Origin of the sequence: Roseicyclus salinarum (assembly GCF_029624655.1) — a bacterium.
Classification (GTDB): Bacteria; Pseudomonadota; Alphaproteobacteria; order Rhodobacterales; family Rhodobacteraceae; genus Roseibacterium; species Roseibacterium salinarum.
This window is the reverse complement of the sequence record NZ_JARRSA010000003.1, coordinates 110850-165546: the sequence shown is the minus strand read 5'-3', so window position 1 is coordinate 165546 and position 54697 is coordinate 110850. Positions and strand designations below refer to the sequence as shown.

General features: G+C 70.4%; 56 protein-coding genes (2 of these 56 only partly in view). 29 read left to right on the top strand and 27 right to left on the bottom strand.

What is annotated here, in order from left to right; genetic code table 11:
- Together P6F26_RS03245 and P6F26_RS03240 are read left to right on the top strand one after the other, a co-directional pair.
- Positions 1-89, top strand: the 3' end of a protein-coding gene (locus P6F26_RS03245; RefSeq protein ID WP_278027207.1) for a DUF6324 family protein. Its footprint begins 106 nt before the window's first position; 89 of the gene's 195 nt are visible here — the last part of the coding sequence; the start codon falls outside the window, past its left edge; the stop codon is at positions 87-89.
- Between the two features lie 67 nt (positions 90-156).
- Positions 157-1356, top strand: coding sequence for a cation:proton antiporter (locus tag P6F26_RS03240; RefSeq protein ID WP_278027206.1), 1200 nt, complete (start codon positions 157-159; stop codon positions 1354-1356).
- Here P6F26_RS03240 and P6F26_RS03235 read toward each other — a convergent pair.
- The 9 genes from P6F26_RS03235 to P6F26_RS03195 all read right to left on the bottom strand — a co-directional run bounded on the left by P6F26_RS03235 (position 1323) and on the right by P6F26_RS03195 (position 7613).
- Positions 1323-1772: an MmcB family DNA repair protein gene (locus P6F26_RS03235; protein ID WP_278027205.1), complete on the bottom strand. Its 450-nt coding sequence runs from the start codon at positions 1770-1772 to the stop codon at positions 1323-1325. The two genes, P6F26_RS03240 and P6F26_RS03235, sit on opposite strands and share 34 nt — an antisense overlap.
- A 345-nt stretch (positions 1773-2117) precedes the next feature.
- A complete protein-coding gene (locus P6F26_RS03230; RefSeq protein ID WP_278027204.1) occupies positions 2118-2423 on the bottom strand; it encodes a hypothetical protein in 306 nt (101 codons plus the stop codon).
- A gap of 118 nt (positions 2424-2541) precedes the next feature.
- On the bottom strand, positions 2542-3462 hold the full coding sequence (locus tag P6F26_RS03225) for a calcium/sodium antiporter (protein WP_278027203.1): 921 nt from the start codon (positions 3460-3462) through the stop codon (positions 2542-2544).
- A 115-nt stretch (positions 3463-3577) separates the two neighbouring features.
- The gene (locus P6F26_RS03220) at positions 3578-4126 is read right to left on the bottom strand and encodes a GNAT family N-acetyltransferase (protein WP_278027202.1); all 549 of its coding nucleotides are present in this window, start codon (positions 4124-4126) and stop codon (positions 3578-3580) included.
- Positions 4127-4151: 25 nt separating this feature from the next.
- Entirely contained in the window at positions 4152-4589 is a 438-nt protein-coding gene (nusB, locus tag P6F26_RS03215; protein WP_278027201.1) for a transcription antitermination factor NusB, read from the bottom strand.
- A 59-nt stretch (positions 4590-4648) separates the two neighbouring features.
- Positions 4649-5197 (bottom strand): 6,7-dimethyl-8-ribityllumazine synthase, encoded by a 549-nt coding sequence (locus P6F26_RS03210; RefSeq protein WP_278027200.1) that lies wholly within the window; start codon positions 5195-5197, stop codon positions 4649-4651.
- Positions 5197-6327: a 3,4-dihydroxy-2-butanone-4-phosphate synthase gene (ribB, locus tag P6F26_RS03205; protein ID WP_278027199.1), complete on the bottom strand. Its 1131-nt coding sequence runs from the start codon at positions 6325-6327 to the stop codon at positions 5197-5199. The genes P6F26_RS03210 and ribB overlap by 1 nt, the downstream gene beginning before the upstream one ends.
- 68 nt (positions 6328-6395) lie before the next feature.
- On the bottom strand, positions 6396-6965 hold the full coding sequence (locus tag P6F26_RS03200) for a hypothetical protein (RefSeq protein WP_278027198.1): 570 nt from the start codon (positions 6963-6965) through the stop codon (positions 6396-6398).
- 54 nt (positions 6966-7019) lie between these two features.
- A complete protein-coding gene (locus P6F26_RS03195; protein WP_278027197.1) occupies positions 7020-7613 on the bottom strand; it encodes a riboflavin synthase in 594 nt (197 codons plus the stop codon).
- Positions 7614-7792: 179 nt separating this feature from the next.
- Here P6F26_RS03195 and P6F26_RS03190 point away from each other — a divergent pair, with 179 nt between their 5' ends.
- The 3 genes from P6F26_RS03190 (at position 7793) to P6F26_RS03180 (ending at position 12449) form a co-directional block, all read left to right on the top strand.
- Complete coding sequence (locus P6F26_RS03190) at positions 7793-9082, top strand: capsule polysaccharide biogenesis protein (RefSeq protein WP_278027196.1); 1290 nt, start codon at positions 7793-7795, stop codon at positions 9080-9082.
- A gap of 120 nt (positions 9083-9202) precedes the next feature.
- The gene (locus tag P6F26_RS03185; RefSeq protein WP_278027195.1) at positions 9203-10318 is read left to right on the top strand and encodes a polysaccharide biosynthesis/export family protein; all 1116 of its coding nucleotides are present in this window, start codon (positions 9203-9205) and stop codon (positions 10316-10318) included.
- A 4-nt stretch (positions 10319-10322) separates the two neighbouring features.
- On the top strand, positions 10323-12449 hold the full coding sequence (locus P6F26_RS03180; RefSeq protein ID WP_278027194.1) for a capsule polysaccharide biogenesis protein: 2127 nt from the start codon (positions 10323-10325) through the stop codon (positions 12447-12449).
- A 92-nt stretch (positions 12450-12541) separates the two neighbouring features.
- On the opposite strand, the gene ribD is transcribed toward P6F26_RS03180, so the two are convergent.
- The 4 genes from ribD to P6F26_RS03160 form a co-directional block, all read right to left on the bottom strand.
- Entirely contained in the window at positions 12542-13642 is a 1101-nt protein-coding gene (gene ribD, locus P6F26_RS03175; protein WP_278027193.1) for a bifunctional diaminohydroxyphosphoribosylaminopyrimidine deaminase/5-amino-6-(5-phosphoribosylamino)uracil reductase RibD, read from the bottom strand.
- 3 nt (positions 13643-13645) lie between these two features.
- Positions 13646-14113 (bottom strand): transcriptional regulator NrdR, encoded by a 468-nt coding sequence (nrdR, locus tag P6F26_RS03170; RefSeq protein WP_278027192.1) that lies wholly within the window; start codon positions 14111-14113, stop codon positions 13646-13648.
- Between the two features lie 157 nt (positions 14114-14270).
- Entirely contained in the window at positions 14271-14699 is a 429-nt protein-coding gene (locus tag P6F26_RS03165) for a secondary thiamine-phosphate synthase enzyme YjbQ (protein ID WP_278027191.1), read from the bottom strand.
- Positions 14689-15348 (bottom strand): DUF2161 domain-containing phosphodiesterase, encoded by a 660-nt coding sequence (locus P6F26_RS03160; RefSeq protein WP_278027190.1) that lies wholly within the window; start codon positions 15346-15348, stop codon positions 14689-14691. Before P6F26_RS03160 ends, P6F26_RS03165 begins: the two co-directional genes overlap by 11 nt.
- A gap of 221 nt (positions 15349-15569) precedes the next feature.
- Between P6F26_RS03160 and rpmB the strand changes: the two genes are divergently transcribed.
- The 3 genes from rpmB to P6F26_RS03145 all read left to right on the top strand — a co-directional run bounded on the left by rpmB (position 15570) and on the right by P6F26_RS03145 (position 16839).
- Entirely contained in the window at positions 15570-15878 is a 309-nt protein-coding gene (gene rpmB, locus P6F26_RS03155) for a 50S ribosomal protein L28 (RefSeq protein ID WP_278027189.1), read from the top strand.
- A 121-nt stretch (positions 15879-15999) separates the two neighbouring features.
- A complete protein-coding gene (locus P6F26_RS03150; RefSeq protein ID WP_278027188.1) occupies positions 16000-16365 on the top strand; it encodes a hypothetical protein in 366 nt (121 codons plus the stop codon).
- A gap of 42 nt (positions 16366-16407) precedes the next feature.
- Positions 16408-16839 (top strand): copper chaperone PCu(A)C, encoded by a 432-nt coding sequence (locus tag P6F26_RS03145; protein ID WP_278027187.1) that lies wholly within the window; start codon positions 16408-16410, stop codon positions 16837-16839.
- 75 nt (positions 16840-16914) lie between these two features.
- Here P6F26_RS03145 and P6F26_RS03140 read toward each other — a convergent pair whose 3' ends face one another.
- Complete coding sequence (locus P6F26_RS03140; protein WP_278027186.1) at positions 16915-17610, bottom strand: NAD-dependent deacylase; 696 nt, start codon at positions 17608-17610, stop codon at positions 16915-16917.
- A gap of 61 nt (positions 17611-17671) precedes the next feature.
- Here P6F26_RS03140 and P6F26_RS03135 point away from each other — a divergent pair, with 61 nt between their 5' ends.
- On the top strand, positions 17672-18109 hold the full coding sequence (locus P6F26_RS03135) for a low molecular weight protein-tyrosine-phosphatase (protein WP_278027185.1): 438 nt from the start codon (positions 17672-17674) through the stop codon (positions 18107-18109).
- Here P6F26_RS03135 and P6F26_RS03130 read toward each other — a convergent pair.
- Positions 18106-18426, bottom strand: a complete 321-nt coding sequence (locus P6F26_RS03130; RefSeq protein ID WP_278027184.1) for a hypothetical protein — start codon at positions 18424-18426, stop codon at positions 18106-18108. The two genes, P6F26_RS03135 and P6F26_RS03130, sit on opposite strands and share 4 nt — an antisense overlap.
- Positions 18427-18532: 106 nt before the next feature.
- Positions 18533-19585 carry a Glu/Leu/Phe/Val family dehydrogenase gene (locus P6F26_RS03125; RefSeq protein WP_278027183.1) on the bottom strand — a complete coding sequence of 351 codons (1053 nt, stop codon included), beginning with the start codon at positions 19583-19585 and terminating at the stop codon, positions 18533-18535.
- Between the two features lie 140 nt (positions 19586-19725).
- On the opposite strand from P6F26_RS03125, the gene P6F26_RS03120 reads away from it, so the two are divergent.
- The 4 genes from P6F26_RS03120 to P6F26_RS03105 all read left to right on the top strand — a co-directional run bounded on the left by P6F26_RS03120 (position 19726) and on the right by P6F26_RS03105 (position 22928).
- The gene (locus tag P6F26_RS03120; protein WP_278027182.1) at positions 19726-20184 is read left to right on the top strand and encodes an Lrp/AsnC family transcriptional regulator; all 459 of its coding nucleotides are present in this window, start codon (positions 19726-19728) and stop codon (positions 20182-20184) included.
- A gap of 315 nt (positions 20185-20499) precedes the next feature.
- Positions 20500-20706 carry a hypothetical protein gene (locus tag P6F26_RS03115; RefSeq protein ID WP_278027181.1) on the top strand — a complete coding sequence of 69 codons (207 nt, stop codon included), beginning with the start codon at positions 20500-20502 and terminating at the stop codon, positions 20704-20706.
- Between the two features lie 84 nt (positions 20707-20790).
- Positions 20791-22593, top strand: a complete 1803-nt coding sequence (gene lepA, locus P6F26_RS03110; protein ID WP_278027180.1) for a translation elongation factor 4 — start codon at positions 20791-20793, stop codon at positions 22591-22593.
- A gap of 83 nt (positions 22594-22676) precedes the next feature.
- Complete coding sequence (locus tag P6F26_RS03105) at positions 22677-22928, top strand: hypothetical protein (RefSeq protein WP_278027179.1); 252 nt, start codon at positions 22677-22679, stop codon at positions 22926-22928.
- 885 nt (positions 22929-23813) lie between these two features.
- Here P6F26_RS03105 and P6F26_RS03100 read toward each other — a convergent pair.
- Entirely contained in the window at positions 23814-24572 is a 759-nt protein-coding gene (locus P6F26_RS03100; RefSeq protein ID WP_278027178.1) for an alpha/beta fold hydrolase, read from the bottom strand.
- A gap of 48 nt (positions 24573-24620) precedes the next feature.
- Complete coding sequence (locus P6F26_RS03095) at positions 24621-25532, bottom strand: pirin family protein (RefSeq protein WP_278027177.1); 912 nt, start codon at positions 25530-25532, stop codon at positions 24621-24623.
- A gap of 160 nt (positions 25533-25692) precedes the next feature.
- Between P6F26_RS03095 and P6F26_RS03090 the strand changes: the two genes are divergently transcribed.
- Entirely contained in the window at positions 25693-26202 is a 510-nt protein-coding gene (locus P6F26_RS03090; RefSeq protein ID WP_278027176.1) for a hypothetical protein, read from the top strand.
- Here P6F26_RS03090 and P6F26_RS03085 read toward each other — a convergent pair.
- Positions 26199-27626 (bottom strand): Glu/Leu/Phe/Val family dehydrogenase, encoded by a 1428-nt coding sequence (locus P6F26_RS03085; RefSeq protein WP_278027244.1) that lies wholly within the window; start codon positions 27624-27626, stop codon positions 26199-26201. The two genes, P6F26_RS03090 and P6F26_RS03085, sit on opposite strands and share 4 nt — an antisense overlap.
- A gap of 282 nt (positions 27627-27908) precedes the next feature.
- Here P6F26_RS03085 and P6F26_RS03080 point away from each other — a divergent pair, with 282 nt between their 5' ends.
- The 6 genes from P6F26_RS03080 to rpoD all read left to right on the top strand — a co-directional run bounded on the left by P6F26_RS03080 (position 27909) and on the right by rpoD (position 35357).
- Positions 27909-29432: a Tad domain-containing protein gene (locus P6F26_RS03080; RefSeq protein ID WP_278027175.1), complete on the top strand. Its 1524-nt coding sequence runs from the start codon at positions 27909-27911 to the stop codon at positions 29430-29432.
- Between the two features lie 4 nt (positions 29433-29436).
- Positions 29437-29979 carry a TadE/TadG family type IV pilus assembly protein gene (locus tag P6F26_RS03075; RefSeq protein ID WP_278027174.1) on the top strand — a complete coding sequence of 181 codons (543 nt, stop codon included), beginning with the start codon at positions 29437-29439 and terminating at the stop codon, positions 29977-29979.
- Positions 29980-29992: 13 nt separating this feature from the next.
- On the top strand, positions 29993-30544 hold the full coding sequence (locus tag P6F26_RS03070) for a TadE/TadG family type IV pilus assembly protein (protein ID WP_278027173.1): 552 nt from the start codon (positions 29993-29995) through the stop codon (positions 30542-30544).
- Between the two features lie 260 nt (positions 30545-30804).
- Positions 30805-31068 (top strand): aminomethyltransferase family protein, encoded by a 264-nt coding sequence (locus tag P6F26_RS03065; RefSeq protein ID WP_278027172.1) that lies wholly within the window; start codon positions 30805-30807, stop codon positions 31066-31068.
- A gap of 268 nt (positions 31069-31336) precedes the next feature.
- Positions 31337-33265, top strand: a complete 1929-nt coding sequence (dnaG, locus tag P6F26_RS03060; protein ID WP_278027171.1) for a DNA primase — start codon at positions 31337-31339, stop codon at positions 33263-33265.
- 103 nt (positions 33266-33368) lie between these two features.
- Entirely contained in the window at positions 33369-35357 is a 1989-nt protein-coding gene (gene rpoD, locus P6F26_RS03055) for an RNA polymerase sigma factor RpoD (RefSeq protein WP_278027170.1), read from the top strand.
- Positions 35358-35459: 102 nt separating this feature from the next.
- On the opposite strand, the gene P6F26_RS03050 is transcribed toward rpoD, so the two are convergent.
- Together P6F26_RS03050 and P6F26_RS03045 are read right to left on the bottom strand one after the other, a co-directional pair.
- Positions 35460-35861, bottom strand: a complete 402-nt coding sequence (locus P6F26_RS03050; protein ID WP_278027169.1) for a DedA family protein — start codon at positions 35859-35861, stop codon at positions 35460-35462.
- Positions 35862-35869: 8 nt separating this feature from the next.
- Positions 35870-36046 carry a hypothetical protein gene (locus P6F26_RS03045; protein WP_278027168.1) on the bottom strand — a complete coding sequence of 59 codons (177 nt, stop codon included), beginning with the start codon at positions 36044-36046 and terminating at the stop codon, positions 35870-35872.
- A gap of 157 nt (positions 36047-36203) precedes the next feature.
- Between P6F26_RS03045 and P6F26_RS03040 the strand changes: the two genes are divergently transcribed.
- On the top strand, positions 36204-36473 hold the full coding sequence (locus P6F26_RS03040) for an HlyU family transcriptional regulator (protein ID WP_278027167.1): 270 nt from the start codon (positions 36204-36206) through the stop codon (positions 36471-36473).
- A 109-nt stretch (positions 36474-36582) separates the two neighbouring features.
- On the opposite strand, the gene meaB is transcribed toward P6F26_RS03040, so the two are convergent.
- Positions 36583-37569, bottom strand: coding sequence for a methylmalonyl Co-A mutase-associated GTPase MeaB (meaB, locus tag P6F26_RS03035; RefSeq protein ID WP_278027166.1), 987 nt, complete (start codon positions 37567-37569; stop codon positions 36583-36585).
- A gap of 217 nt (positions 37570-37786) precedes the next feature.
- Between meaB and hrpB the strand changes: the two genes are divergently transcribed.
- Positions 37787-40210: an ATP-dependent helicase HrpB gene (gene hrpB / locus P6F26_RS03030; protein ID WP_278027165.1), complete on the top strand. Its 2424-nt coding sequence runs from the start codon at positions 37787-37789 to the stop codon at positions 40208-40210.
- Between the two features lie 20 nt (positions 40211-40230).
- Here hrpB and P6F26_RS03025 read toward each other — a convergent pair whose 3' ends face one another.
- From P6F26_RS03025 to P6F26_RS03015, 3 genes are read right to left on the bottom strand one after another with little or no spacing between them, the layout of a single operon-like run.
- Complete coding sequence (locus P6F26_RS03025; RefSeq protein WP_278027164.1) at positions 40231-41319, bottom strand: T6SS phospholipase effector Tle1-like catalytic domain-containing protein; 1089 nt, start codon at positions 41317-41319, stop codon at positions 40231-40233.
- Positions 41306-43606, bottom strand: a complete 2301-nt coding sequence (locus P6F26_RS03020; protein WP_278027163.1) for a xanthine dehydrogenase family protein molybdopterin-binding subunit — start codon at positions 43604-43606, stop codon at positions 41306-41308. The genes P6F26_RS03025 and P6F26_RS03020 overlap by 14 nt, the downstream gene beginning before the upstream one ends.
- Positions 43607-43648: 42 nt before the next feature.
- A complete protein-coding gene (locus P6F26_RS03015) occupies positions 43649-44830 on the bottom strand; it encodes a type III PLP-dependent enzyme (protein WP_278027162.1) in 1182 nt (393 codons plus the stop codon).
- Between the two features lie 129 nt (positions 44831-44959).
- On the opposite strand from P6F26_RS03015, the gene P6F26_RS03010 reads away from it, so the two are divergent.
- Positions 44960-45391 carry an Lrp/AsnC family transcriptional regulator gene (locus P6F26_RS03010; RefSeq protein ID WP_278027161.1) on the top strand — a complete coding sequence of 144 codons (432 nt, stop codon included), beginning with the start codon at positions 44960-44962 and terminating at the stop codon, positions 45389-45391.
- Here P6F26_RS03010 and selD read toward each other — a convergent pair.
- Entirely contained in the window at positions 45388-47583 is a 2196-nt protein-coding gene (selD, locus tag P6F26_RS03005; RefSeq protein ID WP_347403029.1) for a selenide, water dikinase SelD, read from the bottom strand. The genes P6F26_RS03010 and selD overlap by 4 nt on opposite strands.
- Entirely contained in the window at positions 47580-48365 is a 786-nt protein-coding gene (gene truA / locus P6F26_RS03000; RefSeq protein ID WP_278027160.1) for a tRNA pseudouridine(38-40) synthase TruA, read from the bottom strand. The genes selD and truA overlap by 4 nt, the downstream gene beginning before the upstream one ends.
- Before the next feature lie 256 nt (positions 48366-48621).
- Between truA and P6F26_RS02995 the strand changes: the two genes are divergently transcribed.
- The 6 genes from P6F26_RS02995 to ileS form a co-directional block, all read left to right on the top strand.
- Positions 48622-50037: a YcjX family GTP-binding protein gene (locus P6F26_RS02995; RefSeq protein ID WP_278027159.1), complete on the top strand. Its 1416-nt coding sequence runs from the start codon at positions 48622-48624 to the stop codon at positions 50035-50037.
- A 43-nt stretch (positions 50038-50080) separates the two neighbouring features.
- The gene (locus tag P6F26_RS02990) at positions 50081-51097 is read left to right on the top strand and encodes a YcjF family protein (protein WP_278027158.1); all 1017 of its coding nucleotides are present in this window, start codon (positions 50081-50083) and stop codon (positions 51095-51097) included.
- Complete coding sequence (locus P6F26_RS02985) at positions 51087-51812, top strand: gamma-glutamylcyclotransferase (RefSeq protein ID WP_278027157.1); 726 nt, start codon at positions 51087-51089, stop codon at positions 51810-51812. The genes P6F26_RS02990 and P6F26_RS02985 overlap by 11 nt, the downstream gene beginning before the upstream one ends.
- Positions 51813-51890: 78 nt before the next feature.
- Positions 51891-52823: a DMT family transporter gene (locus P6F26_RS02980; protein ID WP_278027156.1), complete on the top strand. Its 933-nt coding sequence runs from the start codon at positions 51891-51893 to the stop codon at positions 52821-52823.
- A 57-nt stretch (positions 52824-52880) separates the two neighbouring features.
- Entirely contained in the window at positions 52881-53609 is a 729-nt protein-coding gene (locus P6F26_RS02975; protein ID WP_278027155.1) for a VIT1/CCC1 transporter family protein, read from the top strand.
- Positions 53610-53802: 193 nt separating this feature from the next.
- On the top strand, positions 53803-54697 hold the 5' end (the start) of the coding sequence (gene ileS / locus P6F26_RS02970; protein ID WP_278027154.1) for an isoleucine--tRNA ligase. The gene runs 2030 nt beyond the window's last position; the window shows 895 of its 2925 coding nt (coding positions 1-895); it begins with the start codon at positions 53803-53805; its stop codon lies beyond the right edge, outside the window.

Sequence of the window (54697 nt, the reverse complement as noted above, 5' to 3'; positions counted from 1 at the left end):
TCGACTTCGAGCCGGAAGAGGCGGAGGAAATCGCCGAGGAACTGCGCGCCGCGGCCGCCGCCGCACGCAAGATGGCCCGGAAGGGCTGAGGCCGCGACAACCCGGGGTTGATCCCGATCAAGGCGGCGCAGGGCACGGGTCTGCACTCTGGCCGCAATGGACAACATCGCGCTCCTTTTCGTGACGCTCGGCGGGCTGCTTCTCGCCGGTCTCGCCGCCGACACGTTGGGGCGGCGCACCCGCCTTCCGCGCGTGACCCTGCTTCTGATCATCGGCGTCGCGGCGGGGCCCTTCGGCCTCGGGCTCATCAGCCACGATTCGGACGCCTGGTTCGAGCTTGCCTCGACGGCCGCGCTGGCGCTTGTCGCGTTCCTGCTAGGCAACGCGCTCACGGTCGAGAAGCTGGCCGAGCACGGGCGCGAGATCCTTATCGTGACGTGGACGTTGGTGGCCGCGACGCTTGCCTTCATGACGCTGGGCCTGAGCGCGATGGGCCTCGCGCCGGGGCTTGCCCTGCTGCTTGCCGCGATCGGCACCGCCACTGCGCCCGCGGCGACGGTGGACGTCCTTGCGCAGGCGCGGGCCTCGGGGCCCTTCGCGGACCGCATCCGGGGCATCGTGGCGGTGGACGACGCATGGGGGATCATCGTCTTCAGCCTCGTCCTCGTCATCGTCAGCGCGATGGGCGGCAATGGCGCCGAGGCCGCGCCCGCGCCGATCTGGAATGCCGCCCGCGACCTTGGCGGCGCGATCCTCGTGGGCTTCGCCACGGGGCTGCCTGCCGCCTTCCTGACGGGGCGCCTGTCCCCCGGCGAGCCGCAGCAGTCCGAGGCCCTCGGGACGGTGTTCCTGACCGCCGGCCTCGCGATCTGGCTCGACGTGTCGCCGCTTCTTGCGGGGATCACGGCGGGGGCCGTGGTCGCGAACCTCGCACGTCATCACGAACGCGCCTTCCACGAGATCGAGCATGTGGAATGGCCCTTCATGCTCCTGTTCTTCATCCTCGCCGGCGCCTCGCTGGAGGTTGACCGCCTGCCGGAGCTTGGCCTGATCGGGCTGGCCTTCGTGGCCCTGCGCACCGCCGCGCGGCTGGCCGGATGCTGGCTGGGCGGGACGCTGGCGAAACTGCCGACCGAGGAACGCCGGTGGATGGGCCCCGCGCTTCTGCCGCAGGCGGGCGTGGCGGTCGGCATGGCCCTCGTCGCGGGCGAGGCGTTTCCCGGCTGGCGCGAGACGATCATCACGCTGACGGTCGGCACCACGGTCGTCTTCGAGCTGATCGGCCCGCCCGCCACGATGATGGCGCTGGCCCGCGTGAGGGCTCAGAGCGTCGCGCCGGGATCCCGCATCACCTGAAGCCGCTGCGCCGCCACCCGCGCGAAACGCTGCGTCACCGCCTTGCGACGCGCCCCGGCAAGCTTCGTCTCGGGGCCCATGCGCAGGATTTCGGCGTCCCAGGCATCGGCGAGGATCAGGCCGGTGTCCTCGGGCAGAAGCTCGACCGGGAACTCGGCGTCAACGGCCCAGAAATAGCGGTCGCCCCAGTCAAGATAGCCGCCCCACTTGGCGTCCGAGGTGAAGTCCGCGCGGCTCGACTTGCACTCGACGATCCAGAACTCGCCCTTGGGCCCCATCGCCATGACGTCCAGCCGCTTGCCGCGTTCGGGGGTGAATTCCTCGAGCGTCGCGAAGCCGTGGCTGGCGAGATGGCGGCAGACGCCCCGCGCCAGAAGCTGGCCGGGCATGAGGGACGGAAGGTCGGGACCGGACATGGGAGAAGTTTGGAACATTAGCGGAACATGTGCAACGGGCCATTCTTCGCCGGGACCAGTTCGCAACCCCTTGCTCGGCGCCCGCGGGCGCCCTACCTCTGGTGTGTGGCGGGTTCTGCCCTTCGCGTGCCTGTGGCAAATTCCAGTGGCCTTAAACATTTCCGAGGGGGCTGGCTCTGGCCGGACCGTGGTTCGGTTACCTGGCGCCCACCTGTACATACAGGCTCTCGGGAATTAACGCCTCCACGGTTGGCGCGGTCCCGTCACATTCCCGGAAACGAAGAAAGCCGGCGCTCCAGCGCCGGCTTTTCGCAACCTCGCCTCCAGCGGCCCGAACGTGGGCGCTCAGCGGCGGTCGTCCGTCCGCACCCGCACGGGGATCGGCTCGTAGGCGCGGATCGGCTCGCGCCGGCCGCCGCGCGGCTCGTCGTCGTCGCCGAGCGTCATGATCTTGTAGCCGATCTGCGCCGAGCCGAGCGTGATCGTGAAAAAGACGTAAAGGATTGCCAGCGCGATCGGACCCTCGGACGTGTGGGTCACGAGGTGCCAGATGTTGCCGATGTCGAGGTAGAGGAGCGCGCCCACGAAAACCGCGGCGAGTACCGCGCCGTAGGCGGCGTGGCGCAACAGGAACCTGATGTGATCGGGCATGGCGGACCTCCCTTGCTGTCCTGCTCCTATAGGTAGCGGTCCTGCACCCACCCGCAAGGGCCATGCCGTAATGCCGCACCGATTGAGCGGAAAACGCACAATAAACAGGCGCCGCGCCCTAGGCCGCGAACAGCGCGAGCCATGCGACGTAGGCGGCATAGGCCAGAACGAATGCCGCCCCCGCGCCCCGCCCGATCCGGCCGGCGGCCAGCACGACCAGCAGCGCCAGCGCGGCGGCCGCCACGGCCACGAGGTCGGTGACCGACAGCCCCTCGGGCACCGGGATCGGCACCAGCGCCGCCGTAACCCCGAGGATCGCGAAGATGTTGAAGACGTTCGACCCCAGCACGTTGCCCAGCGCCAGTTCCGCCTCGCCGCGCCGCGCGGCCGAAAGGCTTGTCGCCAGCTCGGGCAGCGACGTGCCCACGGCCACGACCGTCAGGCCGATCACCGTCTCGCTGATCCCGAAGGCCGTGGCGATGCCCGTCGCGCCCTCGACCAGAAGCCACGCGCCCGCGATCAGCGCGCCAAGCCCGCCCGCGAGGTACAGCGCGATCCGCACGGCCCCCATGCCCTCGATCGCGGGCACCGGCTCGGCGGCGGCGTCGCGGGCCAGCGCGCGCCAGATGTAGACGACGAGCGCCACAAGCAGGAGGGCGCCCTCGACGCGGCCGACATGCGTCCCGACCACGATCACGCCGACGCCGAGCGCGGTCGCGACGGTCAGCCACAGGCGATCCTCGGCCGGAGCCGCGCCAGCGCCGATCGGCGCGACCAGCGCGGCCATGCCCAGGATCAGCAGGATGTTGGCGATGTTGGACCCCAGCACGTTGCCGATGGCGATGCCCGGCGCCCCCGACAGCGCGGCCGAAAGCGAGGTCAGGAGTTCGGGCATGGAGGTGCCGAAGCCCAGCACGATCGCGCCTACCACCGCCATGGGCAGGCGCATCCGCGTGGCGAAGGCCACCGCGCCCCGCACCAACCCCTCGCCCCCGCCCAGAAGAAGGCCGAGGCCCGCAGCAACGAAAATGACGTCCATGATCCCCTCGATTTCCGGGCCCGTCGCGGGGCGTGCGCGCGCCCTTGCCGGATGGCGTGGAGGTGGGGCCGGGATCGCCGCGCGCAAGGGCCTCCGCCGCCGATTGTGGTGCGCCTCAGCCGCGCGGCGGGATTTCGCCGCGCGGGCGGGCCATGAGGCGGACCCGGCCGCCCGGATGCGCTCGCTCGTCGAAGGCCGCGAACCCGAACCGCGCCGCAAGCCTCAGCGACGCCGCGTTGCCGGGCGCGATCATGCACACGGTGCGCCGCGCGGGCAGCGTCCCGTCTGCCCAATCCAGCACCGCAGACAGCGCCTCGGACGCAAGACCCCGCCCCTGCGCCCCCCGCGCCAGCACCCAACCGGCCTCGGGCCAGTCGTCGAAGTCCGGCCCGAGGCCCCGGCCGAATCGCGCGAACCCGATCTCGCCAAGGAAGTCCGCGGTCTCGCGATCCTCGAGCGCCCAGTAGCCATGCCCGTGGCCGGGCCACATCGCGAGGTAGCGGCCGAGGCGGGCCTCGGTCCGCGCGCGGTCCGAGGGCTGCCCCCCGATGTGGCGGACCACCAGGGGGTCGCTCCACATCGCGGCCATCGCAGGCAGATCGCCGACGTCATGGCCGCGCAGGCACAGCCGCCGCGTGGTGATCACGGGGGCTTCGGCGGTCATAGGGCGCTGTACCGGGACGCGCGCATCAGAACGCCTCGGGCTTCGCCTCCCGGGCCATATGGTCGAGAACGGCGTTCACGAATTTCGGCTCGCGGCCCTCGGGAAAGAAGGCGCGCGCGACATCGACGTATTCGCTGATCACGACCTTGGGCGGGGCGTCGCCCTCGACCAGTTCAGCCCCGGCCGCACGAAACAGCGCGCGCAACGTCGGGTCGATACGGTTGATCGGCCATTTCTCCACCAGCGCGCGGTCGGTCATCTGGTCGATCTTCGCCTGCCAGTTCACTGCGTCGCCGATCGTCTTGGCGAAGAGGTCGGGATCGCCCTCGGCCATCTCCTCGCCGTCGTAGACCGCGCCGAAGCGATGGGTCTCGAATTCGCGGCGGACGGCGTCGATTGTCTGCCCGGACGCTTCCATCTGGAACAGGGCCTGCACGGCGAAAAGCCGTGCTGCGGACTTCATCTGGCGCTTTTCCTCCCGGCTCGGGCCTTTGGGGCGCGGAACGGGATCTGCGGGTTCGCTCATGCGGTCGAGGGGCCTTCGCTGTCGCCCGCCACCTCGATCGCGTCGGGGCGGGTCTTGAAACCGATGCCGCCCTTAGGCCGTCCGAACCGGCGCGTCAACGCGATCAGGTGGAGCGCCGCCTCGGCCGCCCCGCCGGCGGTGTTCAGGCGACTGCCATCGGCCCGCTCCTCAGCCTGTTCGCGGTTCTCAACGGTGATGATGCCGTTGCCGATGCACATGCCCTGCAGGCCCAGCATCGTCAGCGCCCGCGCGCTTTCGTTCACCACGACGTCGTAATGCGAGGTCGCCCCCCGGATCACGCAGCCGAGCGCCACGTAGCCGTCGAAGTTCGACAGCCGGTGGGCGATGCCGATGGCCGTGGCGATCTCGAGCGAGCCGGGCACCTCGATGGTCTCGTGGGTCGCGCCGGCCTTCTCGAGCACGGCGCGCGCGGCGGCGAGCTGCGCCTGCGAAATCGCCGTGTAGTAGGGCGCGATCACGATGGCGACCTTCACCGGCTTGTCGAATTCGGGAAGCCCGAGGTCGTTGTCGGAATGTCCGGCCATCATCCAAGCTCCGATATCTTGCGGGTTCCGGTGATCGAAAGGCCGTAGGCCTCGAGGCCCACCACCTTGGGCTTCGGCGAGTTCGTCAGAAGGATCATGTCCGAAAGCCCGAGCGAGGACAGGATCTGCGCGCCGAGGCCGTATTGCCGCAGCGTCTGTGGCGAGACTTCGTCTCCCGGGGCGAGCTTCATCGTCAGGTCTCGCAGCAGGACGACGACGCCCCGCCCCTCGGCGGCGATCAGGCGCATGGCGTCGGCGAACTCGTCCGCGCGCCCCCTCGGCCCGGTGCCCACGATGTCCAGAAGCGGATCCATCGCGTGCATCCGCACCAGGACGGGTTCCGGCCCCGAGATGTCACCCTTCACCAGCACGATATGCTCGGCGCCTTGCGTCTCGTCGGTGTAGATCCGCAGCGTCCATGTCCCGCCGAACTCGCTTTCGATCTGGGTCTCCTGCCGGACCTTCACGAGGTTGTCGTGGCGGCGCCGGTACGAGATCAGGTCCGAGATCGTGCCGATCTTCAGGTTGTGACGCTGCGCGAAGGCGATGAGGTCGGGAAGACGCGCCATCGTGCCGTCCTCGTTCATGATCTCGCAGATCACGCCCGAGGGGTTCAGGCCCGCAAGCCGCGAGATGTCCACGGCGGCCTCGGTATGGCCCGCGCGCACCAGCACGCCGCCCGTCCTTGCGCGCAGCGGGAAGACATGGCCCGGCGTCGCGATGTCCGCGGCCCCCTTGGAGGCGTCGATCGCCACCTGCACGGTGCGCGCGCGGTCCGCCGCCGAGATGCCCGTCGTCACGCCCTCGCGCGCCTCGATCGAGGTCGTGAACGCCGTCTCGTGGCGCGACGAGTTGTTCGTCGACATCAGCGGCAAGCCAAGCTGGTCGATGCGCTCGGTCGTCAGCGACAGGCAGATCAGGCCGCGCCCGTGCGTCGCCATGAAGTTTATCGCGTCCGGCGTCGCCCATTGCGCGGGGATCACGAGGTCGCCCTCGTTCTCGCGGTCCTCGTGATCCACGAGGATGAACATGCGGCCGTTCCGGGCGTCCTCGATGATCTCCTCGACCGAGGAAATGGCATCGGACCAGTTCCGTTCCACGGGTCCCGGATTTTCGAACTGCTCGGTCATGGCCGTCCTTTCGCGCGTCTCAGGAGGCGCAGATAGACCATCGCCGCCACGGTGAAAAGGCGGGTGCGCTACTCGGCCCGTGCGAAGAACGCCTCGGCCCCGACGTTGCCCGCAAGGCCCGCCGCCGCGCACCATTCCCGCTCGAGCGCCGTCGCGGAGACAAGGACAACCCCGTCCGGCGGCAGCCGCCGCTCGCGCATCAGGCCGCGCAGACGCGCCCGCGTCTCGCGCCAGGGCGTCGTGATGTCGGGCGCGCGCGAGGCCGCGTCGATCCCCTCGCAGGCCTGCAGGACCATGACGGGCGACAGGGGCGCGTAGACGGCGGCGAGACGGTCCGAGGCGCCCTCCAGCGCGATCAGGCGCTCGGCCCGGTCCGGCGGCGGCAGGGGCCGTGCCGGCGCAAGCGCCAGCGCGTTGCCGGAGAAGAGAAAGGCCACGATGTCCCTGCCGGACGTCGCGCGGATCGTGGCATAGGTCTTGTAGGGCAGGCCAAGGCGCTTGGCGCGCGCGACGTGGATGCGCACGACCTCCAGCGGCAGCGCAGGCATCAGGGCGCGGCGCGCCTTCGTCCACGCGACCTTCCTGAAGCCGTATCCGGGCTCGATCGTGGGCCCGCCGTTATGTCCGATCCCGCTCATGCGTCCTCTATCCGCGGGGCCCCTCGACGGAGCGCGCGCCCGCGGCCTTCGCGATCATTCCCCCGGCCAGTCCTGAAGCCGCGCGACGTAACGCGCGAGCGTGTCGATCTCGAGGTTCACCCGGTCGCCCGCCTTCACCCGTCCCCAGGTCGTCATCTCCTTGGTGTGCGGGATGATGTTCACACCGAATTCCGCGCCGTCCACCTCGTTGACCGTCAGCGACGTGCCGTCCAGCGCGACCGACCCCTTGGGCGCGATGTAGCGCGCCAGCGCCGAGGGGGCGCGGAAGGTGAAGCGCGTCGATGCGCCCTCGTCCCGCGTCGCCACCACCTCGGCCACGCCGTCCACATGACCCGAGACGATGTGCCCGCCCAGTTCGTCGCCCACCTTCAGGGCGCGTTCGAGGTTCACGTCGTCGCCCTCGGCCCAGTCGCCCAGCGTCGATTTCGACAGGGTCTCGGCGGAGATGTCGACGTCGAACCAGTCGCCACCAGTCGCCGTCACCGTCAGGCACACGCCGTCGCAGGCGATCGAGGCGCCGATCTCGATGCCGCTCGTGTCGTAGCCGGTCGCGATGCGCGCATGAAGGTCGCCGCGATGGTCGAGCGAGCGGATCTTTCCGACATCGGTGATGATTCCGGTGAACATTCGGCCTCCGCTGCCGGTGGAATGGGTCGTCGTGCGATCACCTAGCGCCGCCCCACCCCCGCAGGCAAGGGCCATGGACACGCCTTGAACGCGCCTCATGTCGCCAGCGCGCTTGGTTTTCGCGCCGCCGTGGGCTTAACTCGCCCCGTTCCACCGACGAGAGGGGCACGAGAGGGGCGATGGCCCAGCGCCACGACACACGCGTCTTCCTGTTCCTGCAAGGGCCGCACGGTCCGTTCTTCCACCGCCTCTCGCGGCAGCTGAAGGCGGCCGGGGCGCGCACGCTTCGGGTCGGCTTCAACCGGGGCGACGATGCGTTCTGGCCCGACCGCGCGAGCTACATCGCGCAGACCGCGCCGCTGGAGGGCTGGCCGGACCGGATCGCGGCGCTGCTGGAGGCGAACGCCGTCACGGACCTTGTCCTTTACGGCGACACGCGGCCGATCCATGCCGCGGCCATCCGGGCGGCGCGGGACCGCGACATCACCGTGCACGTCTTCGAGGAGGGCTATCTGAGGCCTTGGTGGATCACCTACGAGCGCGGTGGCGCGAATGGCCATTCCCGCGTCATGGAACGGTCCGTGGCGGACATGCGCCGCGCGCTTGAAGGTCTCGACCTCGACCTGCCCGAGGCGCCCGCGCGCTGGGGCGAACTGCGCCACCACATCTTCTACGGCGCGCTCTATCACTGGCTCGTGCTTGTCGCGAACCGCCGCTATGCCGCCGTCCGCCCGCACCGCAGCCTGACCGTCGCCGCCGAGTTCCGCCTTTACCTGCGCCGCCTCGCCCTGATGCCGCTGCACTGGCTCGACCGGGTCCTGGCCACGCGCGCCGTCAAGACCGGCGGGTTCCCCTATCACCTCGCGCTCCTCCAGCTGGAGCATGACGCGAGCTTCCGCGACCACGGGCCGTTCGGCACGCAGGCCGATTTCGTGGAGGCCGTCATCCGCGGCTTCGCCGAGGGCGCGCCCGGTCATCACCACCTCGTCTTCAAGGCCCACCCGCTGGAGGACGGCCGCGTCCCGGTGCAGTCCGACATCCGCCGCATCGCGAAGGCGCAGGGCGTTGGCGACCGCGTGCATTTCGTGCGCGGCGGCAAGCTTGCCGGCCTTCTCGACGACGCGCGCTCGGCCGTGACCGTCAATTCCACAGCGGGACAGCAGGCGCTCTGGCGGGGCCTGCCGCTGAAGTGCTTCGGGCAGGCCGTCTACCGCAAGCCCGAGTTCGTCTCGGACCAGCCGCTCGCCGCGTTCTTCCGCGATCCGGTCCGTCCCGACAGCCGCGCCTACCGCGATTTCCGCCACTACCTCCTCGAGACCTCGCAGATCACGGGCAGCTTCTATTCGGCGCGCGGGCGGCGGCAGCTTCTGCGGCAGGTCGTGGACCTGATGCTGTCCCCCGAGGACGCCTACGACGCGCTGGACGAAGGACGGCCTGCACCAAGGCAACACCTGCAGGCCGTCAGGTAAGCAAGGTCTTCCCCGACAAGCCCTTTGTGGCTAGGGTGGCGTCAATAAAAAGACTTCGAGGCAGTTTCAGGCAGACGAGGAGCGAACTCCGTGACATCGCTGGTCTCACGTGCCGGCCGCATGGCCGCACTATTCATCGTCGTTTCGGCGGCGTCGTCCTGTGCGCTGCTGCCGCGGTCCGGCCCCACCCGAAACGAGATCTTCGCAGGCTCCGTCCAGAACGAGGGCGACGCCTTCGTGGTGGAGGTGAACCGCCGCGTGAACTCGATCACGGCCGCCGTGCCCGCGCTCGGCTTTCCCGCGACGCTGGCGAACGCAAGCTCGCCCGACACCGAGGTGATCCGCCCCGGCGACCGGCTGGCGCTGACGATCTACGAGAACGTGAGCGACGGCCTTCTGACCGGACAGGACGGCGACGCGGCCCTGATCGACGCGGTGCAGGTCGACGGATCGGGCTTCATCTTCATTCCCTACGCGGGGCGCATCCGCGCCGCGGGCAACACGGTCGAGCAATTGCGCGAGACGATCACGCGCAACCTCGACCAGCAGACGCCTGATCCGCAGGTCGTGGTCCGCCGCGAAGCCGGCGATGGCGCGACCGTCTCGGTGTCGGGATCGGTGAATTCGCAGGGCATCTACCCCATCCAGCGGCCCACGGCCCGGCTGTCTGGGATGCTGGCCGCCGCCGGCGGCGTCGCCATCGAACCCGAGACCGCACAGGTCACGATCGTGCGCGGCGGCCATTCGGCCACCGTCTGGTACGAGGACATCTTCCGCTCGAACGCCGCCGACATCGCGCTTCGCGCCGGCGACCGCATCTTCGTGGAGAACGACAGCCGTTCGTTCATCGCGCTCGGGGCGACGGGCCAGCAGAACATCGTCGAATTCCAGCAGCAGAGCATCTCGGCGCTCGAGGCGATCGCGTCGGTCGGTGGCCTCAACCCGCGCCTCGCGGACCCCGCGGGGGTCTTCGTGCTGCGCTACGAACCGGCGGAGATGGCCAACGCGATCCTCGGGCGCGCCGACCTCGTCGGGCCGCAGCGCTTCGTCTACGTCCTCGACCTGACGGCGCCGACGGGCATGTTCGAAGCGCGCGATTTCCTGATCCGGGACGAGGACACGGTCTACGTCACCGCCGCGCCGATCAGCCAGTGGAACAACGCCATCAGCTCGCTGACCGGCACGCTCTCGAGCACCGCGGGGCTTGCCAACTCGATCTCCAGCGCTTCCGACTAGGCGGATGCCATCGGCGGACCGGCCAATCGACACGACCGACGGCGCCGTTCCGCCCCCGGCCCGCCCGGACGGCCTCGGCGAGGAGGACGGCCGCGCGCCCGCCTCCCGGCGCGTGGCATACCACTTCAACGCGGGCTTCCTCACCGATGCCCGCGTCCGGCGCATCCTCAAGCTCGCGGGCTACGACCTGCGGCTGGGCAAGCCCGGCGGCGAGGATGACGTCCTCGTCTGGGGCCATTCGCCCCATGCCGCGCGCGGCGAGGCGGCCGCGAAGGCGACCGGCGCGCACCTCGTGCGGGTCGAGGACGCGTTCCTGCGCTCGCTGCATCCCGGCCGCAGCGGCGATGCGCCCCTCGGGCTCGTGATCGACAGGACCGGCACGCATTTCGACGCGACACGCCCCTCCGACCTCGAGACGATCCTCGCGCGGCACCCGCTGGACAACACCGTTCTCCTCGACCGGGCGCGCGAGGCCGTTGCGCGGATGCAGGAAGGGCACCTGACGAAATACGCCGCCGTCGATCCCGGCCTCGACCCGCCCGAACCGGGCTTCGTGCTTGTGGTGGACCAGACGCGCGGGGACGCCTCGATCCCGCTCGGACAGGCCAACGACCTCAGCTTCGCCGAGATGCTGACATGGGCGCGGCAGGACCACCCCGACGCAAGGATCGTCATCAAGGCGCATCCCGAAACGGTCGCGGGCCACAGGCCCGGCCATTTCGATCCCGCGAACCTTCCGCACGGCGTCGAGATCGACACGCGGCCGGTCTCGCCATCGCGGCTCTTCGAACACGCGCGCGCCGTCTACACCGTCTCGAGCCAGCTGGGCTTCGAGGCGATCCTCGCCGGACACAGGCCCGTCACCTTCGGCGTCCCCTTCTACGCGGGCTGGGGCCTGACCGACGATCGCCGTCCCGTGCCGGAACGGCGCGGCCGCAGGCTGACGCGGGCGCAACTCGCCGCCGCGGCGCTGGTCCTCTACCCGGTCTGGTACGATCCCTGCCGCGACCGGCTCTGCACGGTCGAGGACGCGCTGGGGATGCTCGAGGCCGCGGCCCGGGCATGGCGCGAGGACCGCGACGGCTACGCCGCGGTGGGCATGAGGGCGTGGAAACGGCCGCATCACGGCGCGTTCTTCGGCGGCGCGGGTGGCAGGATCACCCATTTCGAGGACGTCGCGAAGGCTGCCGAGGCCGAGCGGCCCGTGCAGGTCTGGGCCGGCCGCGAAAGCGAGGAACTGCGCCGCGCCTGTGCCCGCGCCGAAAGGCCGCTCTTGCGGGTCGAGGACGGCTTCCTGCGCTCGCGCGGGCTTGGCGCCAGCCTCGTGCCGCCGCTGTCGCTCGTGCAGGACGACCTCGGCATCTACTACGATCCGACGCGCGAAAGCCGGCTGGAGCGACTGATCGCAGAGGCGGCCGAGCGCCCACAGGCGCGGCTTCTGCGCGCGGAAAGGCTGATCGCGGCGCTCAGGCGCGGGCGGATCACCAAGTACAACCTGCCCGCCGACGGACCCCTTCCCGAAGCGCCGGAGGGGCGGCCGCTGATCCTCGTGCCCGGCCAGGTCGAGGACGACGCCTCGATCCTGACCGGCGCAGGCGAGGTCGCGACCAACCTCGAACTTCTGCGCACGGCGCGGCGGCTGCATCCGCAGGGCTACCTCGTCTACAAGCCGCATCCCGACGTCGAGGCGGGCCTGCGCAAGGGGGCGGTCCCGATCGAGGCGCTCGTGGGCATCGCCGACCACGTCGCGAACGGCACCGATCCCGCGGCCCTGCTGGAGCGCGCGGACCGGGTCGTGACGATGACCTCGGGCCTCGGCTTCGAGGCGCTCGTGCGGGGCGTTCCCGTCACCACGCTCGGCGCGCCGTTCTATGCGGGCTGGGGTCTCAGCACCGACCTGGGCCCGGTTCCCGCGCGGCGCAGGGCGCGCCCGTCGCTGGCGGCGCTTGTCCATGCGACCCTCATCGCCTACCCGCGCTACCACGACCCCGCGACGGGCCTGCCCTGCCCGGTGGAGGTCGCGGTGGAGCGTCTGCAAACCGGCGCAGGTCTTGCGCAGGAACCCCGGCTCAAGCTGCTGGCGAAGCTGCAGGGCTGGTTCTCGGGGCAGTCATGGGCGTGGCGGCGATAGCATTTATCCCATGCGTAGCTTGGGTTATACAATTGTATCCACAGATTAATTGCGTTTTTCGGACATTTTACCGGTAGCTAGCAAATCCGGCGTCAGCGCCGCGTCCACCGGCTCAGGACGTCCCCGCCAAGACTGCGCGTCTCCGCCAGCCGGAAGCGCGGCGCCTCCGACAGCGACGCCACGCCCATCGCGCCGACGCCCGGCACGCCTTCGGCGCCGATCGCGGCGCCGGCCGTCACGACGGACAGTTCGTCCGCGAGGTCGCTTGCAAGAAGCGCCGCCGCCAGCGTGCCGCCGCCTTCGCAGAAAACGCGCGTCAATCCCGCCTTCCCCAGCGCGGCCAGCGCCGCGGCGAGGTCCACCTGCCCCTCGGCCACGGACGGCACCTCGATCAGGCGCGCGCCGGTGTCCCGCCACGCGGCGCGCGCGGCCTCGGGAGCCTCGCGCCCGTGGAGCAGCCAGAGCGGCACGTCCCGCGCGCTCGCGGCCAGTCTGCCCGCCCGCGGCAGGTCCAGCCGCCGCGACAGGACGATGCGCACCGGCTGCGGCACCTCGCCGTAGCCGCGGACCGTCAGCATCGGGTCGTCCTGCCGCGCCGTCCCCGCGCCCACCATCACCGCGTCATACGCAAGGCGCTGCCCGTGGACCCAGTGGCGCGCCATCGGACCGGTGATCCAGCGGCTCTCGCCCGTGGCCGTGGCGATGCGCCCGTCGAGTGTCGAGGCGAGCTTGAGGGCAAGATACGGACGGCCTGTCACGATGCGCGCGAAAAAGCCCGCGTGGTCGCGCAGCGCCTCCTCCGCCAGCAGGCCGCATTCCACGTCGATGCCGGCGGCCTCGAGGCGTGCGATCCCGCCGCCGGCAGTCCGGGGGTCGGGGTCGGCGACGGCCACAACGACCCTCGCGAGGCCGGCGGCGACCAGCGCCTCGCTGCATGGCGGCGTCAGGCCCGTGTGGTTGCAGGGTTCGAGCGAGACATAGGCCGTAGCCCCGGCGGCGGCTGGCCCCGCCTCGTTCAACGCCACGCGCTCGGCATGGGGCCGCCCGCCAGGCCGGGTCCAGCCCCGCCCAAGGACGCGGCCGTCCCGTACGATGACGCAGCCCACCGCCGGGTTCGGCCAGACGTTGCCCAGCCCCCGCCGACCGAGCGAAAGCGCCAGCCGCATCCAGCGCCGGTCGTCCTCGGCAGGCATGGCTCAGCCGCCGGGCGGGATCGGGGGGCGCAGCTCGGCGAGGAAGTCCTCGAAATCGTCGGTTGCCTGGAAGTTCTTGTAGACACTCGCGAATCTGACGTAGGCGACGCTGTCGATCGCCGCCAGACGCTCCATTACGATCTCGCCGATCGTCTTGGACGGAATGTCGGTCTCGCCCATGCTTTCGAGGCGGCGCACGATGCCCGAGACCATCTGATCCACGCGCTCGGGCTCCACGGGGCGCTTCTGCAGGGCGATGCGCACCGAACGCTCCAGCTTGTCGCGATCGAAATCCTCGCGCTTGCCCGTCGACTTGATGACGACGAGATCGCGAAGCTGCACCCGCTCGTAGGTCGTGAAACGCCCCCCGCAGGCCGGGCAGAAGCGGCGCCTGCGGATCGCGACATGATCCTCCGCGGGCCGCGAATCCTTCACCTGGGTGTCCACGTTTCCGCAAAACGGGCAGCGCATCGGCGTCCCCTTTCCTAGTCGTTCCCGCCGCGGACAACGCGGCGCCTGCCACGGTTATTGGGCCATTCGGCCACTTCAGCACCGTCACTATAGGGATGGGGGCAAACGTTGGGTAGCGGGAAAAGACGGCCACCAGATGAGGGGTGGCCAATCGGACTCACCTGCCACCCCCATCCGGCAGGAAATGCGCGGCGACGCGCCTGACATGCGGGGCCGCGCGGTGTTCGACGAGGTAGATCCCCTGCCAGGTCCCAAGACGCAGGCGCCCGCCCGCCACCGGCACCTGCAGCGAGACGGGCAGAAGCGCCGCCTTGATATGTGCGGGCATGTCGTCGGGCCCCTCGAGGACATGCGTCAGCCAGCGCATCGAGGGATCGTCGCCGGCGGGCACGAGGCGCCGCAGGAATTCCAGAAGGTCGCGGCGCACGTCGGGGTCGGCATTTTCCTGGATCAGAAGGCTGGCGGAGGTGTGCATCACCATCAGTGTCAGAAGGCCGTCGCCCTGCCCCGCGACCCATCGCGCGACAGGCCGCGTGACCTCGGTCAGGCCGGGGCCCCGCGTCTCGATCTCGAACTCAGTCTGCATCGACGGCCTCCGTGCCGGCCTCGGACAACGTGTAGATGCCCGTCCCGATCCGCACGAACCAGCCGTAATGATTGTCGCGCATGATCGCCGTCGCCCGCGTGACGCCGGTGGCGTCGCGCACCGCCGCGCCCTTCGATGCGCCGCGTGCGGCAAGATGCGCGGCGCAGGCCAGCGCGTCCTGCCGGTAGGCGGTGACACGCCCGCCCCGCGCGCCGCCAAGGTTGGGGTCGCCGCGCCGCCGCGCGAACTCGCCCAGAAGCGCGTGCGCCCGCCGCGCCGATTTCCGTGGCGCGTAGGGACCGGGATCGCAATGCACCTCCACGAGGCCGGTCTCCAGACGCACGGTCAGAAGGCCGAGGCCCAGCCGCCGCGCCAGCCGCACGTTCTCCGAGAGCGCCCTGAGAAACCGCCGCCCGGATCCGCGCGGCACGGCGAGATAGACGTCATCGCAGACCGACAGCCGGGCGATCCCCTGGTGGAACAGCGTCAGCGAAAAGCCGGTCTTGAGCTCGACGATGACGGGCGGCGCGCCGTCGCGGACGGCCATGACGTCGGCCGGGCCGATCTCGGCCTTCACCTCGTAGCCGAGGGATTCGAGGAAGGACTTGACGGGCGGATAGAGCTCCGTCTCGGTGATCTTGCTGCCCATGGCCTGCCCTGTCGCCCTGCACGGGGGTCTTTCGCTGCACTCTGCCCGCATTCGCGCGGACGGGCAAATGCAGGGGCCGCGAGACGATTCCCGCCTTGACACCATCACGCCCCCCGCTTATCCCCCGCGCAGATTTCCGGGCGTGGAGCCTCCCTCCGCGCCCTTTTGGTTTCCGGTGGCCGCGGCCTTTCCGCCGCCCCCGCAACGACGAGGACAAGATCATGTCGCGTGTCTGCGAACTGACCGGCAAGGGCCCCATGGTTGGCAACAATGTCAGCCACGCCAACAACAAGACGAGGCGCCGCTTCCTGCCCAACCTCACCGAGGTGACGCTTGGCTCGGACATCCTGGGCCGCCGCTTCAAGCTGCGGATCTCGAACGCAGCCCTCCGCTCGGTCGACCACCGTGGCGGCCTCGACGCCTTCCTGACCCGCGCCAAGCAGCGCGAACTGTCGCCCAAGGCGATGAAGATCAAGCGCGACATCGAGAAGGCGCAGGCCGCGCAGGCCGAGACCGCCGCGCAGGCCTGAGGCCCGCTCAAAGACGATGCGATCACGCGCCCCGCAGGTCCGCCCAGCGGGGCGCTTCGCTTTGTGCGGGAGCCCATTTGCCGCAGCGCGCCCCGGCGCGGCGCGGCATATCTGGACCGTCATGGCAGTCCTTCGCGCGTCATTTCTGATCCTGCTGACGCTCCTGATGACCGTGACAGGCATCGGCGCGGCCTCGGCGCGCGGGCAGATGGCGGCGCAGGGGTCGTTCTGCGGGGCGGACGCCGCGCCCGTGGTCCTTGCCGCGGATGGCCTGCCCCTTTTCGACGGCGCCGGCGACCCGGTCGAGGCGCGCAAGCCGCCCTGCCTCGACTGCACGCTGGGCGCCGCCGCGCCGGCCCCGGACCTCGCGATGCCACGCGACATACGCTCGGCCGGGGGCGTTCTGTCGCCTTTTCTCCCCTCTCTCTCCGCCGCGTCGTCATGGCGCATGGGCGGGCATGGACGCGGACCGCCCGCCGCGGCCTGATCCCGCCAACCTTCCAGACATCACGGACACACGGAGAGAGACATGTCCCTGAAAACCGCCATGCTCGCGGGCGCCTGCGCCCTTGTTCTTCCCACTCTGGCCGCGGCGCAGGTCACGGTCGAGGACCCCTACGCCCGCGCCGCGGGCCCCGCCGCGCGATCGGGCGCGGCCTTCATGCGGATCGTCAATGACGGCGCGACCGACGACCGACTGCTCGCCGCCGCCTCGGACGTGGCCGAGCGCGTGGAGCTGCACACCCATGTCATGGACGGCGACATCATGCGGATGGTCCATGTCGAGGAGGGCTTCGCCGTTCCCGCCGGCGGGGCGACCGCGCTCCAGCGCGGGGGCATGCACGTCATGTTCCTGGGCCTGACCCGGTCGCTGGCGCAGGGCGACGAAATCGAATTGACCCTGACCTTCGCAGGCGCGGGCGAGATGACCGTGACCGTCCCCGTGGACAACGCGCGGTAGCGAGGCTGCGGGCGTCGGACGGCGGCAGACCGGCAACCGGTCCCTTTCCGGCGGCGCGGACGGTGCGCCGCCGGGTCAAGCCCCGGCGCCAAGCTCCGCCACCCAACCGGGCACGGCCTGCGTCGCGGGCCCCGAGATCGTGCGGTCGAAGCGGCCGGGAACCGGCGTCGGCTCGAGGTTGATCTCCAGCGTCTCGGCCCCCGCCGCGGCTGCGATGTCGACGAAGCCCGCCGCCGGATAGACCTCGCCCGAGGTGCCGATGGCCACGAAGAGATCCGCGGCCTCCAGCGCCTCGACGATGCGCTCCATGTGATAGGGCATCTCGCCGAACCAGACGATATCGGGGCGCGTCCGCGGCGCGGCACAGGCCGGGCAGGGATCGCCAGGCGCCATCGCGCGCGGGGCGTCCCAGCGCGCTCCGCAGGCGGCGCAGAGCGCGCGCATGATCTGCCCGTGCATGTGGATCACGCCGGGCGTGCCCGCGCGTTCATGCAGGTCGTCGATGTTCTGCGTCACGAGCGTCACGTCGCGGGGATGGTCGCGGACGAGCCGTGCGAGCGCGGCGTGCGCCGCGTTCGGCGCGGCGTCGAGCGCATTGGCGCGCCTTGCGTTGTAGAAGTCGTGGACCAGCGCGGGATTGGCCGCGAAGCCCTCGGGCGTGGCGACCTGCGAAAGGTCATGGCGCGTCCAGAGCCCACCCTTGTCGCGAAACGTCCCGAGGCCGCTTTCGGCCGAGACGCCCGCGCCCGTCAGGATCACGATCCGCCTCAACGCCGTCCCCCGGTCCCTTGTCTCATTGCGCCTGCCTTTCGAACCTGCGAGCCTCGCGGCCATGACCCCGGCCCAGCGTATCCTCTGCGTCTGCCTTGGCAACATCTGCCGCTCGCCCACGGCGGAGGCGGTGTTGCGCGCGCGTCTGCCCGATGCGCGGATCGACAGCGCAGGCACGGGCGGCTGGCATGTCGGCGCGCCGCCCCATGGCCCTGCAATCGCGGCGGCGCGGGCGCGCGGCTACGACCTGTCGGGACAGCGCGCGCGCCAGGTCGCGCCCGAGGATTTCCCGCGGTTCGACCTGATCCTCGCCATGGACGCGCGCAACCTCGATGACCTCGCCGCGATGGCGCCGGCCTCGGGTGGCGCGCAGCTTGCCCTGTTCCTCGAGCCCCTGGGCGGCGGCGATGTGCCCGACCCCTACTACACGCACGACTTCGAGGGCGCGCTCGACCTGATCGAGGCCGCGTCGGCCGCATGGGCGCGACGCCTCGCCTAGCTGCAGAGCGCCTCGGCGGTCGATCCGAACTGCTGCCAGCGGCGCCAGAAATCGTCGTTCCGGCGGGTGTCCGACAGCTGCACCTCCTGTGCGCGGCCGGGATCGCGGAAGAACTGCGCGCCGATGCGCATGTCCGACCGCGACAGGGTCATGCCCGCCGCGTCGCCGATACAGCGGCAGAGCGTGAGCGACACGCCGGGCCTGTCGGACTGGATGCAGGCGCGTTCGATGGGGTTTGCGTAGGCGGCGGGCGCGACGACGCCCGATCCCGCCAAGAAGACGGCCGCGATGGCGGCCCTGAAAAGGGTGGTCCGCATGTATCTTTTGCCTCGACAAGAACTGCACGCGCGCGCGGATCTTCCGTCCGCATCGCGCGCGCAAAATGCCAGAGACGACTGCGCCAGGCAACGGAGACCGGGGACCTCAGGCGACCCTTTTCGCCGCCTGCAGCCGCGCTGCAACGATCCTGTCGGCGACGCGGTGGGGCCCCACGCCCTCGTCGGCCGCGCGGTGCAGGATGAGGCCGGTCATGTCCTCCAGCGCGGCGAGCTTGCCGGTGACGAAATGCACCCGGTCGGGGATCTGCAGGATCTCGGCGGCGACGTTCACGATCCCGCCGGCATTCGCGATGTAGTCCGGCACGAAGAGGACGCCGCGACGATGCAGGATGTCTCCGGCGGCGTCCGAGGCGAGCTGCGTGTTGGCCGCGCCGCAGACGACGCTGGCGGCAAGCGTGTGCGCCGTCTCCTCGTCGATGATGCCGCCGACCGCGCAGGGCGCGAGGATGTCGGCGGGCGCGGTCAGGATGGCGTCGGGCGCGACGGTTTCGGCCGCGAAAGTCTGCGCCGCCTGTGCCGCCCGCGCAGGATCGGCGTCCGCCACCACGAGGTCCGCGCCCGCAGCGCGCAGCTGCTTGGCGAGGTGCCAGCCGACATGGCCGAGCCCCTGCACGGCGACGCGCCGTCCCTCGAGCACGCGGCTTCCCAGCCGCCGCTCGGCGGCGACGCGCATCGCGTAGAACACGCCCCGCGCCGTCCGGGGCGAGGGGTCGCCCGAGGCGAAGGGCCCGTCCGGAAGCCCCGCGACAAAGCGCGTCTCCTCGCGGATCACGGCCATGTCGGCGGGCGACATCCCCATGTCCTCGGCAGTCCAGTAGCGTCCCTCGAGCGTGGCGATGGCCCGGCCCATGGCGCGAAGCTGCGCCTCGGTCCGCCCGGCCGGATCGCCGAGGATCACCGCCTTGCCGCCCCCCAGCGGCAGGTCCGCCGCCGCGTTCTTCAGCGTCATGCCCCGGCTCAGCGCGAGCACGTCGGCCAGCGCCGCGTCCTCGCTGGCGTAGGCGCGCATCCGCAGGCCCCCCGCGGCGGGCCCGCGCGCGGTGGAGTGCAGCGCGATGAAGCCGCGAAGGCCCGCATCCGCGTCGCGGACCCGCAGCACGGTCTCGTGGGTCGGAACGGAAATCTCTTCGATCTGCATGGGGCACCTCCTGCCGGTTTCGCTCGATGCCCCGATGCTACGCCCGAGCGCGCAGCGCGTTTCGCCAAAAACGCGCTCCCGCAGTCGCCGAGGCGACCGCTTTCCGCTATGATGTTGTGAAATCGTGGGGGAATCCGCCAATGGACCGCATCGACACCCGGATCATCACCCAATTGCAGCGGGACGGCCGCCTGTCGGTCACGGAGCTGGCCGAGCGCGTCGGCCTGACGCCCACGCCCTGCGCCCGGCGCCTCCGCAGACTGGAGGAGGACGGCGTGATCACCGGCTACGGGGCGCGGGTGGACGCGACCAAGCTGGGCTATCCGCTGACGGTCTTCATCTTCGTCGAGCTCGAGCGGCAGAGCCACGAGACCCTGCGCGCCTTCGAGACGGCGATCCGCCGCTTCGACGAGGTGGTCGAGTGCCACCTGATGACCGGCACGCGGGACATCCTGCTGAAGGTGGTGGCGCCCGACCTGCGCGCCTTCGACCGGTTTCTCGAGGACGATCTGGTCCATGTCCCCGGCATCCGCGCCACGCGCTCCAGCTTCTCGCTCAGGACGATGGTTTCGCGCGATGTCCTGCCACCTGTCGAATGACGCGCCTGGCGCGCCTCGTTCCGCCCGCATGCGCAGCCGGACGCGCCGGTCCTCCAGCCTGTCGACCACGACCAGTTCGCGGCCGCCTCCTGCGTCTCGCCCGAGGCATGAGGCGCGCCGACGATCCTGATCGTGGCGTCGTGCAGACCGGGCGCCACCCTCGACGCGGGCGTGCGGGGCTGCGAGCACACCCTCCGCCTCGCCCCAAGGGATGACAGTCTGTTCTTGTCAGGCATGTCGCGCGGACTTGACCCCGGCGCCGCCGCGCTACCCTTTCTCGCACGCCAGATGGCGAGCCACACGGGTAGAGCGACCATGACCGAGACCGAGCAGGACATCCGCAGCCGAATTCTTGCGTTCGCGGCCCATGTCGGGCGCAGCACGGCGAGCGATGCCGAGACCATCGCGCGCCGCCGCGACTGGATCGACGCCGAGGGGCGGCCGACGACGGATGGCCTCGCGCTCGTCGCGGCGCTGGGGGAGCAGGCGCAGACGCGGACGGTGTTTCGCGGGAATTTCTGAGCCGGCGATAGAGACGTCCGTCCCCTTCCCTCCGACCGGCCTCTCCGCTATCTCCCCTGCAACCGACCCTTGCAGGCGCCGTCCATGACCGAGCTCTCCCGCATCCGCAACTTCTCCATCGTGGCCCATATCGACCACGGGAAGTCCACGCTGGCCGACCGGCTGATCCAGCTGACCGGCACCGTCGCCGAGCGCGACATGAAGGAGCAGCTGCTCGACGCGATGGACATCGAGCGAGAGCGCGGGATCACCATCAAGGCCAACACCGTCCGCATCGAGTATCCCGCGAAGGACGGCCACACCTATATCCTGAACCTCATCGACACGCCCGGCCACGTCGACTTCGCCTACGAGGTCTCGCGCTCGATGCAGGCGGTCGAGGGTTCGCTTCTGGTCGTCGACGCATCGCAAGGCGTCGAGGCGCAGACGCTCGCCAACGTCTACCAGGCCATCGACGCCGACCACGAGATCGTGCCCGTCCTCAACAAGATCGACCTTCCCGCCGCCGAGCCCGACCGCGTGAAGGAGCAGATCGAGGATGTCATCGGAATCGAGGCGCATGACGCCGTGGAAATCTCGGCCAAGACCGGTCTCGGCATTCCCGACGTGCTGGAGGCCATCGTCACCCGCCTGCCTCCGCCGAAGGACGGCGACCGGAACGCTCCGCTGAAGGCGATGCTGGTCGATTCCAAATACGACCAGTATCTCGGCGTCATCTGTATCGTGCGCATCATCGACGGCACCCTGAAGAAGGGCGACCGCATCCGCATGATGAAGACGGGCGGCACCTACGACGTGGACGACGTGGGCGTCTACCGCCCCGCGATGACCGCCGTGCAGGAACTGGGACCGGGCGAGATCGGCTATCTCAACGCCTCGATCAAGCAGGTGCGCGACACGCGGGTCGGCGACACGATCACCCACGAGCGCAAGCCCTGCGCCGAGGCTCTGCCGGGTTTCAAGCCCTCCGTGCCGGTCGTCTTCTGCGGCCTCTTCCCGGTCGACACCAACGACTTCGATGACATGCGCGACGCGATCGAGAAGCTCGCGCTGAACGACGCCTCCTTCACCTACGAGATGGAGACGTCGGCCGCGCTCGGCTTCGGCTTCCGCTGCGGGTTCCTGGGGCTTCTGCACCTGGAGGTCGTGCGCGACCGGCTGGAGCGCGAATACGACATCGAGCTGATCACGACGGCGCCCTCGGTGGTCTACCACGTCCACATGCGCGACGGGAGCATGGTGGAATTGCACAACCCCGCCGACATGCCCGACCCCGCCACCGTCGATCATGTCGAGGAGCCGCGCATCAAGGCCACGATCCTCGTGCCGGACGACTACCTCGGCGACGTGCTGAAGCTCTGCCAGGACCGGCGGGGCGAGCAACTGGACCTGACCTATGCCGGCACGCGGGCGATGGTCGTCTACGACCTGCCGCTGAACGAGGTGGTCTTCGACTTCTACGATCGGCTGAAGTCGGTGACGAAGGGCTATGCCAGCTTCGACTACCAGATGATCGGCTACCGGCAGGACAATCTGGTGAAGATGCAGATCCTCGTGAACGACGAGCCAGTGGACGCCCTGTCGATGATGGTCCACCGCGACCGCGCCGAGATGCGCGGCCGGGCGATGTGTGAAAAGCTGAAAGAGCTGATCCCGCGCCACATGTTCAAGATCCCGATCCAGGCGGCGATCGGCGGCCGTGTCATCGCGCGCGAGACGCTCGCGGCGCTGCGCAAGGACGTGACCGCCAAGTGCTACGGCGGCGACGCGACCCGCAAGCGCAAGCTTCTGGACAAGCAGAAGGCCGGCAAGAAGAAGATGCGCCAGTTCGGCAAGGTCGAGATCCCGCAATCGGCCTTCATCAACGCGCTGAAGATGGACGGCTGAGGGGCGGCCGCACGCCCTCCGCCCCCCGCGCGCGGCGGAACCCTGCCCGACCGCTCCACGTTGTCCTGTCAAAGGAGGACACGATGGACCGTCTCAGCAATCTTCTTACGCTCATGACCGGCGCAGTTCTGACCGGCACGATCGTCATCATCGCCTTCACGCTCGGCTATTACGGATGGGTCACGATCTTCGTGGCGGCCGTCATCGGCTTCGGTCTCGGCTGGCCGGCGGCCTACGCGATCTCGCGGATGACCAAGAAGAACGACCCGAACTGGGACGAGACGCGCGTCGAGCGGACGGACAGGACGCCCCGCCCCGGCGAGCCCGAGGTCTGACAGGTCCGTCGCGGCCACCGATTCGGGGCGCGAAGGGTGCCGGACCCCTCGCGCGCCCTTTGCAGGCGCAGAAAAACGTCGCCTGAACAGGGGCTTATCCACCGGAGCGCCAAGGCTCTGGCCGGGCGTCACAAAAGCGGTGCGCCAAGCGGTCGCTCACATGGTTGCCCCCCGTTCCATGCACAGGAAAGTTTCATGCTGCACTGCTCCGCGCTTGCCGTGGGCGGCCGCACTGGCGAATGTCTTCTTACCGCGACGGTTTTCGGACAGGTCGCGGGGTTCGAGAGGCCTTCCGGGGGCGATCGGCGGGACGGAACGGGTCTGACCCGGACCGAACCGAACGGGCCCGAGGATCGGTCAGGGACGAAGGCGGGGCTTCAGGGTCTGCGCGCCGTGCCGAACCGAAAAAGGGCGAATCGGACGGCCCGAGACTGGCGACGGTCGAAGGGTCGGGGGGTTTCCGCCGCGAGGTGGTGGCTCCTACGGGCTGGGCGGCACGGATCCTGCATCCGTCAGCGACAGTTCGGGAAGGCGTCAGGCGATGCAAGGACCGCGTCCAAGCACCTGGCGCCTTTTCCCGTTTCGGCGTCGCCCGCCGCGAATGCCTGCTGTCGCGGATGCCCTCCGCCGGGCATGCAGGCACGACCATCGACACCCGAGAACGGAAAACGGGGCCCGGCATGGCCGGAACCCCGTTCGTCAGTCGATGCATCCGCGTCCTAGCACCAAGGCCCGGATACACCGCCAGACATGGGGCGGACAACCAGATATTGCGTAAAATGCAACCGGCCGCTGCCGCATCTTGGCAAAGATGCCACATCCTGGGCGGGTCGGCGCACCCGGACCGGGCCGCGCCGCTGCGGGGGGCGCAGGAGGGCCGCCGGCTCAGGGACCGAGGAAGGCGCGCAGCGTCGCCTCGAATTCCCGCGGTTTCTCGGCATGAAGCCAATGGCCCGCGCCGGGGATCTTCGCGAACCTCGCGCCGGGAAACAGCGCCTTGATCGCCTCGCGGTCCTGGGGCCTGACATAGTCGGATGCCGCGCCCGACAGGAACAGCGCGGGCCCCTCGAACGTGCCGGCGATGTCGGGCCAGCCGACGATCGCGGGCATCTCGGCCGACAGCGCGTCGAGGTTAAGCCGCCAGCGCTTGCCCGCCACGTCGAGCGATTGCAGCAGGAAGGCGCGCACCCCCTCCTCTGGCACGAGGGCCGCAAGCTGCGCGTCGGCGTCCCTGCGGGAGTGGACCGCGCCGAGGTCGACCGCGCGCATCGCGTCGATCATGGGCTGCTGGGAATGGCCGTAGGCGACCGGTGCGATGTCGGCCACGACGAGGCGGCGGACCGTCTGCGGATGCGCCAGCGCCAGCGCCATCGCGGCCTTGCCGCCCATCGAGTGGCCCACCACATCGGCGCGTCCGCCATGCGCCGCGATCACCTCGGCGAGGTCGGCAGCGAGGTCGGGATAGCGGTGGCGGTCCGACCACGGGCTGTCGCCGTGGTTACGCATGTCGACCGCGATGACCTTGCGGCCCTCGGCGAGACGCCGCGCGATCACGCCCCAGTTCCGGGCCGACCCGAAAAGACCATGGGCGATCAGCAGCGGCGGCAGCGCCCCGTCGGCGCCGTGGATGACGGTGTTCAGCATGGCACGCCTTCTAGCGGCCCCGCGCGCGCGGGGCCAGAGCCGCCGCTATCAATGCGCCGGCTGGATGAACGTGCCGTTGCGCAGGTCGCGCATCGCCTGCTGCAGCTCGGCCTGCGTGTTCATCACGATGGGGCCGTGCCACGCCACGGGCTCCTCGATCGGCGCGCCCGAGATCAGGAGGAAGCGCACGCCTTCGGGGCCCGCCTGCACCGTCACCTCGTCGCCCGTGCCGAAGCGGACCAGCGTCCGGTCGCCCGAGAGGTCGCGGATGTTCACCTCGCGGCCCATCACCTCCTTCTCGAGCAGCACGCCCGACGGCGCCGAGGCGTCCGAAAACACCCCCGCCCCCTGGAAGACATAGGCGAAGGCGCGGCGGTAGGTATCGATGCGGAAGGTCTTGCGCACGCCCGCGGGCACGGTGACGTCGAGGTATTGCGGATCGGCCGCGATCCCGTCCACCGGGCCGCGCTTGCCCCAGAACTCGCCGGTGATGACGCGCACATGGGTGCCGTCGTCGTCCGTCACCTCGGGGATCTCGGCGCCCTGGATGTCCTGGTATCGCGGCGCGGTCATCTTCATCGCGCCGGGCAGGTTGCCCCACAGCTGGAAGCCGTGCATCTGCCCCTTCGCGTTGCCCAGAGGCATCTCCTGGTGGAGGATGCCCGAGCCCGCCGTCATCCACTGGACCGATCCAGCCCCGAGCCGCCCGGTGTTGCCGAGGCTGTCGGAATGCTCGACCGTGCCTTCCAGGACGTAGGTGATCGTCTCGATGCCGCGATGCGGGTGCCACGGGAACCCCTGGCGGTAGCGCGACGGGTCATCGTTGCGGAAATCGTCGAACAGGAGGAAGGGGTCCAGCTCGGTCGGGTCCTGGAAGCCGAAGGCGCGGTGCAGGTGGACGCCCGCGCCCTCCATCGTCGGCTGCGCGCGGCGGGTCTCGAGGATCGGTCTGATGGACATGGCGCGCCTCCCGGATGCGGCGATGATATGCGATGCGACGCAGATAGGCGGTCGCGCGCCGCGCGGCAATCCGGCACCGGCGAACCGGACCTGTGCGGCGGTGGAGGGATCGGCGCCTTGCCCCTCGTCAAGCCGCGCGGGACAGGCTAAGGGGCGGCGCATGGCGAACCGCAACCGCAAGACCGATCCGGACGAAGTTCTCGTGAGCATCACGCCGAAGCCCGCGCGCCGGGTCTTCGCGGCGGGCGTGACCGGCATCCTCGGCCTGATCCTCGTCTACCTCGCCGCCGCCCATCCGCCGGCCGACCTCGTGTGGCTTGCCTTTCTCGTGCTTCTGGGCGCCCTCAGCCTGTGGTGGTCGTGGCGCGTCTGGCAGGCGACGGGCGTGGTCCTCCAGCTCACGCGGCGCGAGCTGCGCGAGGAAGGCGGACGGCAGCTCTGCGCCATCGACAACGTTGACCGCGTGGACAACAGCGCCTTCGCCTTCAAGCCCGCGGCGGGGTTCCTCGTGCACCTGAAGGAGCCCGCGGGCCGCGCCTACGCCCCCGGCCTGTGGTGGCGTGCGGGACGCCGCGTCGCGGTCGGCGGCGCCACCGCACGCGGCGAAGGCAAGGCGGTGGCGGAACTGATCAAGGTGATGCTGGCCGAACGCGAGGGGGGCGGCCGCTAGATCCCCTTTTCCTGGTAGCCCTTGGCGACACGCTCGATGGCAACGAGGAACCCGGCGGTCCGCAGGTCCTTCACGTCGTCGCGTTCCCACCAGATCTCGCGCATCGACTGGTAGGCGCCGCGCATGGTGTCGTCGAGACCCGAGCGCACCAGCTCCAGCTCGCCCGCGCCCTTCAGGTACTTCTCCTTGAAGTCCGGCGTCAGCTGCCAGCCGATCCCGGTATCCGCCGAAAGCCGCTCCAGTTCGTTGACGATGAGCTGGTGGCGCGATTCCTCCTGGCGGCGCTGCATCCGGCCGAAGCGGATGTGGCTGAGGTTCTTGACCCATTCGAAATAGGACACCGTGACGCCGCCCGCGTTCGCGTAGAGATCGGGGATGATGACCTTGCCGCGGTGGCTGAGGACCTCGTCGGCCCCGGCGGTGATCGGGCCGTTGGCGGCCTCGATGATCAGCGGCGCCTGGATCGCGGCGGCGTTGTGCATGTTGATGACGCCCTCCAGCGCGGCCGGGATGAGGATGTCGCAGTCGGCCTCCAGAACCCTCTGGCCCTCCGCGTGGTAGGTGCCGAAGGGAAAGTCCTTCAATCCGCCGTGGCGGGTGATCCAGTCTCGCAGCGCGGGAATGTCGATGCCGTCGGAGTTCTCGATGGCGCCGTCGCGCTCGATGACATGGGTGATCCTGCATCCGTCCTCCTGGCTGAGGAACAGCGCGGCATGGTAGCCCACGTTGCCGAGCCCCTGGACGATCACGCGCTTGCCGTCCAGGCTGCCCGAAAGGCCCGCGCGCTTCACGTCCTCGGGGTGGCGGAAGAACTCCTGCAGGGCGTATTGAACGCCGCGGCCCGTCGCCTCGACCCGGCCCTGGATGCCGCCGGCGTGGATCGGCTTGCCGGTCACGCAGGCGCGCGCATTGATGTCGGTGGTGTTCATCCGGTTGTACTGGTCGGCGATGACGGCCATCTCGCGCTCGCTGGTGCCCATGTCGGGCGCGGGCACGTTCTGGGCCGGGTTGATCATGTCGCGCTTGATCAGCTCGTAGGCGAAGCGGCGGGTGATCTTCTCGATCTCGTCCGGCTCGTAGTGGCGCGGGTCGATGCACAGCCCGCCCTTGGAGCCGCCGAAGGGCGTTTCGACCAGGGCGCACTTGTAGGTCATCAGGGCCGCCAGCGCCTCGACCTCGTCCTGGTTGACGGTGGGCGCGTAGCGGATGCCGCCCTTGACCGGCTCCATGTGCTCGGAGTGAACGGACCGGTAGCCGGTGAAGGTCCGAATCTCGCCCCTGAGGCGCACGCCGAAGCGCACGGTATAGGTGGCGTTGCAGACGCGGATCTTCTCCTCCAGCCCCGGCGGCAGGTCCAGAAGCGCCGCGGCGCGGTTGAACATCAGATCGACTGACTGCCGGAAGCTCGGCTCGTTCGTCGGCATGGACATGGGTCCCTCCTCCCGTTCCCGCCCGTACCTGCCTGAACCCGCCCTCGGGGCGGCGCTGCCGGGCCTTGCCCCATGAAACGCACGAGCATGGCGCGGGACACAACCCGAAATTCCGCCTTTTCGCCCGGAACCCGCCTGCGGGGACGGCCCGCAATCCGCCGCGAAGGACCCATTTTCAAGCCCGGCGCGGACAAAATTTTGCCGCGGTTCCATCGGACAGTCGCGGCTCCAGCGGTGCGGTCTTTGTAGCACCCCGGCAGTAAACAGGAGGGCGCGATGCGCCTGGACGCGTTCAACATCGGCAACCGATTCCCCAGGGTCCTGCGCGGACCGAACCTCATGAAAAGCTTCGTCCACCGCGAAGACGGCACGATCACCACATTCGCACTGCTCATCTTCGTGCTGATGGTCGCCGTCGGCGGCATCGCGGTCGACATCATGCGCTACGAGACGCAGCGCGCGCAGCTGCAATACACGCTCGACCGCGCCGTGCTCGCCGCCGCCTCGGTGACGCAGCCGCTGAACCCCGTCGATGTCGTCGAGAACTACTTCGACGTCTCCGGCCTGCAGAACTACCGTCTCAACGTCAATGTCGATCAGGGCGTGAACTACCGCCGCGTGAACGCCTATGCCGAGCTCGAGATCAACACGCTGTTCATGCACATGTTCGGCGTGCGCGTGCTGACATCGCCGGCCGAGGGCGCAGCCGAGGAGATCATTCCCAACGTCGAGGTCTCGCTCGTGCTCGACGTGTCGGGCTCGATGCGCTTCAACGACGAGGACGGGATGCCGCGCATCGACCGCCTGCGCCCGGCCGCGCGCAGCTTCGTGACCCGCGTGCTCGAGGGCGACCGTTTCGAGACGACGACAATCTCCATCGTTCCCTACGCGGGGCAGGTGAACCCCGGCAGCGCGATCTTCAACAGCGCCGGCGGCACGCGCATGTATGTCGAATACCAGGACGCTGACGGAAACACCGTCACCGAGCTGCGCGACCACCCGCGCTCCAGCTGCATCGAACTCGACACCTCCGACTTCTCGTCGCCCGCCATTCCGCAGGGCGGAAGTTTCGCGCAGGTTCCGCATTTCCACAACTGGGCCATAGACAACCCCACGATGGACTGGGGCTGGTGCCCGCTGGAAGGCGACAGCAGCGTGGGCGAGAACTCCTCGGCCATCTACTACCTGTCCAACAGCGAGACGGTCCTGCACAACTACATCGACAGGATGCGCCTGCACGACGGCACCGGCACCCATTACGGGATGCTCTGGGGGATGTGGCTGCTCGATCCCGGCAGCAACTGGGCGGTGCAGCAGCTTTCGTCGGCCGGCATCGTGCCCGCCGAGTTCAACGACCGCCCCGCGACCTACGACGATCCCGAGACGCTCAAGGTCGTCGTCCTGATGACCGACGGCAACATCACCGACCAGATCCGTCCGAACTTCATCGACCGGACGCAGGCGCCGATCAGTGCCACGGACACCGGCGACATCTTCCTCAACCACACCGAGGAACTGGCGCATCAGAGCAGCTCGGGCGACTGCAACGGACAGGGGTGCCGCACCACCAGCTCCTACCGCAACCAGAACCTTCAGAACTTCTATGCGGCCTGCGACACGGCACGGGCCAACGACATCATCGTCTTCACCATCGCCTTCGACGCCGGCAGCAACGGCGAGACCGAGATGCGCAACTGCGCCTCGTCGCCCGCGCATTACTACGACGTGCGCGGCTCCGAGCTTGACGCGGCGTTCCAGTCGATCGCGGGCGCCATCAACCAGCTGCGGCTGATCCAGTAATCCGATGCGCAACCTCACGCACCATATCCGCGACTTCGTCCGCCGCGAGGACGCCACCGCGACGATGGAGTTCGTCATCACCTTCCCGGTGATCATGATCCTGTTCATCGGCGCCTTCGAGACCGCCATGATCATGACGCGGCAGGTCATGCTCGAGCGGACACTGGACCAGGCGGTGCGCATCCTGCGCCTGGCCAACGGCCTCACCGTCAGCGCGGCCGATATCCGGACGGCGATCTGCGACAACACCTCCATGCTGCCCGACTGCGCGAACCTGCTGACCATCGACCTGCAGCGCGTCGACCGTCTCACCTACACGGTGCCGGGCAACCAGGACCTGTGCATCGAGCGGGCGGACGCCTCGGCCACGCCTCAGAACCAGTTCACCGTGGGGGCGGACAACGACCTGATGCTGGTGCGCGCCTGCATGATCGTGGACCGCATCTTCCCGTTCTCGGGATACGGACTGAACCTGACGCGCGACGATTCCGGCGGCCTTCACATGATGGCGGGCTCCGTCTTCGTGAACGAGCCGGACGACACCTGAGGGAGACGGCCACATGACCGCACGACTGCGCAACTTCCTCGGCGACACGCGCGCCGCCGTCGCCCTCGAGACGGTGATCATCACCCCGCTGCTGATATGGGCCTTCGTCGCGAGCTTCATCTTCTTCGACGCCTACCGCGTCTACAACACCTCGGTGAAGACGACCTACATGGTCGCCGACATGATCTCACGGCAGACCGACACCGTGTATGGCCACGACATCTCCGGCATGGCCAACGTCGCCCAGAGCATCGTCCGCGGCGCGGGCAACATCGAGATGCGGGTCAGCCAGGTCGCCCGGATCAACGACGCCTTCACGGTCGAATGGTCGCACGGCGTGAACGGGGCCGCGCGCATCTTCGACAGCAACATCCCCGCCATCCAGGATCGCCTGCCCAACATGCCGAACGGCGAGCGGATCATCCTGGTGGAGACCTTCGTGGACTACGAGATGCCGTTCAACGTCGGCCTGACGGTGACGGATTTCAACAACTTCACCTTCGTCCGGCCGCGCTACGCAGGGCAGGTGCCGTTCAGCGCGACAGGCACGCCGCCCGCAAGCTGATCGCGCGGATGCGGTGCCCCGCGGCGATGCGTTGTCGCGGACAGGCTCTCGGACCGGGGCCAGAGGTCCGATAAAGGCGCGAGCGCGGCGGCCACTCCGCCGCCGACGGTTCCAAGGGGACCGCAATGCGCCATTCCCGCCTGCATGTGCTGGCCCAGGGCCTCGGACGCGCTTGCGCATTGGGCGGGCGTCCCCTTCCCCGCGCCGGGGCGCTTGCTGAAGGCAGGTCCGGTCCGCGCGGTCTGCACCGGCATCGACCAGTGCTTCGTGCTGAACGCGCGGGCCGGTCCGTTGCCGGGGGCCGCCTTGCGGCGGCGGTGCTCGCGCGGCTCGTGCCGATCAACCTCCGGCCGGGCATCTTCGTCACCGGCCACGCCGCGCGGACCGTGCCGGGCCACATGAACTGCGCCCTGATGCAGGTGGGCGACACGCGCTTTGAAACGATGGTCTTCGGCTCGATGGCGGGCGCCGCGCACGATCTGAAGCGCGCGATCCGCATGGTCGCCGCGCGCCGAATGGTCTGAAGTCGCCCTCGCGACCAGGACCAGGACCGGGACCCGCGGTGCACATGAACCGCACCGCCTATCCGCGGCAGACGACGCCGGGCGTGCCTGCGCGGGACTGACGGTGCGGCCCGTACTCACATGCTCGTTACCGTACTTCCGCAAGACCTAGGCGGGAACGTCGCCCTGGCAATACACGCTTGGCGACCACTTCCGGTCAGGATGCGACACGCGCCGTTCACGCGCTGACCGCTGGACAGCGCCCGCGCGGACGCCGATATTGCCCGTCATGAGCCTGCCCCCCGGTTTCCTCGACGAGCTGAAGACCCGTGTTTCGCTGGCCCAGGTGGCCGGGCGGAAGGTGCTGTGGGACCGCCGCAAGTCGAATCAGGCCAAGGGCGACATGTGGGCCCCCTGCCCCTTCCACCAGGAAAAGACGGCCAGCTTCCACGTCGAGGACCGCAAGGGGTTCTACTACTGCTTCGGCTGCCACGCGAAGGGCGACATCGTCAGCTTCGTGCAGGAGACTGAGAACGTGGGCTTCATGGAGGCGATCGAGCTTCTGGCGCGGGACGCGGGGATGACGATGCCTGCGCGCGACCCCAAGGCCGCAGAGAAAGCGGACCGCGCCGGAGAGCTTGCCCGCGCGACGGAGGCCGCGGTGGCCTTCTTCCGCCTCCAGCTCAAGACGCAGGCCGCGACCGAGGCGCGCGCCTACCTGCAGCGCCGGGGCTTGTCGCAAGATACGCTGGACCGCTTCGAGATCGGCTACGCGCCCGCGTCGCGCAATGCCACGCTTCAGGCGCTGACCGGCAAGGGCATCCCCGAGCGCGACACGCTGGAGGCCGGCATCGCCACGCGGCCCGACGACGGCGGCGCGCCATACGACGCCTTCCGCGACCGCATCGTCTTTCCGATCCGTGACGCGCGCGGGCGCTGCATCGGCTTCGGCGGGCGCGCGATGGATCCCGACGCGCGGGCGAAATACCTCAATTCGCGCGAGACGCCGCTGTTCGACAAGGGGCGCGCCCTCTACAACCACGGGCCGGCCCGCGCCGCCGCCGGCAAGGGCCAGAGGCTGGTCGTGGCCGAAGGCTACATGGACGTCGTGGCCCTCGTCGCCGCGGGCTTCGAGGCGGCCGTCGCCCCCCTCGGGACGGCGATCACCGAGGAACAGCTCCAGATGCTGTGGCGCATCGCGCCAGAGCCCGTGATCGCGCTCGATGGCGACAAGGCGGGGCTGCGCGCCGCGATGCGCCTCGTGGACCTCGCGCTGCCGCATCTTGGCCCGGACCGCTCGCTCAGCTTCTGCATCCTTCCCGAGGGGCAGGACCCCGACGACCTGATCCGCGCGCGCGGGCCGCAGGCGATGCAGCAGGCGATCGACGCGGCCGAGCCGCTGGTGAAACTGCTGTGGCGGCGCGAGACCGAGGGACAGGCCTTCGACACGCCAGAGCGGCGCGCGGGCCTAGACCGCCGCCTGCGCGAGGCGATCTCGCGCATCGCCGACCCGTCGCTGAAACGCCACTATGGCGAGGCCCTGAACGAGATGCGCCGCGCGCTGTTCCGGCCGCCGCCGAGGACCTTCGGGCGCGGGACATGGCGCGGGCGGGGCTTCGCGGAGGCCGCCGTCGCCCCGCTGTCGCAGACCCGGACCGCGGCGGGACAGCTCAGCGGAGAAAGCCTGCGCTGCGCGCTCATCCTCGCCGCGCTGTGCCGCTATCCGGCGCTGATCGACGAATTCAGCGAGCGTCTGGAACGGCTCGAGCCGCAGGACGACCGCGCCGCGCGGCTTGCGTGGTTCCTCGTCTGCACGCCCGAGCGGGACCGCGAGCAACTCCGCGAGGCGCTTTCGGCGTCCGGACACCTCGAGACCCTTGAAAGCCTCGAGGGGACGGGCCATCTGCGCATCACGCCATTCCTTTCCGGCCGAGACGATCCGGCAGCCGCCCGGACCTGCCTGCAGGAGGAATTCGCGAAACACGCCGCCGCGCGCGCGCTCGAGAACGAGTTGAGCGAGGCGGCACACGACCTGGCGGAGGCAGCCATCGAAGAGGACAGCACGCTGGCATTCCGGTTGAGACAGGCTGTTCGCGGCAAGCATGCGGCCCTGACTCCGGGCGATGACCGTCCGGCCGAGCAGTTTGGGGACACACCCGAAGCCCGCGCTGCTTTCCACGAGTTGCTAAACAGCGCCGGTCAAGCGAAGAAAAGCTGAGCGTAGCCCTAGGCGAATCAGTGATTCGCGCTACATGTGATTGCAGATGCAAGGGCCGGCCGTTCGGACCGCGAGCCGGGCCCAGCACGAAAGGACAACGCCCATGGCCAAAGACACCGACGATCGCAAGACGGAAGGTGACGAGCCGGAGATCGGGCTCGACATGAGCCAGGCCGCCGTCAAGAAGATGATCGCCGAAGCCAAGGCGCGAGGCTACATAACCTACGACCAGCTGAACAACGTTCTTCCGCCCGAGCAGGTCAGCTCGGAGCAGATCGAGGACGTCATGTCGATGCTCAGCGAAATGGGCATCAACGTGATCGAGGACGACGAGGCCGAAGAGGACGGCGACCAGAAGGGCTCGACCGAAGTCGTCGAGACGTCGTCGAGCCGCGAAGTCGCCGTCGCCGCGAGCGAGACCGAGAAGCTCGACCGCACCGATGACCCGGTGCGGATGTACCTGCGCGAAATGGGTTCGGTCGAGCTTCTGTCGCGCGAGGGCGAGATCGCCATCGCAAAGCGCATCGAGGCCGGCCGCAACACGATGATCGCGGGCCTCTGCGAAAGCCCGCTGACCTTCCAGGCCATCACGATCTGGCGCGAGGAACTTCTCGACGAGGAAATCCTGCTGCGCGACGTGATCGACCTCGACGCCACGTTCGGCCGCTCCATGGGCGAGGACGACGACGAGCCCGTCGTGGCCCCTGTCGCGAACTCCAACGCCGAGCCCGCAGGCCGGTCCAGTGACGGCGAGCCGGAACTCGACGCCGACGGCAATCCGATCGCAAAGGACGACGACGAGGACGAGGACGATCAGGCGAACATGAGCCTCGCGGCCATGGAGGCGGCGCTGAAGCCGCGCGTGCTCGACATCCTCGACCGCATCGCGGACGACTACGTCAAGCTTTCCGAGATGCAGGACAGCCGCATCTCCGCCACGCTGAACGAAGACGACAGCTTTTCCAAGACGGACGAGCAGGTCTACCAGAAGCTCCGCTCCGAGATCGTCGAGCTGGTGAACGAGCTTCACCTGCACAACAACCGGATCGAGGCGCTGATCGACCAGCTCTACGGGATCAACCGCCGGATCATGTCCATCGACAGCGGCATGGTGAAGCTTGCCGACCAGGCGCGCATCAACCGCCGCGAGTTCATCGACGAGTACCGCGGCTACGAGCTCGACCCGACGTGGTGCGAGCGGATGTCCGACAAGGCGGGGCGCGGCTGGCAGTCGCTGATGGAAAAGAACCGCGACAAGGTCGAGGAGCTTCGCGCCGACATGGCGCAGGTGGGCCAGTATGTCGGCCTCGACATCTCCGAATTCCGCCGCATCGTCGCGCAGGTCCAGAAGGGCGAGAAGGAAGCGCGCCAGGCCAAGAAGGAAATGGTCGAGGCAAACCTGCGTCTCGTGATCTCCATCGCCAAGAAATACACCAACCGCGGCTTGCAGTTTCTCGACCTCATCCAGGAGGGGAACATCGGCCTCATGAAGGCGGTGGACAAGTTCGAGTATCGCCGGGGTTACAAGTTCTCGACATACGCCACATGGTGGATCCGGCAGGCGATCACCCGCTCCATCGCCGACCAGGCGCGCACGATCCGCATCCCGGTGCACATGATCGAGACGATCAACAAGCTGGTGCGGACCGGGCGCCAGATGCTCCACGAGATCGGCCGCGAGCCTACGCCCGAGGAGCTGGCCGAAAAGCTGCAGATGCCGCTCGAAAAGGTCCGCAAGGTGATGAAGATCGCCAAGGAGCCGATCTCGCTCGAGACGCCCATCGGCGACGAGGAAGACAGCCAGCTCGGCGATTTCATCGAGGACAAGAACGCGGTCCTGCCGCTCGACAGCGCCATTCAGGAAAACCTGAAGGAGACGACGACGCGCGTCCTGTCGTCGCTGACGCCGCGCGAGGAGCGCGTGCTGCGGATGCGGTTCGGGATCGGCATGAACACCGACCACACGCTCGAGGAAGTCGGCCAGCAGTTCAGCGTCACCCGCGAGCGCATCCGCCAGATCGAGGCGAAGGCGCTGCGCAAGCTGAAGCACCCCAGCCGCTCGCGCAAGCTGCGGAGTTTCCTCGACCAGTAGGCAGCGGGCCTGTCGTCATGTTCGGAATGTCCTGTCCGGCCCCCAGAGAGATCTGCGGGGCCGGTTCTCGTGTCAGGGGCCAAGACCGCGCTTCGGCCCCGGTCACTCGGCGCGCTCGGTCTCGTCGCGCTTTCTCCGATGCCTCCGCCACAGGATGCGCGCCGCCACGAGGGCCACGCCGACAAGCGCCGGCGCGATCAGGGCATGTTCGATACGGTGCAGATCGCCCAGAAGCAGCACGACCGCCTGTCCCAGCAGGTAGCCGAGTGCAACACTGGCCACGCCCCAGACGAGCGCCGAAATGGCCGTAAGCGCGGCATAGGGCACGGTTTTCATGCCCGCTGCCGCCAGCGACAGGGGCCCTGCGGTCCTGAGGCCGGGAATGAACCGGAAGGCCAGCGCCAATAGCGTAAGGTTCCGGGAGAGCCGCGCCACGATCCTCGAGACATGCCTGTGTTCCAGCACCCGCCGCACCCGCGCGCGGTCCTGGTAACGGCGACCCATCGCGTAAATCACGATGTCCGACAGATACCCCCCGCCGCGGCCGCAAGCGCCGCCTCCCAGAAGGCGACATGCTGCTGGTGCGCCATCACGCCCCCGAGGATCGCGACCGTCTCGCCCTCGATCGCGGTCCCCACGAAGACCGCGATCGTGCCGTAGGTGTCGATGAACTGTTCCAGCCACGCCATCGCCGGATCCCCGCGCAATGCAGATCGCCCCAGGGCGTCCCGGCACCGCCATACAGCGCCCGGACGCGGCGTGAAAGCGCGCCCGGACGGGCGCGATGGGTTTCCGGCAGGCCGATATCCCGCTAGGATCCGCCGGTAACGCAAAACGGGGCGAGGCATGTCGATCTTCGGAAAGCTCTTCGGCGGCGGTTCGAAACCGGGCAAGGAGCCCGAGGTCTACAAGGACTTCCGCATCTTTCCCCAACCGCAATCCGCCCCCGGCGGCTTCCGGATCGGGGCGCGGATCGAGAAGGATGTGGACGGAGAGACGAAGGTCCACCAGCTTCTGCGCGCCGACATCATCCAGGGCGCCGAGGAGGCCGAGCATTTCTCGCTCCTCAAGGCCCGCCAGGTCATCGACGAGCAGGGCGAGGCGTTGTTCCGCTAGGCGCGGCGGCCCTTTCCGCCCGCCCGGCGAAGCAGGAACCGCCACGGACGGGGCGATCGCCGCCTGCGCCACGCGCGCCTGTCCCTTTGGCCAGCCCTTTTGAAACGCCTCAGGACGTGGCGCCGCGAAGCTTCGCCACCATCTCCTCCGCCGCCGCGGCCGCCGTCATCCGTCCCTCGGCGACGTCGCGGCCCCGCGCGGCCATCTCGGCGCGGACCGCCGCCTCGGCCAGCGGCCGCAGAAGGCCCGCGCGCACCTCTTCCTCGAACCAGTGCGCCGCCTGCCCGGCGCGCGTCCGGTCCCACCAGCCCTCGGCCTTTCGCCACGCGGCCAGCGCGCGCATCTCGTCCCATGCCGCCTCCAGCCCCGCGCCGGTCGCCGCCGAGACCGGCAACGCCTTGGGAAAGCCCTCGGGGTCCTGCGGGCGCTTGCGCAGAAGCCGCAGCGCGCCCGCGTAGTCGGCCACGGTCCGCGTCGCGCTCGCCCTCAGATCGCCGTCCGCCTTGTTGACGAGGATCAGGTCCGCCATCTCCATTATGCCGCGCTTCACGCCCTGCAATTCGTCGCCCCCCGCGGGCGCCAGAAGCAACACGAAGAGGTCGCACATCTGCGCCACCATCGTCTCGGACTGGCCGACGCCGACCGTCTCGATCAGCACCACGTCGAACCCCGCCGCCTCGCACAGCGCCACCGCCTCGCGGGTCCGGCGCGCCACGCCGCCAAGCTGCGATGCCGCGGGCGAAGGCCGGATGAAGGCGCCCTTCTCGCGGCTCAGCCGTTCCATGCGGGTCTTGTCGCCCAGGATCGACCCGCCGGACCGCGCCGAGGACGGATCCACCGCAAGGACGGCGACGCGCAGGCCCCCCGCCGTCAGCATCATCCCGAAGGCCTCGATGAAGGTGGACTTGCCGACGCCGGGCGTGCCCGAAAGACCGATCCGAAGCGCCTCGCGCCCCGCGCCGCGCAGAGCCTCCATCAGCGCGGTCGCCTCGGCCCGGTGATCGGCGCGCGTGCTTTCGACCAGCGTCACGGCGCGGGCCAGCGCGCGCCTGTCGCCCGCGAGGATCCGGTCTGCGAGCGTTTCGGTCTCGGTCATGGAACCTTCGTCTTTGCCGCCGGGGGCGTCCGTGCCGGTCGCCTCGGCGTCGGAACCCTACTGTCCGACGTGTTTGACCGCATGCCGCCCCGCCTGTCCACCCCGGCCCCGCGTTCGACCGCGCACGCCGGGCGTCCGCAGGCGGGCTTTGGCGGTTGACGGGGCCCTGTGCGGCGTCGATCTATGCGCGGTGCGAAGCAACAGACGGGACCGAGCCTTGGCGCTGCCGATCGAAGAGGTCCTGCCCCGCCTGATCGGGGCGATGGACGCGGAGGGGCGCGCCGTGCTGCAGGCCCCGCCGGGCGCGGGCAAGACGACGCGCGTTCCGCTCGCCCTGCTCGAGGCGGGCGCGGAGGGCCGCATCCTCGTCCTCGAGCCGCGCCGCCTCGCCGCCCGAGCGGCGGCCGAGCGCATGGCCGAGACGCTGGGCGAGGACTGCGGGCAGACCGTGGGCTACCGCATCCGCGGCGAGGCGCGCGTGTCGAAGGGCACCCGCATCGAGGTCGTGACCGAAGGCATCCTGACCCGAATGCTGCAGGACGCGCCCGACCTGCCGGGTGTCGGCACCGTCATCTTCGACGAATTCCACGAACGCGCGCTGAACGCCGACCTCGGCCTCGCGCTGGCGTGGGAGGCGCGCGGCGCGCTCAGGCCCGATCTGCGCATTCTCGTGATGTCCGCGACGCTCGACGCCGCGCCCGTGGCCGCGATGCTCGACGACGCGCCGTTGATCTCGTCGGACGGCCGCGCCTGGCCGGTCGAGACGCGATGGCTCGACCGCGCGCTGCCGCCCGGCGCGCGCTGGGAGGACGCGATGGCGGACCTCGTGCTGCGCGCCGTCACCGAGGCCGAGGGCGGATGCCTCTGCTTCCTGCCGGGCGAGGGAGAGATCCGGCGGATCGCCGCGCGCCTCGCCCCGCGCCTGCCCGAGGGCATCCACCTGCGCACGCTCTATGGCGCGATGCCGTTCCGGGAACAGCGCGCCGCCATCCGTCCCGAGGCGCAGGGACGCAAGCTGGTGCTCGCGACCTCCATCGCCGAGACGTCGCTGACGATCGAGGATGTGCGCATCGTCGTCGATGCGGGCCGCGCCCGGCGCGCGCGTTTCGATCCCGGCACGGGGATGAGCCGGCTCGTTACCGAACCGGTCAGCCGCGCCGAGGCCGACCAGCGCCGTGGCCGCGCGGGGCGCGTCGCGCCAGGGGTGTGCTACCGGCTCTGGGCGCGCGGGCAGGAGGGGGCCCTGCCCGCCTTCCCGCCCGCCGAGATCGAGGCGGCGGACCTTGCCTCGCTCGCGCTTGAGCTGGCCCAGTGGGGCGGTCCCGGCGACGGTGCGGAGGGGTTGCGCTTCCTCACGCCGCCGCCCGAGGGCGCGCTGGCCGAAGCGCGGACGCTTCTGGCCGAGCTTGGCGCGCTTGACGGCGCGGGGCGGATCACCGCGCATGGCCGCGACCTCGTGCGCCTGCCGCTGCATCCGCGCCTTGGCCACCTCCTGCGGCGCGGCGGGCCGGGGGCGGCGCGCCTCGCGGCCCTTCTGGCCGAACGCGACCCCCTGCGCGGCGCGGGCGCGGACCTCGGCCAGAGGCTCGCGGCGCTGGACGACCCGACGCGCCACGGCGCCGATCCGGGCATCGTGGCCCGCATCCGCGAGGAAACGCGGCGCCTGTCGCGCCACGAGGCGGGCACGCCGCTTTCCGTGGGCGGGCGGGCCGCGCTTGCCTATCCCGACCGGGTGGCGCTGCGCCGGCCCGGCGACGCGCCACGCTACCTGCTGTCGGGCGGCAGCGGCGCGATCCTGCCCGAAGGCGACCCGCTGGCGCAGGAGCGGCTTCTGGTGGCGACCGACCTCGACGGCGACCGGCGCGAGGCGCGGGTGCGCATCGCCGCGCGCCTCGACGAGGCCGACCTGCGCGCGCTGTTCTCCGACCGGATCGCGTGGCGCAGGACCTGCCGCTGGTCGCGCCGCGCCGCCCGCGTCGAGGCGCGCGAGCAGGAGACGTTCGGCGCGCTCGTCCTTGCCGACCGCCGCTGGAGCGATCCACCGGGCGAGGCCGTGGGCGCCGCGCTGGCCGAGGGCATCCGCGACCTCGGTCTGGACGCCCTCGGCTGGAGCAGGCGGGCGCGCCTCCTGCGCAGGCGCATCGCCTTCGCGGGCGTCGCCGATATGTCGGACGAGGCGCTTCTCGGCACGCTGGAGGACTGGGCGCTGCCCTTCCTGGAAGGCATCCGCGACGCGGGCGGCCTGTCCCGCTTCGACCCGCACGACGCGCTTAGGGCACATGCCGGCTGGGACGGGATGCAGGAGGTCGACCGCCTCGCGCCTGAACACTGGGAGACCCCGCTGGGCAGGCGGCTGGCCATCGACTACGGCGGCGAGACGCCGGAAATCTCGGTGCGCCTGCAGGAAGTCCTCGGCGAGACGACGCATCCGGTCATCGGCCGCGACCGCCTTGCGATCCGCCTTGTCCTGCTGTCGCCCGCGCAGCGCCCGATCCAGGTGACGACCGACCTGCCCGGCTTCTGGGCCGGCTCCTACGCCGAGGTGCGCAAGGAGATGCGGGCGCGCTACCCCAGGCATCCCTGGCCCGAGGACCCCACGCAGGCCGATCCCACTCTCCGCGCGAAGCCGCGGGGCGCCTGACCCCGCCAGCCCCGACCGCGTCAGGCGGGTGCTGCCGGATGCGCGGCGGGACGTGGCGCCGGAAGCCTGATGCCGCGCGCCGCCGCGACGCCGCGCGCGGTCGGGTGGATCAGCTCGGAGGGATCGCGCCCGACCTTGCGGGCATGGCGGAAGACGAACATCCGCCCCATGCCGTGGGTCGTGCCGACGGACGGCGCGCCGGGATCGGTGATGTAGCGCATCCGCCACAGCGGCGGCAGCGGCAGCCCCGCCGCCTCGGCCTCGCCCAGCATCCAGACCAGCGGGATGTTCGCCAGCGGACGGGCCGCGTTGAAGCCTTCGAGCTGCCCGCCGACGTCGCCATGCGATCCGCGGAACCACATCTGCTGGACCGCGCGCGACGAAGCCGCCTCGTCGGGGACGTTCCACAGAAGCGGCGCGTAGACGTCGCGGCGCTCGTCGAGGGCGAGCGCGTGGCGCGCCACGCGGGTCGAGGGCCCCAGCGCGTCGGAATGGTAGGGGTGCGGCAGCGGCATGAAGCGCCAGAGGACCGGCCACCTGACGCCAAGCGCGCGCACCGTGTCATAGGCCCCGAGGAAGTCCACGGGAACCTGCATGTGGCAGCGCGCGGCCTTCAGCGCCCGCGCTTCCACGCTGTCGGGCGCCTCGCGGTAGAGCCTGTAGACCCGGTCGAGCGTCTCCTCGTCGATCTGCGCGGGCCGCAGCAGGCCCATCCTGTCGATCAGCCCGGCGAGGGAGCGCACGGCGTAGGCGCCGCGCGAATAGCCCATCAGCACGATGCGGTCGCCCGGCGCATAGTTCCGCGCGAGGAACAGGTAGGCCCGGCGGATCTGCCGGTTCAGACCGATCCCCGCGATCACCTCATGGGCGCGCCTGAGGCCGCGCCACTGGATGCCCGGCTCGTAATAGAGGGTCAGCTGCGCGCTTGCCGGCAGCTCGGACAGCAGCCTGTAGGTCAGGCCGATGTTTGTCTCGCGCCCCCGCAGGAGCGAGGACATCGTGCCGTCGAGAAGAACGACATGGGTATGCGTCGGGCGAACCTGCGGCAGGCACGGGGTCCGCGACCGGTACCCCGCGATCCGTGTCCAGAGGCCCCTACTCCGCCGCAACCCTCCGCTCTCCCTCGTTCAGCATCGCCCAGACGCGCGACGGCGTGAAGGGCATGTCGACCTGGCGGATGCCAAGGTCCCACAGCGCGTCCTGCACGGCATTCGCCACGGCGGCGAGCGCGCCGACAGTCCCGGCCTCTCCGCAGCCCTTCATGCCGAGCGGGTTCATGATCGACGGCACGGGCTCGGTGTAGAACGCGACGAAGGGCGTATCGGTTGCACGGGGCATTCCGTAATCCATGAAGCTCGCCGTCAGAAGCTGCCCGGTCTCGTCGTAGACCACGCGCTCCGAGATGGCCTGCCCGATGCCCTGCGCGACACCGCCATGGACCTGCCCCTCGGCCAGCATCGGGTTCATGAGGTTTCCGAAGTCGTCCACCACCGTGTAGCGCACCACCCGCGTCTCGCCGGTGTCGCGGTCGATCTCGACCTCGGCGACGTGACAGCCGTTGGGATAGGACCGGCCGGGCAGCGTCGTGGTCCTTGTCACCTTGGTGAGTTCCGCCTTGCCGGCCGCGCGGGCCTTTTCGGCAGCCTCCAGCAGCGTGACGACGACGTTGGAGCCGGGGGCGCGGAACACGCCCTCCTCCGCGTCGAAGGACACGTCGCGCGCATCGAGGTCGTCCGACAGGAACTCGGTCAGCCCGCCGATCAGCGCGTCGCCGGTGGCGCGCATGGCCGTGCCCTGAACCGTGACCGAGCGAGAGCCGCCGGTGCCGCCCCCCGTCTTGATCAGGTCGCTGTCGCCCTGCACCACCTCGATCTTGTCGAGCGGAAGACCCGTCTGGTCGTTCAGGAGCTGGGCAAAGACCGTCTCGTGGCCCTGCCCGTTCGACTGGGTGCCGACATAAACCTTCGCGCCGTCCCCGGTCAGCTCGATCGTCGCCGTCTCGTCGGGCGAGCCGAGGATCGACTCGATGTAATAGCAGATGCCCAGCCCCCGCAGCCGACCCTGCGCGAAGGATCCGGCGCGCCGGTCCTCGAACCCGGCGATGTCGGCCTCGACGACGGCGCGGTCGAGCAGCTTGGGGAAGTTGCCCACGTCGTAAAGCTCGCCCGTGGCGGACTTGTAGGGAAACTGCTCGGGCTTGATGAAGTTCTTGCGCCGCAGCTCCACCGGGTCGACGCCCAGCTCCCGCGCGGCGAAGTCGATGGCGCGCTCCAGCGCGTAGATCGCCTCGGGGCGGCCAGCGCCGCGGTAGGCGTCGACCTGCGTGGTGTTGGTGTAGACGCCGCGGTTGCGGAAGAAGACGTTCTGCACGTCGTAGGTGCCGGTCAGGACCTTGGCGAAGAGCGCCGACTGTATGTTCTGCCCGAACTGCGAGTTGTAGGCCCCGAGGTTGGACAGGCTGTCGACGTGATAGGCCGTCAGCCTGTAGTCTGCGTCGAAGCCCAGCGTGCAGGTCACGTCGAGGTCGCGGCCGGCATTGTCCGACAGCATCGATTCAGACCGGTCGCCCATCCAGTGCACGGGCCGGTCCAGCTCGCGCGCGGCGAGCGCCACGAGGAAATGCTCGGGGTAGCGCATCGACTTCATGCCGAAGCCGCCACCGACGTCGGGATTGGTCACGCGCACATCGTCCTCGCCCAGCCCGAACCACGCCACGAGGTCGTCCTTGTGACCCCAGACGCCCTGCCCGTTGATCGCGACGTGCAGCCGCCCGTCCTCCAGCTCGGCGAAGCAGCCCCGCGGCTCGAGGCTGTTGACGATGATGCGGTTGTCGTGCGTCGTCAGCGTGACGACATGGGCCGAGCCCTTCAGCGCCGCGTCCGTCGCCTCTTCGTCGCCGTGCGCCCACTCGTAGGCCACGTTGTCGGGAGCCTCGGCGTGGACGGTCGCGCCGCCGGGCGCGATGTCCAGCTTCACGGCAAGATCGTCGATCTCGACCTCGATCAGCTCGGCGGCGTCGCGCGCCTGCTCCAGCGTCTCGGCCACGACGAAGGCCACGGGTTCGCCGACGTGGCGCACGCGCCCCTCGGCGAGGATCGGGCGCACCGGCGCCGCGCCCTTGGTGCCGTCTCGGTTCGGCACGATCGAGCCCTTCATCGAGTTCTTCATGCCCTTCTCCGCGAGATCGGCGGCGGTGTAGACCGCGACCACGCCCGGCGCGTCCCGCGCCTCGTCGGCGTCGAGCGTGGTGATCTCGCCATGCGCCATCGTGCTGCGCAGAACGTAGGCGCGAAGGCTGCCCTGCGGCGCCTGGTCGTCGATATAGCGGCCGTGGCCGGTCAGAAAGCGCGTGTCCTCGAGCCGCTTCACCGGTTGGCTGGAGCCGAATTTCGTCATGTCCCGCATCCCTGTCTGCACGAAGATCCTGTCGTGCGGACCTTAGGCGCGGCTGCGGCGGTGTCCAGTGCGAACATGGTCCTCACCAAGGCTGCGGACGGTGGCGAGGCGCAATCCGCCATAGCCGTTGAAGCGCGTGACGGTCGCGGTGGAATACGCGCCCATGCCGTGCAGCAGAAGGTAGTCGTCCGGCGCGAGGTCCGAGGGAAGCGGCACGGCCCCCGGTATCCGGTCGAGGCTGTCGCAGGTCGGCCCCCAGAGCGTGCGCGCCACCGGCGCCCCGCTGCGCGGAGCGCCCTTCGGCGAGACGACGTCGATGCGGTCGGTCATGCCCATCAGCGGCTGTTCGGCCAGCGCGCCGTAGATGCCGTCGTTGAGATAGACGTGGGTGCCGTTCCGGATGGACTTGACCCGCACGGCAAGCGAGACCGCCTCGGCCACCATGGCGCGCCCGGGCTCGCACAGTAGCGCCGGGGCCGAGGTGCCGAAGGCCGCGCGGACGGCGCCCGAGATGGCGTCGAATATCGCGCCGAGGCCCGGGCGGTCGCCCTTCATCCGCCGCGAGGGAAATCCGCCGCCCACGTTCAGCCGCGCCAGCGTCACGCCCGAGGCGCGGGCGATGCGCGCGGCCGCGGCGACATAGGCGGCCCATGCCTCGGGATCGGTGCATTGCGTGCCGGGGTGGAAGGTCAGCGAGGGCACGAAGCCCGCCGCCGCCGCCTGCGCCAGAAGGACCGAGGCGGCCTCGGGCGGCGCGCCGAACTTCGCGCCGAAGTCGTAGGCCGCGCCCGCCACAGGCAGCTTGAAGCGGACCGCAACCTCCGTGCCCCGCGGCAGGCCCGCGGCGATCAGCTTGTCCAGCTCGTCCGGGTCGTCCACCGAAAAGCTGGCGACGCCGTGTTCCCGCGCCATGGCGATCTCGGCGGTGGAGCGGACGGGGTTGTTGTAGTGCAGCGCGGCCTCGCCCAGAAGACCGCGCACCAGCGCGATCTCGGCCGGCGACGCGACGTCAAAGGCGGTGACGCCCGCGCGTGCGAGGTTTTCGAGCACCGCCTCCGATGGGTTGGCCTTGACCGCGTAGGTGACGAGACCGGGAAACCCCTCGATGAACGCCCGCGCCGTGGCGTGCAGCACCTCGGGCGACAAAAACAGGACCGGGTCGTCGGGCACCTCGGCCTGAAGGAAGGCGAGTGGCGTGGGGTGAAACGGCCGGGCAATCGTCATGCGCGCTGTTCTCCGGTTGAGCCTGCTCTGAAGATCAGGATGCCGCGCTGTTCCGGCGGTTTCATTGGTCACTTTGGATGAATTGCGGTATTGTTTGGTTAAAATGACGAAATAACGAGCAAGGTGATCATGGACGACACGGATCGCGACATCCTGAGGCTTCTGGCCGGCGACGCGCGGATGTCGGTCTCGGTCATGGCCCGGCGGCTGGGGCTTGCACGATCGACGCTTCAGGCCCGCCTCGAGCGGCTGGAGGCCACCGGCGTGATCGAGGGCTACACCGTCCGGCTGGGCCAGTCTGCGCGGGCGGGGCGCATCCGCGCCTCGGTGCTCCTGACGATCGAGCCGCGCGCCCAGCCCGGCGTCCTCGGCCGCCTGCGCGCCATCGAGGCGGTCGAGCGCATCAACACCACCTCGGGCCGCGTCGACCTGTTGCTGGAGGTCGCAGCCGAGACGACGGCGGCCCTCGATGCGGTCCTCGACCGGATCGGGGGGATCGACGGCGTGAAGGGCTCGGAAAGCCTCATCCACCTCTCGACGAAACTCGACCGGACGCTCTAGGCGCCGTTCTGCAGGAATTCCAGCCGTCCAGGCCGGTCCGTGACGGTGCCGATCCGCACGGCGGGAAAGCCAAGGCCGCGCAGCGCGCCGACCAGCGCCCCGGCGCGCCCGGACGGAACCGCCGCCAGAAGCCCGCCCGCCGTCTGCGGGTCGAACACCAGATCGCCCCGCGGCGTCGCCGGCGCCGAGACGACCGCCTCGAGCGCCGCGCGGTTCTGCGCGGACAGCGTCGAGCGGATCCCGCGCGCGGCCAGATCCTCCGCTCCCGACAGAAGCGGCAGCGCCGCCAGCGAGACCTCGGCGCCCGCGCCGGAGGCCGCGCAGATGTTCCACAGATGCCCCGCCAGCCCGAAGCCCGTCACGTCCGTCATCGCGCGCGCCTCGCCCGCCAGCGCGCGCGCCGCCGTCCCCTGCGGCGTCGACATCGCCTCCCAGCAGGCGACCACGTCCCCGCCGCGCGCCCTGCCCTGCATCTCGGCCGCAAGGATCACCCCCGATCCAAGCGCCTTCGTCACGATCAGCGCATCGCCGGGCCGCGCGCCCTTCAGCGTCACCGGCGACGCGCCCGCAAGGCCCGTCACCGCGAAGCCCACCGTCAGCTCGGCCCCCATGGACGAATGGCCGCCCAGCACCGCCGCGCCCTCGGCCTCGAAGACATCGGCCGCCGCGGTCATGACCTCCTCCAGCCACGGCCCCTGCAGGCGCGCGGCCATGCGCGGCAGGATCACCGTCGCAAGCGCCGATTGCGGCGCGGCGCCCATCGCCCAGACGTCGCCCAGCGCATGGATCGCCGACACTCGCGCCACCAGCGCGGGGTCAAGGGCGAAGGCGCGCAGATGGTCCGTCGACACGACCTGCCGCGTCGCGCCGAAGCGCAGGACGGCGGCGTCGTCGCCGGGCAGGCGTTCCGCGTCGTCGCGGACCGCGCCCGGCGCCCCCGCGATCACGCCCGACAACGCCCCCGCGCCCAGCTTCGCCCCGCAGCCCCCGCAGGGCGCGGGACCCGACAGCTCGGCCGCGACGCCCTCCGCGGCGTTCCGCGGCAGGGACGGGCGCTCCATCGCCGGAAGGTCGCGCAGCCGCTCCATGAACCGCGCGTCGATCGCATCCTTCAAGCGCCAGAGCGCCGGGCCCGACAGCGCAAGCCCCGCCTTCTCGGCCACCGCAGCCCTGCCGCCCGTGGACACCAGCTTGAGGAAGTCGCGCTGCGGGCGGAAGGCCTTGCGCTGGCGTCCCGTCAGGTCGGCCGCGATGTTGTAGGCAAGAACCGGCGCGGCCCGCACCGCGTAGACCCCGGCCTTGGCATGCGGGGCCGGCCGGAAATGCGCGCAGTCGCCGACGGCGTAGACGCGCGCGTCCGTGACCGAACGCAGGTGACTGTCGGTGACGACGTGCCCGCCCTCGGTCTCCAGCCCGGTCTCCTCCAGCCAGCCCTGCGCCCGCGCGCCCGCCGCGCCGATCGTCACGTCGGCGGCGACGCGGCGCCCGCTTTCGAGCAGGACCGCGTCGCGCGTGACCTCCGCCGGCGGGTCGCCCTCGACCATTGCGACGCCCCACGCCTCCAGCGCCGCCAGAAGCCGCCGCCGCGCCGCCGGCGACACGCCGCCAAGGACGCGATCGCGGTCGACCAGCGTGATCCCCGCCTCCCGGCCCAGCCCGCGCAGCCGGTGCGCGCAGGCCATGGCAAGCTCGGCCCCCGCCACGCCGCCGCCCAGCACGGCCACCGCCAGCGGCCCGGCGCCGCGCGCGACCTCGGCCCAGAGGTCCGCGAAGCGCCCCAGCGGCTTCGCGGCCAGCCCATGCGCGGCGAACCCCGGCAGCGCGGGCATGTCGGACGTGATCCCGACGTCGAGCGACACGATGTCGTAGGCCAGCCTGCGGCCCGAGGCGAGCGTCACCGCCCGCGCCTCGCGGTCGAGGGCCACGGCCCTTCCCTCGACGAAGCGCGCGCCCGCGAACCGCGCCAGCCGCACCAGGTCGATGTCCAGCTCCTCCCGCCGGTAGTGCCCCGCGATGAAGCCCGGAAGCATCCCCGTATAGGGCGCGGTCGGCCCGGGGTTGACCAGCGTGAGACGCGCGCCGGGCACCGGCCGCATCCCCCAGCGCCGCAGCAAGAGCGCGTGCGCGTGCCCGCCGCCCACCAGCAGAACCTCCCGCACGATCGGGGCCGCGGATCCCGCCTCCTGCATCATGTCCCGCTCCATCCATGCTCGAACGGGTCCCGCGGATAGCCCACGCCGGTCAGGCACAGCCCGTCAGGCGGGGCGACCGGCCCGCAGGCGGCGCGGTCTCGTGCGGCGAGCGCCTCGGCGACGCGGCCGGGCGGCCAGGCCCCCGCGCCGACCCGCTCCAGCGTGCCCACGATCGAACGGACCTGGTTGTGCAGGAAGGACCGCGCGGCGAGGTGGAACAGGATCTCGGTGCCATGCGGAAGCGGCGCCGTCTCGACCTCCAGCCGATCAAGCGTCTTCACAGGGCTCTTCGCCTGACAGATCGAGGCGCGGAACGTGGTGAAGTCGTGCCGCCCCAGGAGATGCGCCGCCGCCTCGCGCATCGCCCCCGCATCGAGCGCGCCCCGGACGTGCCACGCCTGTCCGGCCCGCAGGACGAGGGGCGCGCGGCGGCAGATCACGCGATAGGTGTAGCGCCGCTCGACCGCCGAGAAGCGCGCGTGCCAGTCGCCCTCCACCCGCGCGCAGGCGACGACGGCGACGGGCGCGGGCTTGAGGTGCCAGTTCAACGCCTCGGCCAGGCGGAACGGCTCCCAGTCCCGCGCGAGGTCGGCCTGCGCCACCTGCCCGGTCGCGTGCACGCCCGCGTCGGTCCGACCCGCCGCCGCGACCGAGGGCACCCCCGCCTCCAGCGCGCCCAGCGCGGCCTCCAGCGCCCCCTGTACGGATGGCTGGTCGGCCTGCCGCTGCCACCCGGCGAAGGGGCGTCCGTCATATTCGAGCGTCAGGGCATAGCGCGGCATGGTGTCCGGCTACCCGATGAACGCGGGCGGAGCAATGCGCCACCCCAACTCACCCGCCCCTCCTTCATCCTTGCAAAAAACTCCCGCGCGGAGCGCACCGGCGCCGTCAAGGGGTCCGTGGACCCCGCAGACGGCGCCTCGCCGGGCGGCGGCGCAGCCGGCGCAACATCTCCGGGTCTGGCGAGCGCCGTCCGGAGTGCCTATGCTCTGGCGCAAGGCCGGACGTCGGCCCGAGGCAGGAAAAGGGCGCCGGCGCTTGGTCATCGACAGGATTGCGGACAGGCTGGGGCGCGGGGTCGAGAGCGTGGCGTCCTCCTTCGGCGAGGCGTTCCTCGAACCCGTCTTGCGCCTCGGCGTCACCGGGCTCGCGCGGTCGGGCAAGACCGTCTTCATCACCTCGCTCGTGGCCAACCTGCTCGAACGCGGCCGGATGCCGGGGCTCGAGGCCGCGCGCTCGGGCCGGATCGAGGGCGCCTTCCTCCAGCCGCAGCCCGACGACACGGTTCCGCGCTTCGCGTTCGAGGATCACCTTGCCGCCATGACCGGACCCGACCCGCGCTGGCCCGAAAGCACCCGCGCCGTGTCCGAGCTTCGCCTGTCGCTCCGGGTGCGGCCCTCGGGGCTTCTGGGCAGCGTCTCGGGCCCGCGCACCGTGCATCTCGACATCGTGGACTACCCTGGCGAGTGGCTTCTGGACCTCGCGCTGCTCGACCAGGACTTCGAGGCGTGGTCGCGCAAGGCCCTCGCGCGGGCCGAAACGCGACGCGACGGGATCGCCGCGCCGTTCTTCGCAGCGCTCGCCGGCACAGACCCAGGGGCGAAGCTCGACGAGCCCGCTGCCGCGGCGCTCGCCCGCGGCTGGACCGCCTATCTCGCCGCGGCGCGCGAGGCGGGCCTGAGCGATTGCACGCCCGGCCGCTTCCTGCTTCCCGGAGACCTCGAGGGCTCCCCCGCGCTGACCTTCGCGCCGCTGCCGCCCGGCCCCGCGCCGCGCGGCTCGCTCGGCCGCGAATTCGCCCGCCGCTACGAGGCCTACAAGGCACAGGTCGTCAAACCCTTCTTCCGCGCGCATTTCGCCCGGGTCGACCGGCAGGTGGTCCTGGTCGACGCGCTCGGCGCGATCCATGCGGGCCCGCAGGCGCTGGAGGACCTCCGCCAGGCGATGGCCGCGATCCTCGGCGCCTTCCGGCCGGGGCGGAACACCTTTCTGAGCGCGATCCTCGGCCGCCGCGTGGACCGCATCCTCTTCGCCGCGACGAAGGCCGACCACCTGCATCACGAACAGCACGGACGGCTTCAGGCCGTGATCGAGGCGCTCCTGGGCGAGGCGCGGCGCAAGGCCGACTTCCACGGCGCCACGACCCGCGCCATGGCCATCGCCAGCCTGCGCGCCACGGTGGAGGAGACGCGGCACGTCCACGGGGCGGACGTGGGCCTCGTGCGCGGCAGGCTCCTCGAGGACGGCCGGCAGGCTGCGCTGCATCCGGGCGACCTGCCCGAGGATCCCTCGGTCCTGCTCGCGCCCGCGCGGGAGGGCGCGGAGAAATGGCTGTCGGGCGACTTCGGCGTCATGCGCTTCGCGCCCTCGCCCATGTCGCTGCGTTCGGGCGACGGGCCGCCGCATATCCGCCTCGACCGCGCCGCCGAATTCCTCTTCGGAGACAGGCTGTGACGGTCCTCGGCGCCATGACGCGCGGCGCGCGCGGGAGGCGGCCATGAGCGGCCGCAAGGGACCCGTCCTGATCGAGATAGACGAGGCGGCGGACGAGGGGCCGTCGCCCTCCGCCGCGCCGCCCGTGGACGACCGTGGTCCCGGGCCCGAGGGCCACGCCATGCAGGTGGTCGCCACGCTTGGCCGCAAGCGGCGCGGCTCGGGCCTCGTGAGATGGTTCTGGGGCGCGCTGCTGGCGCTTCTGGGGTTCGTTCTGTCGCTCGCGGCGTGGGACTTCGCGACGGGCCTTCTGGCCGCCCGCCCGGTTCTTGGCTGGATCGCGACGGGGCTGATCGGGCTGGTTCTCGTCACGCTCCTGGCCGTCGCGCTGCGGGAGCTGGCGGCGTTTTCGCGGCTGGGCCGCCTCGATGCCATCCACCGCGACGCGCAGGCCGCGCTGAGCGCCGAGGATCTCGGGGCCGCGCGCGGCGTCGTGGAGCGCATCGGCGCGCTCTACCGGGAGCGTCCCGAGCTGCGGCTGGCGCAGGAGGAGCTGTCGCGGCGCCGCGACGAGCTGTTCGACGCCGAGGGCCTCTTCGCGCTGACCGAGGCGCGGTTGCTCGCGCCGCTCGACCGGGCGGCCACGCGCGAGGTCGAGGCGGCGGCGCGGCAGGTGGCGACGGTCACGGCGCTGGTGCCGCTCGCCTTCGCGGACGTCATCGCGGCGCTGACTGCGAACCTGCGCATGATCCGCCGCATCGCCGAGATCTACGGCGGCAGGTCGGGCGCGCTGGGGGCATGGCGGCTGACGCGCGCGGTGATGACGCACCTCGTCGCCACGGGCGCGGTGGCGGTGGGTGACGACCTGATCGGCTCGGTCGCCGGCGGCTCCGTCCTGTCGCGGGTGTCCCGCCGCTTCGGCGAGGGTATCGTGAACGGCGCGCTGACCGCGAGGGTCGGCGTGGCGGCCATGGAGGTATGCCGTCCGCTGCCCTTCGGACCGGGACGGCGGCCCTCCGTGACATCGCTCGTGCGCCGGTCGCTGACCGGGCTTTTCGGAAGGAACGTAGATGAGGCCTGATCCATTCCGGCACCACCCCAACCTGCGCGAGAAGGTCAAACCCTTCGAGACCTCGTTCTTCCGCACGATCAGCACCGCGAAGGTCTGCGAGACCATGACCGCGCGGGGCATTCCGATTACGTTTCCCTTCCATTCCGACGAAACGCGCGAGGCGATCCGGGCCGAGGCGCTGGCGGGCCACGAGGGCGACCTTCTGGTCTTCGCCTACGGGTCGCTGATCTGGGATCCGGCGCTCGACTTCGCCGAGGTGCGCCGCGCCCGCGCGCCGCATCACGCGCGGCGGTTCATTCTGGTGGACAGATACGGCGGGCGCGGCACGGAGGCCGCTCCGGGCCTCATGGCCGCGCTCGACGACGGCGACGGCTGCGACGGCCTCGTCTTCCGCATCGAGGCCGCGAAGGTCGAGGCCGAAACCGAGATCCTGTTCCGGCGCGAGATGATCGGGCCGGGCTACCTGCCGCGCTTCGTGCCGGTGATCGCGGACGGCCAGGAAGGCCCCGCGCTGACCTTCCTCGCCGACCACGACGATCCCATGATGGAGCCGGGGATCACGCGGGCCGAACAGATCCGCTACCTGGCGACGGGCGAGGGGTTTCTGGGCACCAGCGCGGACTATCTGCGCAACGTCGTCTCACACCTGCACGAGATGGCGATCCCCGACCCCGACCTCGACGCGCTTCTGGCCGAGGCCGAGGCCGAGATCGCGCGGGCCTGACGCGCGGGCCGCGCGCCGGGTCCGTTCCGGCCGCGTTTCCCCCTGACATCGCCCGTGATCCGTGCGACAGCATCCGCCATGAGCCGCCCCGCCGCACTCCGCATCCATGTCGATCGCCCGCTTCTGGGGATCGTGCTGATGCTTGGCTTCTGCACCACGGTGCCCTTCGCCGACGCGCTGGCGAAGATACTCGGCGAGGGCTACCCGCTCATGCAGCTCATCCTCGTGCGCTTCGCCACGCAGGCGATCGTGCTTCTGCCGCTGGCCCTCTGGCTGCGCCAGCCGCTGTTCCCCAGCGCGCGCATCGCGCGGCTGACCGTGATCCGCACCTTCCTGCAGATGGCGGGCATCGGCCTGATGTTCGCGGCCCTGCGCTACCTGCCGCTGGCCGAGGCCGTGGCCATCGCTTTCGTCATGCCCTTCATCATGCTTCTGCTGGGCTGGTTCTACCTCGGCGAGGAGGTCGGGCCGCGCCGTCTCGGCGCCTGCGCGGTGGGTTTCGTGGGCACGCTCATGGTCGTCCAGCCGAGCTTCGCCGAGGTGGGGCTGCCCGCCCTCCTGCCTCTGGGCGTCGCGGTGATCTTCGCGCTCTTCATGCTGGTGACGCGCCAGATCGCGCGCGAGATCGACCCCGTGGCGCTGCAGGGCGCGATGTCGGTCGTGGCCCTGCCCATTCTCGTGCCGCTGATCTTCCTGCCCGCCGGCGGAGAGCTGGCGCTCGTGGGGTGGGTGGCGCCTTCGGGGGCGGACATCGCGCTTTTCGTGGCGCTCGGCCTCACGGGATCGGCCGCGCATCTCCTGATGACCTGGGCGCTGCGCTTCGCGCCCTCCGCAACGCTCGCGCCGATGCAGTATCTCGAGATCCCCATCGCCACCCTCGTGGGCTTCGCCGTCTTCGGCGACCTGCCCGACGGGCTGGCGGCGGCGGGCATCGTCGTGACCATCGCCGCGGGCCTCTACATCGTGGTGCGCGAGCGGGCGATCTCGCGCGCTGCGCCGCCGGCGGCGTGATCCCGCGCTTGATCTGACGCAAGGCGGAGACCGGCCCATCCGGCGCAGTCTCGCGCCATGAACGACGCCCCAGCCACGCCCGAGCACGGGCACAGCCAATCCGAGGTCGAGGCGCGGATCGGCGCGCCCAACGGCCACGGCTACCTGCGCGACACGGTCTACGGCGCGATCGACGGGGCGGTGACGACCTTCGCCATCGTGGCGGGCGTGGCTGGCGCGGGCCTGTCGCCCTTCGTCGTGCTCGCGCTCGGCATCGCCAACGTGCTGGCCGACGGCCTGTCGATGGCCGCAAGCAACTATTCCGGCACCAAGGCCGAACGCGACGACGCCCGGCGCCTGGCGGAGGTGGAGCGGCGCCACCTCGACGTGGACCCGGACGGCGAGCGGCGCGAGATCCGGGAGATCCTGCGCCAGAAGGGCCTCGAGGGCACGGTGCTGGAGGAGGCGACGGACCAGATCGCGGTCAAACGCGAGGCGGCTGTGCGGCTGATGCTGACCGACGAATACGGCCTCGCGCCGCTGGAGCCGAGCCCGCTGCGCGGTGCGCTGGCCACCTTCGCGGCCTTCCTCGTCGCGGGCTTCGTGCCGCTTCTGCCGTTCCTGTTCGGCGTGCAGGACGCCTTCCGCCTGTCGGCGGTCATGACCGGGGTGACGTTCTTCCTCATCGGCGCGGCCAAGTCGCTCTGGTCGCTCAGCGCATGGTGGCGATCGGGCCTCGAGACGCTGGCGATCGGCGGTTCGGCGGCCGCCGTGGCCTATGCCGTGGGCACCTTCTTCGCGGTCTGAGGGCCTTTACCCCGCGCCACCCCGCGCCTATACCCTCGCCCCATGACGCGCAGCTTCGCCATCGTCATTCGAATTATCTGCCCGGCGCCCTGATCCATCGGACGCCGGGACAAGGTGCTTGAGCATTCGCACCGCCCTGATATTCCCCCGCCCGACACGGGCATTCAACGAGACGAGCCAGGGAGCACGAACCATGTGCGCCGACGAGACCGCGAGCGTGGACTACAAGGACACGCTGAACCTTCCCAAGACCGACTTCCCGATGCGCGCGGGCCTGCCCAAGCGCGAGCCCGAGTGGCTCGCCCGCTGGGAGGAGATCGGCGTCTACGACCGCCTGCGCGAGAAGGCCGGCGCGGCCGAAAAGGCCAGGGCGCCCTTCACGCTGCATGACGGCCCTCCCTATGCGAACGGCAACCTCCACATCGGCCATGCGCTGAACAAGACGATCAAGGACATCATCGTGCGCTCGCACCAGATGATGGGCCATGACGCGCGCTACGTTCCCGGCTGGGACTGCCACGGCCTGCCGATCGAGTGGAAGATCGAGCAGCAGTATCGCGAGAAGGGGCAGGACAAGGACGCCGTCGACGTCGTCGAGTTCCGCCAGGAATGCCGCCGCTTCGCCGAGCACTGGATCGACGTCCAGCGCGAGGAGTTCAAGCGCCTCGGCATCACCGGCAACTGGGCCGATCCCTACCTCACGATGGACTTCCACGCCGAGCGGGTGATCGCCGAGGAATTCATGAAGTTCCTCATGAACGGCTCGCTCTACCAGGGCTCGAAGCCGGTGATGTGGTCGCCGGTCGAGAAGACCGCGCTCGCCGAGGCGGAGGTGGAATACCACGACCGGCAGACCGACGCCGTGTGGGTGCCGTTCGATGTGGTCGCGGGCGCATCCGGCGACTTGGAAGACGCCAGGGTCGTCATCTGGACGACCACCCCGTGGACGCTGCCCCAGAACCGCGCGATCTGCTTCGGCCCCGGCATCGCCTACGGTCTCTACGAGGTCACGGACACGCCGGACGAGTGCTGGGCCGCGAAGGGCGACCGCTACCTCATCGCCGACGCGCTGGCCGACGAGGCGTTCG

Bases quoted from the DNA above. Each gene is read 5' to 3' on its own strand.
- P6F26_RS03240 (WP_278027206.1), top strand. From the start codon at position 157: ATGGACAACATCGCGCTCCTTTTCGTGACGCTCGGCGGGCTGCTTCTC.
- P6F26_RS03235 (WP_278027205.1), bottom strand. From the start codon at position 1,772: ATGTCCGGTCCCGACCTTCCGTCCCTCATGCCCGGCCAGCTTCTGGCG.
- P6F26_RS03230 (WP_278027204.1), bottom strand. From the start codon at position 2,423: ATGCCCGATCACATCAGGTTCCTGTTGCGCCACGCCGCCTACGGCGCG.
- P6F26_RS03225 (WP_278027203.1), bottom strand. From the start codon at position 3,462: ATGGACGTCATTTTCGTTGCTGCGGGCCTCGGCCTTCTTCTGGGCGGG.
- P6F26_RS03220 (WP_278027202.1), bottom strand. From the start codon at position 4,126: ATGACCGCCGAAGCCCCCGTGATCACCACGCGGCGGCTGTGCCTGCGC.
- nusB (WP_278027201.1), bottom strand. From the start codon at position 4,589: ATGAAGTCCGCAGCACGGCTTTTCGCCGTGCAGGCCCTGTTCCAGATG.
- P6F26_RS03210 (WP_278027200.1), bottom strand. From the start codon at position 5,197: ATGGCCGGACATTCCGACAACGACCTCGGGCTTCCCGAATTCGACAAG.
- ribB (WP_278027199.1), bottom strand. From the start codon at position 6,327: ATGACCGAGCAGTTCGAAAATCCGGGACCCGTGGAACGGAACTGGTCC.
- P6F26_RS03200 (WP_278027198.1), bottom strand. From the start codon at position 6,965: ATGAGCGGGATCGGACATAACGGCGGGCCCACGATCGAGCCCGGATAC.
- P6F26_RS03195 (WP_278027197.1), bottom strand. From the start codon at position 7,613: ATGTTCACCGGAATCATCACCGATGTCGGAAAGATCCGCTCGCTCGAC.
- P6F26_RS03190 (WP_278027196.1), top strand. From the start codon at position 7,793: ATGGCCCAGCGCCACGACACACGCGTCTTCCTGTTCCTGCAAGGGCCG.
- P6F26_RS03185 (WP_278027195.1), top strand. From the start codon at position 9,203: ATGGCCGCACTATTCATCGTCGTTTCGGCGGCGTCGTCCTGTGCGCTG.
- P6F26_RS03180 (WP_278027194.1), top strand. From the start codon at position 10,323: ATGCCATCGGCGGACCGGCCAATCGACACGACCGACGGCGCCGTTCCG.
- ribD (WP_278027193.1), bottom strand. From the start codon at position 13,642: ATGCCTGCCGAGGACGACCGGCGCTGGATGCGGCTGGCGCTTTCGCTC.
- nrdR (WP_278027192.1), bottom strand. From the start codon at position 14,113: ATGCGCTGCCCGTTTTGCGGAAACGTGGACACCCAGGTGAAGGATTCG.
- P6F26_RS03165 (WP_278027191.1), bottom strand. From the start codon at position 14,699: ATGCAGACTGAGTTCGAGATCGAGACGCGGGGCCCCGGCCTGACCGAG.
- P6F26_RS03160 (WP_278027190.1), bottom strand. From the start codon at position 15,348: ATGGGCAGCAAGATCACCGAGACGGAGCTCTATCCGCCCGTCAAGTCC.
- rpmB (WP_278027189.1), top strand. From the start codon at position 15,570: ATGTCGCGTGTCTGCGAACTGACCGGCAAGGGCCCCATGGTTGGCAAC.
- P6F26_RS03150 (WP_278027188.1), top strand. From the start codon at position 16,000: ATGGCAGTCCTTCGCGCGTCATTTCTGATCCTGCTGACGCTCCTGATG.
- P6F26_RS03145 (WP_278027187.1), top strand. From the start codon at position 16,408: ATGTCCCTGAAAACCGCCATGCTCGCGGGCGCCTGCGCCCTTGTTCTT.
- P6F26_RS03135 (WP_278027185.1), top strand. From the start codon at position 17,672: ATGACCCCGGCCCAGCGTATCCTCTGCGTCTGCCTTGGCAACATCTGC.
- P6F26_RS03130 (WP_278027184.1), bottom strand. From the start codon at position 18,426: ATGCGGACCACCCTTTTCAGGGCCGCCATCGCGGCCGTCTTCTTGGCG.
- P6F26_RS03125 (WP_278027183.1), bottom strand. From the start codon at position 19,585: ATGCAGATCGAAGAGATTTCCGTTCCGACCCACGAGACCGTGCTGCGG.
- P6F26_RS03120 (WP_278027182.1), top strand. From the start codon at position 19,726: ATGGACCGCATCGACACCCGGATCATCACCCAATTGCAGCGGGACGGC.
- P6F26_RS03115 (WP_278027181.1), top strand. From the start codon at position 20,500: ATGACCGAGACCGAGCAGGACATCCGCAGCCGAATTCTTGCGTTCGCG.
- lepA (WP_278027180.1), top strand. From the start codon at position 20,791: ATGACCGAGCTCTCCCGCATCCGCAACTTCTCCATCGTGGCCCATATC.
- P6F26_RS03105 (WP_278027179.1), top strand. From the start codon at position 22,677: ATGGACCGTCTCAGCAATCTTCTTACGCTCATGACCGGCGCAGTTCTG.
- P6F26_RS03100 (WP_278027178.1), bottom strand. From the start codon at position 24,572: ATGCTGAACACCGTCATCCACGGCGCCGACGGGGCGCTGCCGCCGCTG.
- P6F26_RS03095 (WP_278027177.1), bottom strand. From the start codon at position 25,532: ATGTCCATCAGACCGATCCTCGAGACCCGCCGCGCGCAGCCGACGATG.
- P6F26_RS03090 (WP_278027176.1), top strand. From the start codon at position 25,693: ATGGCGAACCGCAACCGCAAGACCGATCCGGACGAAGTTCTCGTGAGC.
- P6F26_RS03085 (WP_278027244.1), bottom strand. From the start codon at position 27,626: ATGCCGACGAACGAGCCGAGCTTCCGGCAGTCAGTCGATCTGATGTTC.
- P6F26_RS03080 (WP_278027175.1), top strand. From the start codon at position 27,909: ATGCGCCTGGACGCGTTCAACATCGGCAACCGATTCCCCAGGGTCCTG.
- P6F26_RS03075 (WP_278027174.1), top strand. From the start codon at position 29,437: ATGCGCAACCTCACGCACCATATCCGCGACTTCGTCCGCCGCGAGGAC.
- P6F26_RS03070 (WP_278027173.1), top strand. From the start codon at position 29,993: ATGACCGCACGACTGCGCAACTTCCTCGGCGACACGCGCGCCGCCGTC.
- dnaG (WP_278027171.1), top strand. From the start codon at position 31,337: ATGAGCCTGCCCCCCGGTTTCCTCGACGAGCTGAAGACCCGTGTTTCG.
- rpoD (WP_278027170.1), top strand. From the start codon at position 33,369: ATGGCCAAAGACACCGACGATCGCAAGACGGAAGGTGACGAGCCGGAG.
- P6F26_RS03050 (WP_278027169.1), bottom strand. From the start codon at position 35,861: ATGGGTCGCCGTTACCAGGACCGCGCGCGGGTGCGGCGGGTGCTGGAA.
- P6F26_RS03045 (WP_278027168.1), bottom strand. From the start codon at position 36,046: ATGGCGTGGCTGGAACAGTTCATCGACACCTACGGCACGATCGCGGTC.
- P6F26_RS03040 (WP_278027167.1), top strand. From the start codon at position 36,204: ATGTCGATCTTCGGAAAGCTCTTCGGCGGCGGTTCGAAACCGGGCAAG.
- meaB (WP_278027166.1), bottom strand. From the start codon at position 37,569: ATGACCGAGACCGAAACGCTCGCAGACCGGATCCTCGCGGGCGACAGG.
- P6F26_RS03020 (WP_278027163.1), bottom strand. From the start codon at position 43,606: ATGACGAAATTCGGCTCCAGCCAACCGGTGAAGCGGCTCGAGGACACG.
- P6F26_RS03015 (WP_278027162.1), bottom strand. From the start codon at position 44,830: ATGACGATTGCCCGGCCGTTTCACCCCACGCCACTCGCCTTCCTTCAG.
- P6F26_RS03010 (WP_278027161.1), top strand. From the start codon at position 44,960: ATGGACGACACGGATCGCGACATCCTGAGGCTTCTGGCCGGCGACGCG.
- selD (WP_347403029.1), bottom strand. From the start codon at position 47,583: ATGATGCAGGAGGCGGGATCCGCGGCCCCGATCGTGCGGGAGGTTCTG.
- truA (WP_278027160.1), bottom strand. From the start codon at position 48,365: ATGCCGCGCTATGCCCTGACGCTCGAATATGACGGACGCCCCTTCGCC.
- P6F26_RS02990 (WP_278027158.1), top strand. From the start codon at position 50,081: ATGAGCGGCCGCAAGGGACCCGTCCTGATCGAGATAGACGAGGCGGCG.
- P6F26_RS02985 (WP_278027157.1), top strand. From the start codon at position 51,087: ATGAGGCCTGATCCATTCCGGCACCACCCCAACCTGCGCGAGAAGGTC.
- P6F26_RS02980 (WP_278027156.1), top strand. From the start codon at position 51,891: ATGAGCCGCCCCGCCGCACTCCGCATCCATGTCGATCGCCCGCTTCTG.
- P6F26_RS02975 (WP_278027155.1), top strand. From the start codon at position 52,881: ATGAACGACGCCCCAGCCACGCCCGAGCACGGGCACAGCCAATCCGAG.